50 protein-coding genes and 2 tRNA genes (1 of these 52 running past the window's edge) are annotated in these 57671 nt (G+C 71.8%); 33 read left to right on the top strand and 19 right to left on the bottom strand.

The features are described 5' to 3' along the window. The 6 genes from glp to D8M35_RS01645 all read left to right on the top strand — a co-directional run. On the top strand, positions 1–137 hold the 3' end of the coding sequence (glp, locus tag D8M35_RS01670; RefSeq protein WP_126890244.1) for a gephyrin-like molybdotransferase Glp. The gene continues 1111 nt to the left of window position 1, outside the view; 137 of the gene's 1248 nt are visible here — the last part of the coding sequence; the start codon falls outside the window, past its left edge; it ends in the stop codon at positions 135–137. Continuing rightward, positions 134–637, top strand: a complete 504-nt coding sequence (moaC, locus tag D8M35_RS01665; RefSeq protein ID WP_126890243.1) for a cyclic pyranopterin monophosphate synthase MoaC — start codon at positions 134–136, stop codon at positions 635–637. The genes glp and moaC overlap by 4 nt, the downstream gene beginning before the upstream one ends. Continuing rightward, the gene (locus tag D8M35_RS16815) at positions 634–1146 is read left to right on the top strand and encodes a molybdenum cofactor biosynthesis protein B (RefSeq protein ID WP_126890242.1); all 513 of its coding nucleotides are present in this window, start codon (positions 634–636) and stop codon (positions 1144–1146) included. The genes moaC and D8M35_RS16815 overlap by 4 nt, the downstream gene beginning before the upstream one ends. Beyond that, positions 1143–1616: a molybdenum cofactor biosynthesis protein MoaE gene (locus D8M35_RS16810; protein ID WP_126890241.1), complete on the top strand. Its 474-nt coding sequence runs from the start codon at positions 1143–1145 to the stop codon at positions 1614–1616. Before D8M35_RS16815 ends, D8M35_RS16810 begins: the two co-directional genes overlap by 4 nt. A gap of 81 nt (positions 1617–1697) precedes the next feature. Then, positions 1698–2891 (top strand): ATP-binding protein, encoded by a 1194-nt coding sequence (locus D8M35_RS01650; RefSeq protein WP_126890240.1) that lies wholly within the window; start codon positions 1698–1700, stop codon positions 2889–2891. Positions 2892–3132: 241 nt separating this feature from the next. Next, on the top strand, positions 3133–4980 hold the full coding sequence (locus tag D8M35_RS01645) for an ABC-F family ATP-binding cassette domain-containing protein (protein ID WP_126890239.1): 1848 nt from the start codon (positions 3133–3135) through the stop codon (positions 4978–4980). Between the two features lie 26 nt (positions 4981–5006). Here D8M35_RS01645 and D8M35_RS01640 read toward each other — a convergent pair whose 3' ends face one another. Further along, positions 5007–5474: a VOC family protein gene (locus D8M35_RS01640; RefSeq protein WP_126890238.1), complete on the bottom strand. Its 468-nt coding sequence runs from the start codon at positions 5472–5474 to the stop codon at positions 5007–5009. Positions 5475–5537: 63 nt separating this feature from the next. Then, the gene (locus D8M35_RS01635) at positions 5538–6032 is read right to left on the bottom strand and encodes a MarR family winged helix-turn-helix transcriptional regulator (RefSeq protein ID WP_126890237.1); all 495 of its coding nucleotides are present in this window, start codon (positions 6030–6032) and stop codon (positions 5538–5540) included. Between the two features lie 94 nt (positions 6033–6126). On the opposite strand from D8M35_RS01635, the gene D8M35_RS01630 reads away from it, so the two are divergent. The 3 genes from D8M35_RS01630 to D8M35_RS01620 all read left to right on the top strand — a co-directional run bounded on the left by D8M35_RS01630 (position 6127) and on the right by D8M35_RS01620 (position 8431). After that, positions 6127–6198: transfer RNA gene (locus D8M35_RS01630), tRNA-Gln, on the top strand. A 41-nt stretch (positions 6199–6239) separates the two neighbouring features. After that, positions 6240–6311, top strand: a tRNA-Gln gene (locus D8M35_RS01625). Positions 6312–6343: 32 nt separating this feature from the next. Next, positions 6344–8431, top strand: a complete 2088-nt coding sequence (locus tag D8M35_RS01620; protein ID WP_126890236.1) for a hypothetical protein — start codon at positions 6344–6346, stop codon at positions 8429–8431. Positions 8432–8509: 78 nt separating this feature from the next. Here the strand turns inward: D8M35_RS01620 and D8M35_RS01615 are convergent, their stop codons facing one another. After that, positions 8510–9268 (bottom strand): SDR family oxidoreductase, encoded by a 759-nt coding sequence (locus D8M35_RS01615; RefSeq protein ID WP_126890235.1) that lies wholly within the window; start codon positions 9266–9268, stop codon positions 8510–8512. 133 nt (positions 9269–9401) lie between these two features. Between D8M35_RS01615 and D8M35_RS01610 the strand changes: the two genes are divergently transcribed. Further along, positions 9402–10265: a helix-turn-helix transcriptional regulator gene (locus D8M35_RS01610; protein WP_238638051.1), complete on the top strand. Its 864-nt coding sequence runs from the start codon at positions 9402–9404 to the stop codon at positions 10263–10265. Positions 10266–10338: 73 nt separating this feature from the next. Here the strand turns inward: D8M35_RS01610 and D8M35_RS01605 are convergent, their stop codons facing one another. Then, positions 10339–11367, bottom strand: coding sequence for a zinc-binding alcohol dehydrogenase family protein (locus D8M35_RS01605; protein WP_126890233.1), 1029 nt, complete (start codon positions 11365–11367; stop codon positions 10339–10341). Between the two features lie 141 nt (positions 11368–11508). Here D8M35_RS01605 and D8M35_RS01600 point away from each other — a divergent pair, with 141 nt between their 5' ends. Continuing rightward, on the top strand, positions 11509–11886 hold the full coding sequence (locus D8M35_RS01600; RefSeq protein ID WP_238638050.1) for a helix-turn-helix domain-containing protein: 378 nt from the start codon (positions 11509–11511) through the stop codon (positions 11884–11886). A 41-nt stretch (positions 11887–11927) separates the two neighbouring features. Here the strand turns inward: D8M35_RS01600 and D8M35_RS01595 are convergent, their stop codons facing one another. From D8M35_RS01595 to D8M35_RS01585, 3 genes are read right to left on the bottom strand one after another with little or no spacing between them, the layout of a single operon-like run. Then, positions 11928–13391: a glyceraldehyde-3-phosphate dehydrogenase gene (locus D8M35_RS01595; protein ID WP_126890232.1), complete on the bottom strand. Its 1464-nt coding sequence runs from the start codon at positions 13389–13391 to the stop codon at positions 11928–11930. After that, the gene (locus tag D8M35_RS01590; RefSeq protein ID WP_126890231.1) at positions 13391–15250 is read right to left on the bottom strand and encodes a phosphoenolpyruvate carboxykinase (GTP); all 1860 of its coding nucleotides are present in this window, start codon (positions 15248–15250) and stop codon (positions 13391–13393) included. Before D8M35_RS01590 ends, D8M35_RS01595 begins: the two co-directional genes overlap by 1 nt. A 35-nt stretch (positions 15251–15285) precedes the next feature. Then, positions 15286–16698, bottom strand: a complete 1413-nt coding sequence (locus D8M35_RS01585) for a cation:dicarboxylate symporter family transporter (protein WP_126890230.1) — start codon at positions 16696–16698, stop codon at positions 15286–15288. Positions 16699–16886: 188 nt separating this feature from the next. On the opposite strand from D8M35_RS01585, the gene D8M35_RS01580 reads away from it, so the two are divergent. Together D8M35_RS01580 and D8M35_RS01575 are read left to right on the top strand one after the other, a co-directional pair. After that, positions 16887–18581, top strand: a complete 1695-nt coding sequence (locus tag D8M35_RS01580; protein WP_126890229.1) for an ATP-binding protein — start codon at positions 16887–16889, stop codon at positions 18579–18581. Beyond that, entirely contained in the window at positions 18578–19258 is a 681-nt protein-coding gene (locus D8M35_RS01575) for a response regulator (RefSeq protein WP_174234670.1), read from the top strand. Before D8M35_RS01580 ends, D8M35_RS01575 begins: the two co-directional genes overlap by 4 nt. A gap of 146 nt (positions 19259–19404) precedes the next feature. Here the strand turns inward: D8M35_RS01575 and D8M35_RS01570 are convergent, their stop codons facing one another. After that, entirely contained in the window at positions 19405–19914 is a 510-nt protein-coding gene (locus D8M35_RS01570) for a BLUF domain-containing protein (RefSeq protein WP_161972558.1), read from the bottom strand. A 103-nt stretch (positions 19915–20017) separates the two neighbouring features. Between D8M35_RS01570 and D8M35_RS01565 the strand changes: the two genes are divergently transcribed. From D8M35_RS01565 to D8M35_RS01540, 6 genes are all read left to right on the top strand, one after another. Beyond that, a complete protein-coding gene (locus D8M35_RS01565) occupies positions 20018–20320 on the top strand; it encodes a hypothetical protein (protein ID WP_126890227.1) in 303 nt (100 codons plus the stop codon). Positions 20321–20457: 137 nt separating this feature from the next. Continuing rightward, complete coding sequence (locus tag D8M35_RS01560; protein ID WP_161972557.1) at positions 20458–21531, top strand: LacI family DNA-binding transcriptional regulator; 1074 nt, start codon at positions 20458–20460, stop codon at positions 21529–21531. Positions 21532–21620: 89 nt separating this feature from the next. Further along, positions 21621–22940: an ABC transporter substrate-binding protein gene (locus D8M35_RS01555; protein WP_126890225.1), complete on the top strand. Its 1320-nt coding sequence runs from the start codon at positions 21621–21623 to the stop codon at positions 22938–22940. Between the two features lie 106 nt (positions 22941–23046). Continuing rightward, positions 23047–24039 carry a carbohydrate ABC transporter permease gene (locus tag D8M35_RS01550; protein WP_058748928.1) on the top strand — a complete coding sequence of 331 codons (993 nt, stop codon included), beginning with the start codon at positions 23047–23049 and terminating at the stop codon, positions 24037–24039. Beyond that, positions 24036–24980: a carbohydrate ABC transporter permease gene (locus tag D8M35_RS01545; RefSeq protein ID WP_126890224.1), complete on the top strand. Its 945-nt coding sequence runs from the start codon at positions 24036–24038 to the stop codon at positions 24978–24980. The genes D8M35_RS01550 and D8M35_RS01545 overlap by 4 nt, the downstream gene beginning before the upstream one ends. Then, positions 24977–26533 carry a glycoside hydrolase family 32 protein gene (locus D8M35_RS01540; protein WP_126890223.1) on the top strand — a complete coding sequence of 519 codons (1557 nt, stop codon included), beginning with the start codon at positions 24977–24979 and terminating at the stop codon, positions 26531–26533. The genes D8M35_RS01545 and D8M35_RS01540 overlap by 4 nt, the downstream gene beginning before the upstream one ends. Positions 26534–26603: 70 nt before the next feature. Here the strand turns inward: D8M35_RS01540 and D8M35_RS01535 are convergent, their stop codons facing one another. Beyond that, positions 26604–27461, bottom strand: a complete 858-nt coding sequence (locus tag D8M35_RS01535; protein WP_126890222.1) for a formate/nitrite transporter family protein — start codon at positions 27459–27461, stop codon at positions 26604–26606. A 208-nt stretch (positions 27462–27669) separates the two neighbouring features. Between D8M35_RS01535 and D8M35_RS01530 the strand changes: the two genes are divergently transcribed. Next, a complete protein-coding gene (locus tag D8M35_RS01530) occupies positions 27670–33111 on the top strand; it encodes a discoidin domain-containing protein (RefSeq protein WP_126890221.1) in 5442 nt (1813 codons plus the stop codon). A gap of 40 nt (positions 33112–33151) precedes the next feature. Here the strand turns inward: D8M35_RS01530 and D8M35_RS01525 are convergent, their stop codons facing one another. The 3 genes from D8M35_RS01525 to D8M35_RS01515 are packed head-to-tail and all read right to left on the bottom strand — an operon-like array spanning position 33152 to position 35987. Next, positions 33152–34123, bottom strand: a complete 972-nt coding sequence (locus tag D8M35_RS01525; RefSeq protein ID WP_126890220.1) for an ATP-grasp domain-containing protein — start codon at positions 34121–34123, stop codon at positions 33152–33154. Then, positions 34120–35310, bottom strand: a complete 1191-nt coding sequence (gene alr, locus D8M35_RS01520) for an alanine racemase (RefSeq protein ID WP_238638049.1) — start codon at positions 35308–35310, stop codon at positions 34120–34122. The genes D8M35_RS01525 and alr overlap by 4 nt, the downstream gene beginning before the upstream one ends. Then, on the bottom strand, positions 35307–35987 hold the full coding sequence (locus D8M35_RS01515; RefSeq protein WP_126890219.1) for a M15 family metallopeptidase: 681 nt from the start codon (positions 35985–35987) through the stop codon (positions 35307–35309). Before D8M35_RS01515 ends, alr begins: the two co-directional genes overlap by 4 nt. An 88-nt stretch (positions 35988–36075) precedes the next feature. On the opposite strand from D8M35_RS01515, the gene D8M35_RS01510 reads away from it, so the two are divergent. The 5 genes from D8M35_RS01510 to D8M35_RS01490 all read left to right on the top strand — a co-directional run bounded on the left by D8M35_RS01510 (position 36076) and on the right by D8M35_RS01490 (position 41312). After that, on the top strand, positions 36076–36774 hold the full coding sequence (locus D8M35_RS01510) for a response regulator transcription factor (protein WP_126890218.1): 699 nt from the start codon (positions 36076–36078) through the stop codon (positions 36772–36774). 23 nt (positions 36775–36797) lie between these two features. Further along, positions 36798–37886 (top strand): HAMP domain-containing sensor histidine kinase, encoded by a 1089-nt coding sequence (locus D8M35_RS01505; protein ID WP_274542756.1) that lies wholly within the window; start codon positions 36798–36800, stop codon positions 37884–37886. A gap of 47 nt (positions 37887–37933) precedes the next feature. Further along, positions 37934–38644, top strand: coding sequence for a 5'-methylthioadenosine/S-adenosylhomocysteine nucleosidase (gene mtnN, locus D8M35_RS01500; protein WP_161972556.1), 711 nt, complete (start codon positions 37934–37936; stop codon positions 38642–38644). A 417-nt stretch (positions 38645–39061) separates the two neighbouring features. Beyond that, on the top strand, positions 39062–41011 hold the full coding sequence (locus tag D8M35_RS01495) for a potassium transporter Kup (RefSeq protein ID WP_126890215.1): 1950 nt from the start codon (positions 39062–39064) through the stop codon (positions 41009–41011). An 82-nt stretch (positions 41012–41093) separates the two neighbouring features. Next, positions 41094–41312 (top strand): hypothetical protein, encoded by a 219-nt coding sequence (locus D8M35_RS01490; RefSeq protein WP_126890214.1) that lies wholly within the window; start codon positions 41094–41096, stop codon positions 41310–41312. Positions 41313–41354: 42 nt separating this feature from the next. On the opposite strand, the gene D8M35_RS01485 is transcribed toward D8M35_RS01490, so the two are convergent. The 3 genes from D8M35_RS01485 to D8M35_RS01475 form a co-directional block, all read right to left on the bottom strand. Further along, positions 41355–42233 carry a DUF808 domain-containing protein gene (locus D8M35_RS01485; protein ID WP_126890213.1) on the bottom strand — a complete coding sequence of 293 codons (879 nt, stop codon included), beginning with the start codon at positions 42231–42233 and terminating at the stop codon, positions 41355–41357. A gap of 48 nt (positions 42234–42281) precedes the next feature. After that, on the bottom strand, positions 42282–42590 hold the full coding sequence (locus D8M35_RS01480) for a hypothetical protein (RefSeq protein ID WP_126890212.1): 309 nt from the start codon (positions 42588–42590) through the stop codon (positions 42282–42284). A gap of 90 nt (positions 42591–42680) precedes the next feature. Then, positions 42681–43448 (bottom strand): Ltp family lipoprotein, encoded by a 768-nt coding sequence (locus D8M35_RS01475; protein ID WP_126890211.1) that lies wholly within the window; start codon positions 43446–43448, stop codon positions 42681–42683. A gap of 142 nt (positions 43449–43590) precedes the next feature. Here D8M35_RS01475 and D8M35_RS01470 point away from each other — a divergent pair, with 142 nt between their 5' ends. Further along, positions 43591–43875 carry a hypothetical protein gene (locus D8M35_RS01470; RefSeq protein WP_126890210.1) on the top strand — a complete coding sequence of 95 codons (285 nt, stop codon included), beginning with the start codon at positions 43591–43593 and terminating at the stop codon, positions 43873–43875. A gap of 6 nt (positions 43876–43881) precedes the next feature. On the opposite strand, the gene D8M35_RS01465 is transcribed toward D8M35_RS01470, so the two are convergent. Then, entirely contained in the window at positions 43882–44304 is a 423-nt protein-coding gene (locus D8M35_RS01465; protein WP_126890209.1) for a VOC family protein, read from the bottom strand. Positions 44305–44423: 119 nt separating this feature from the next. Here D8M35_RS01465 and D8M35_RS01460 point away from each other — a divergent pair, with 119 nt between their 5' ends. Both D8M35_RS01460 and D8M35_RS01455 read left to right on the top strand, forming a co-directional pair. After that, positions 44424–45029, top strand: a complete 606-nt coding sequence (locus D8M35_RS01460; protein WP_126890208.1) for a nucleotidyltransferase domain-containing protein — start codon at positions 44424–44426, stop codon at positions 45027–45029. Beyond that, the gene (locus D8M35_RS01455) at positions 45026–45448 is read left to right on the top strand and encodes a hypothetical protein (RefSeq protein ID WP_126890207.1); all 423 of its coding nucleotides are present in this window, start codon (positions 45026–45028) and stop codon (positions 45446–45448) included. Before D8M35_RS01460 ends, D8M35_RS01455 begins: the two co-directional genes overlap by 4 nt. 40 nt (positions 45449–45488) lie before the next feature. Here D8M35_RS01455 and D8M35_RS01450 read toward each other — a convergent pair whose 3' ends face one another. Further along, entirely contained in the window at positions 45489–46079 is a 591-nt protein-coding gene (locus D8M35_RS01450; RefSeq protein WP_126890206.1) for a TetR/AcrR family transcriptional regulator, read from the bottom strand. A gap of 119 nt (positions 46080–46198) precedes the next feature. Next, on the bottom strand, positions 46199–48391 hold the full coding sequence (locus tag D8M35_RS01445) for an MDR family MFS transporter (RefSeq protein WP_126890205.1): 2193 nt from the start codon (positions 48389–48391) through the stop codon (positions 46199–46201). Between the two features lie 182 nt (positions 48392–48573). Between D8M35_RS01445 and D8M35_RS01440 the strand changes: the two genes are divergently transcribed. Then, positions 48574–50415 carry a DEAD/DEAH box helicase gene (locus D8M35_RS01440; RefSeq protein WP_126890204.1) on the top strand — a complete coding sequence of 614 codons (1842 nt, stop codon included), beginning with the start codon at positions 48574–48576 and terminating at the stop codon, positions 50413–50415. Between the two features lie 135 nt (positions 50416–50550). Here the strand turns inward: D8M35_RS01440 and D8M35_RS01435 are convergent, their stop codons facing one another. Beyond that, positions 50551–51480, bottom strand: a complete 930-nt coding sequence (locus D8M35_RS01435) for an NAD-dependent epimerase/dehydratase family protein (protein WP_126890203.1) — start codon at positions 51478–51480, stop codon at positions 50551–50553. A 119-nt stretch (positions 51481–51599) separates the two neighbouring features. Between D8M35_RS01435 and D8M35_RS01430 the strand changes: the two genes are divergently transcribed. The 4 genes from D8M35_RS01430 to opgC all read left to right on the top strand — a co-directional run bounded on the left by D8M35_RS01430 (position 51600) and on the right by opgC (position 57514). Beyond that, positions 51600–52349, top strand: a complete 750-nt coding sequence (locus D8M35_RS01430; protein WP_126890202.1) for a TetR/AcrR family transcriptional regulator — start codon at positions 51600–51602, stop codon at positions 52347–52349. A 115-nt stretch (positions 52350–52464) separates the two neighbouring features. Then, complete coding sequence (locus tag D8M35_RS01425; RefSeq protein WP_238638048.1) at positions 52465–54492, top strand: glycosyltransferase; 2028 nt, start codon at positions 52465–52467, stop codon at positions 54490–54492. Next, positions 54489–54902 (top strand): ATP-binding protein, encoded by a 414-nt coding sequence (locus D8M35_RS01420; RefSeq protein WP_161972555.1) that lies wholly within the window; start codon positions 54489–54491, stop codon positions 54900–54902. Before D8M35_RS01425 ends, D8M35_RS01420 begins: the two co-directional genes overlap by 4 nt. Next, positions 54890–57514, top strand: coding sequence for an OpgC domain-containing protein (gene opgC / locus D8M35_RS01415; RefSeq protein ID WP_126890200.1), 2625 nt, complete (start codon positions 54890–54892; stop codon positions 57512–57514). The genes D8M35_RS01420 and opgC overlap by 13 nt, the downstream gene beginning before the upstream one ends. Positions 57515–57671: the final 157 nt, after the last annotated feature.

Below are 57671 nucleotides of genomic sequence, written 5' to 3'. Positions count from 1 at the left end.
GGCGGGTGCACTTCGTGGGCGGGCCGAGCTCGCACCTGCTCGGGCACCTCGCCGCAGCCACCCACCTCGTCCACGTCCCCCTCGGCACCGACTCCGTCGAACCGGGAAACCCGCTGACCGTCTGGAGCCTCCGATGACCGACGACCCCTCGACCGCCGGCGCGCGTGACGCCGAGCTCTCGCACGTGCGCGCCGACGGCACCGCGCACATGGTCGACGTCTCCGACAAGGACGTCACCGCCCGGTCCGCCACGGCCACCGCGACGCTCGTCACCCGCACCGACGTGGTCGAGCGCATCCTCGACGGCTCGCTGCCCAAGGGCGAGGTGATCGGCACCGCACGCATCGCGGCGATCATGGCCGTCAAGAAGACGTCGGACCTGGTGCCGCTCTGCCACCCGCTGCCGATCGCGGGCGTCGAGGTCGACATCGAGGGCGACGGCGACCGCGTGCGCATCGAGGTCTCGGTCCGCACCACCTCGCGCACGGGCGTCGAGATGGAGGCCCTGACCGGGGCGAGCGTGGCGGCACTGACCGTGTACGACATGGTGAAGGCCGTCGACCGCAAGGCCGTGATCACCGACGTCCGGGTGCTCGAGAAGCACGGCGGGCGTTCGGGGGACTGGAGCAACCGATGACGTCCGAACTCACCAGGGGCCGAGCCGGTGTGGTGGTCGTCTCCACGCAGGCATCGACCGACCCGACGCTCGACCGCACCGGGCCCGTGATCGCCGCGTGGCTGCGCGAGCGGGGCTTCACCGTCGCCGAGCCGACGATCGTGCCCGACGGCGGCCCGATCGCCGAGACCGTCTCCGTCGAGCTGCTCGCCGACGCGAAGGTCGTCGTCACCACGGGCGGCACCGGCGTCACGCCGACCGACCGCACCCCCGAGGCCGTCGCTCCGCTGATCGACCTGGAGCTGCCCGGCATCACCGAGGAGATCCGTCGTCGCGGCCTCGCCGGTGCGGGGCCGACCGCGCTGCTGACCCGCGGGGTCGCGGGCATCGCCGGTGGCCGGACGGTCGTCGTGACCCTGCCGGGGTCCCGTGGTGGTGTCGCCGACGGCCTCGCGGTGCTGGACGGCGTGCTCGACCACGTGCTCGCCCAGCTGCACGGCGAGGGCCACGCGCCCCGGAGCGCCTCGTGAGCGGCGACCGCGGGACCGGCGTCCACGGGCCCGACGATCACGGGACAGCCGAGCGGGTCGTCGTCGCCGACGTCGTCGACCGCGTGGTCACCGTCGACGAGGTCTCCGCAGCCGTGACCACCGACCGCGACGGCGCCGTCGTCACGTTCGCCGGGGTCGTCCGCGACCACGACGAGGGCAAGGGCGTCACCGCACTCGACTACGAACGGCACCCGAGCGCGGGTGACGTCATCGCCGAGGTCGCCCGCTCGATCGCGGACGCGCACCCCGAGGTCCGGGTCGCCGTGCTGCACCGTGTCGGAGCGCTGCGCATCGGGGACGTGGCGCTCGCCGCGGCCGTGTCCTCGCCGCACCGGGCCGAGGCCTTCGCCGCCTGCGCCGCGCTGATCGACCTCGTGAAGGAGCGGACGCCGATCTGGAAGCGCCAGGAGTTCACCGACGGCACCGACGAGTGGGTCGCCGCGTTGTGACTCCGTGAGCGTGCGCGCCCACTCTGCGACGCCGGCACTCCCGCAGTAAAATAAATAAAGTAAACAACGATCGGGAGTGTGATGAGTCAGAGCCCCGTCGAGCGGTCGCGCAGCCCGTTCAATCCAGGATACGGCCGCCAGCCGCTGGTCTTCGGTGGCCATGAGCAGGAGATCGACGAGCTCACACGCGTCTTCAGCACGCTCGACTTCGGCGAGAACCACTCGATCCTCATCGCTGGTCTCCGCGGCGCCGGCAAGACGTCGATGCTGACGCTGCTCCAGAACGCGGCGACGGATGCGGGATGGCTCGTCATCAGCGACGATGCGAGTTCCGGGTTGATGGACCGCGTCATGGAGACCACGATCCCGGCGCTGTTGAACGGACTCGATCCGGCGACGAAGGCGCGTCTGACGAGCGTTGGTCTCTGGAAGTTCAGTGCATCCTGGGAGTACCAGGACCGGCACCGAGAAGTGAAGCCGCTCCTCCGGAACGATCTCGTCGCCCTGTCCAGAGCGATCGACAATCGCGGCATCCTCATCACCATCGACGAAGTGTCCTCCGGCCGAGTCCGTCTGCGTGAGCTGGCAAAGTTCGCGCTCCAGGTGTCCCACGCACTGACCGACGGTGCGAACATCATGATCGCGTTCGCCGGGATCAGGATCGACCTCGACGAACTCCTCAAGCAAGAGCATGCGACGTTCCTGCGTCGCTCTCGTGACCTCACCTTCGAACGGCTCGACCCGCACGCCACCATGGCGGTGCTCCGTGACACTGCGGCGGTCGGTGGGCGGCAGATCAGCCCCGAAGCCCTGCGTCGCCTCGCCGAGATCGCGCAAGGTTACCCCTACCTCATCCAGTTGGTCGGTGACTACGCCTGGCGCGCCAGGAGTGACGCGCCCACCATCGAGATCGAGGACGCAGAGGTCGCGTTCGAGAAGGCCATCAAGGCAGTCATGAGTCGAGTGATCAGCAAGGTGTACCTCGACCTGTCGGACAAGGACCGCGAGTTCGTGAAGGCCATGACGCTGGCGTTGGTCGACGGCCGGGCGAAGATGTCGCGCATCGTGGCGCTGATGGGCGAGTCCGACCAGTACGTCCAGGTGTACAAGCGACGGCTGATCGACACGGGCTACGTCCAGCGGGCGGGGCACGGCTTCGTCTCCTTCACGCTCCCGTACCTCGACCAGTACATCCGGAGCCTCGTGTACGACGACCCGCGGGACGATCGCCGGCCCGCCGACAGCTGGGCGGACTTCCCGGCGCCGCAACTCTGACACCCATCGGTCCCCACGGTCAGCGCTGCGGTGATCGAACCGGCGAAGCGACCTCGGTCACGCATCGGTGAGCCCGCCGCGCCGCTGCCCGCTGCACAACCGGCAGCACGTCGCGCCGCGGAATCCCGTTGCGCGACGTGCTGCCAGTTGTGCCGCAGCGCCCAACGCCACCGAACCACCGGGGCCACCCCGGTCGCACCGCGCGGCGCCCGCACCCCGCGGCGCCGCCTACCCTTGACGAGTGGCTCATCTCCTCGGCGCCGAGAACCTGCATCTCGAGTTCCCCACCAAGGTCGTCTTCGACAGCGTCACCCTCGGCCTCGACGAGGGTGACCGCATCGGCGTCGTCGGCCGCAACGGCGACGGCAAGTCGACCCTGCTCGCCCTGCTCGCGCAGCGCCTCGAGCCGGACGCGGGGCGGGTCACCCACCGACGCGGCCTGACCGTCGGGTACCTCGACCAGCGTGACGTCCTGCCCGCGGGTGCGACCGTCGGCAGCATCGTCGTCGGCGAGCTCGCCGAGCACGAGTGGGCCGGCGACCCGAAGATCCGCGACATCATCGGCGGGCTCGTGTCGGACATCCCGTGGGACGCCACGGTCGACGACCTCTCCGGCGGTCAGCGACGGCGCATCGCACTCGCGAAGCTGCTCGTCGGCGACTGGGACGTCCTGTTCCTCGACGAGCCGACCAACCACCTCGACGTCGAGGGCATCCAGTGGCTCGCCGACCACATCAACCGCCGCTGGTCGTCGAACCAGGGCGGCATGGTCGTCGTGACGCACGACCGGTGGTTCCTCGACGCCGTGTCGACCGCCACGTGGGAGGTCCACGACGGTGTCGTCGACCCCTTCGAGGGCGGCTACGCGGCGTACATCCTGCAGCGCGTCGAGCGTGACCGGCAGGCGGCCGCGAGCGAGCAGCGCCGCCAGAACCTGGCCCGCAAGGAGCTCGCCTGGCTCCGCCGTGGTGCCCCCGCGCGCACGAGCAAGCCGAAGTTCCGCATCGACGCGGCGAACGCCCTGATCGACGACGTGCCGCCGATCCGCGACACCGTCGCCCTGTCGCAGATGGCGACCGCCCGGCTCGGCAAGGACGTCGTCGACCTGCTCGACGTCGGTGTCTCGTTCGGCGACGACGTGATCCTGCGCGACGTCGAGTGGCGCATCGCACCGGGGGAGCGGACCGGCATCCTCGGGCCGAACGGTGCCGGCAAGTCGACCCTCCTCAACCTGGTGTCCGGCAAGCTGCAGCCCACCGAGGGCCGCGTGAAGACCGGCAAGACGGTGCAGGTCGCGGTGCTCGACCAGCAGCTCGCCGACCTGCAGCAGTTCGCCGACGACCGCGTCCGCGAGGTCGTCGCCCGCAAGAAGACGAGCTACGTCGCCGACGGCAAGGAGATGACGCCCTCGCAGCTGCTCGAACGGCTCGGCTTCACCTCGGAGCAGCTCTCGACGCCGGTCAAGGACCTGTCCGGTGGGCAGAAGCGCCGGCTGCAACTCATGCTGATCCTGCTCGACGAGCCCAACGTGCTGATCCTCGACGAGCCGACGAACGACCTCGACACCGACATGCTCGCCGCGATGGAGGACCTGCTCGACACCTGGCCGGGCACCCTGCTCGTCGTCTCCCACGACCGGTACCTGCTCGAGCGCGTCACCGACCAGCAGTACGCGGTCCTCGGTGGGCACCTGCGGCACCTGCCCGGCGGCGTCGACGAGTACATGCGACTGCGGGCGTCCGGGACCGTCCCACAGACGGCGGCTGCGGCTGCCGCCGCCTCGGCCGGGAGGCCCGACACGGCTCCGGCAGGCGCCTCCGGTGGCACTGCGGTCGGGTCCAGCGCCCCTGCCGCTCCCGGTCTGTCGGGTGCGGACCGTCGCGCCGCGGAGAAGGAGATGTCGGCCCTCGACCGGAAGATCGCGAAGGCGGGGCAGGACCGGCAGGAGCTGCTCGACGCGTTCGCCGCGCACGACCAGTCGGACTACGCGGGGCTCGGGGTGCTGCAGACGAAGCTCGGGGCGCTCGACGCCGAGGTCGAGCAGCTCGAGGAGCGGTGGCTCGAGGTTGCGGAGACGCTCGGGGTGTAGCTGGCGGCCCGCGGTTCCGGTACCCGCTACTCGATCGACTCCGGGTCGACGGTGTCCTGGTCGGGGTGCGCTTCCGCCGGGTCACCGCCACCGGGGTTCGCCACGACCTCCCAGAGGTGGCCGTCCGGGTCCTGGAAGAAGCCGGACCACATGCCCCACGGCCTCGTGTACGGCGCCGCGAGCATCGCCGCTCCGGCCGCTGCGGCACGGTCGAGGAACGCCTGCGCGGCCTCCTGTGACGGCTCGAAGTGCCCGATGGTCGTGCTCGGCGCGTCGGCGAGTGCGACACCGGAGTCCTTCCGCATGTCCTCGCGCCCGTACACGCTGACGATCAGGCCGTCGTCGAGCGTGAACATCGCGGTGGTGCCGCCGGCCTCGGTCTCGCTCGACGGGTACTCGGTGCCGATGACGCCGCTGCCGTCGATGCCGAGGAGCGCGCGGTAGAACGATGCCGAGCGTTCGACGTCGGCCACGGCGAGGTTGATGGCGTGCATGCCCGGCAGGCTACGCCGCGGTCGGTTCCGCCGACCCGGTCGACCCGGTCGGTCGCTCGGTCCTCAGTCGCCGAGCCCGAGGATGAGCCGTCGGAGCAGCCCGGACAGCTGCGCCTGCTCGTCGTCGGACAGCTCGGACAGGATCGCCCGCTCGGCCCCCAGCAGGTCCGCGATCGCGGCGTCCACGGCCGCCCGGCCGCTCGCGGTGAGGGACACGAGGATGCCCCGGCCGTCGCGCGGGTCGGTGCGGCGGCTGACGAGCCCCCGTGCTGCGAGGCGGTCGACCCGGTTCGTCATCGTGCCGCTCGACACCAGGGTCTGCTGCAGCAGCGACTTCGGGCTGAGCTCGTACGGTTCGCCAGCCCGCCGCAGCGCCGACAGCACGTCGAACTCCCACGGCTCGACGTCGCTCGCGTCGAACGCGGCCCGTCGCGCACGGTCGAGGTGCCGGGCGAGCCGGTCGACCCGGGACAGGACCTCGAGCGGTCCGAAGTCCAGGTCTCCCCGCTCCCGACCCCACGCCGCGACGATCCGGTCGACCTCGTCCTGCTGCGGCATCCCTCCATCTTGGCCGAAGCCGTCGCGCGCGGCCAGCGTCCGGGCCGTGGGAGGATGGACGGGCACCGGACGGGCTCCACCCCGTCCGGTGTGTTCCGCCTTGGTGTAACGGCAGCACGACGGCCTTTGGTGCCGTTAGGTCCGGGTTCGAATCCTGGAGGCGGAGCGCGCGACGGCGCGGACGCGCTCTGGCACGATGAACCCCATCGGCGTGTAGCTCAGCAGCAGAGCACCGGACTCTGGATCCGGAGGGCGCAGGGGCAGCACCTGCCACGTCGGCTGACAGCACCACCAGGAGGGGGATCATCGTCATGTCCGCACCGGCCTACCTGTGGGGTCAGCTGAGTCGAGCCCTCGACGCGCACCGCGACCGTCGGACGGCGAAGATCCTCGAGGCCATCACCGGCATCGAGGCCGGCCGCATCACGGTCGGCATCCCGGTCCCCACGAAGGGGATGCCCGCGTGGGTCACTCCGGAGGTCATCCGCGGAGGGTTCGCAACGGGTCACGCCGCCGCGTCCGGCCCGCTCACCGACAGTGAGCAGGCGCTTGCCGCGGAGCACGGCATCCCCGCCACCCGCGCCGCGTTGTTCCAGTGGGCGCTCACCGACACCGGTCTCAGCTGGTTGGCCACCCTCCTCGACCAGCAGCGCTACGAGGTCCGTCTCCCCGAGCAGGCGGCGCTGCTCACCGTCGTGCACCTGCTCCGCACCGGCCACCCCGACGAAGCGGCTGCTGTGCTCGACGGCGTCCGCCGGTACGCCGACCAGCTGCAGTTCCTCCCGACTCCGTTGCGCGCACCCGTCCCCGACGGCGTGCACATCGCGACCATCAGCGACGCCGTCACCGCGCTCGAGCAGAAGAAGCCGCACCGACAGGTCGAAGCGCAACGCGTGACGAACGCCATCTGGAACCCGTTCACCGACGAGCTCGTCGGTCTCTGGTGGAGCACCCGCGACGAGGGCGGCACCATCGGTCGGGCCTTCCCCGACGGGTGGGAGTCGCGGGCGCAGGACCTCCTCGACGTCCACGACGCCCTCACCGAGGAGCACGACCTCCCGGCGCGGCACCGGAAGCCCGGGTCCACCGTGCAGATCCTCCTCACCGCGACCCGCGCCGTGCTCGCCGGCGACCGGACGCAGGTCCAGCGGGCTCGGACCGTCGTCGCCGACGTCGTCGCGAAGCGAGGCGCTCCCGGATCGCAGACGCTGCGGACACTGCGGCGCGCTCAGCAGGAGGACGCCGCGAAGCCGTCCCACGCAGTCCTCGCGAAGGGCACCGCCGACGTGCTCCGCCCGCACGCGGACGTGCTCACCGCCACACCGCTCGACCTCATCGTCGGCACGCCCGGCGAGCACCTGCCGTTCGTGCGTCGGACCGTCGACCGGGCACGTCACGCGCCCGTCGGGCAGCTCGTCCACGTCGGCATCATCAGGTCTGCCGAAGGGCTCGCCGAGGTCGCACCGCAACTCGCCGGCCCCGCCGTCGCCGCCCGGTACACCGAACCGGTCGCCGGCCAGCTCGCCGCCGCGACCTTCACCGCGTTCCAGAACCGGCGGACCGTGCTGCTGCTGGACCTCCGCAAGCAGGTCCAGGTGACCGCGCTGCCCTGGTACCAGGCGCTCGCCGAGACGTCCGAGACGACCGGGTCCGATCGGGTCGGCCTCGTCCGTCAGGCGAACACGCTCAGCAAGCACGCCGTCGAGTCGTTCCCCGGGACCGTCCTCCCGAACGCGTTCCTCCGCGTCCTCGCGGAACTGTACCGGCAGGCAGACCTTGCCCTGCCCGTCACGTACGAGCTCGCCGCGGACATCTTCACGGGAGGGTTCTCGAGGACGTTCGTCGATGCAGGACGCATCGCCCACGGCCTCGTCGCCGACGGCCGCTCCGACCTCTACGCGCGGTACTACGGCCTCGGGGTGCACGCTCCCGCCACGGAGAAGGCCTTCGCAGCGGAGGCACGTCGTCGAGCCGGCGTCACGACGGACCGCAGGTGGAGATCCACCGCCGTCGCCGGCAGCATCATCGAGCAGGCGCAGGTCCTCACCACCCACAACCTCGCCCTCGTCGTCCACGCCGGGGCAACCATCGACTGGGAGGCAGCCGCCTTCGCCGCGTTCGTCCGCACCGTGCAGCCGGAGCTGTACGCCGCGCAGCAGGAGCGCGGCCTCCGCCAGCGGAAGAAGGCCGCCTCCGCATGGCGGCAGGTCGTCTTCGCCCTGACGATGGCCGGCGAGGACGCGACCGACCGGTTCCTCGAACGAGCCCGGAAGGCCGCGACCGGCCACCGTGCCGGCGGCCGGTCACTGGCGCTCCTCGCCGACCTCGACCGAGCACGCCGCGGTCAGACCGTCGAGGAGCCGTTCACCGGCTGGGTCGTCCGTCACGACGACCGGTAGCCGACGCCGCTGGCCCCTGGCACGCCCGGGCGTTCATCCACGGTGAACTGCGCGGCAGCGGCTCAGCGGCTCAGCGGCTCAGCGGCCCGGCAGCGATGCCAGTGCCCGCGACCGCTGCGCGAGCATCTCGTCGTACGTGCCGTCCCGCTCGGACCATCGGAGGGGCTGGGCTCGCTCGACGATGACCTCGTGCGGCGTCGGGTCCTGCGACAGCAGACCCATCACCTCGTCGAGGAACGCGTCGAGGGGCAGCGCGTTCGGGTTGAGCTGCTCCTGACCCGCGGTCGCCACGGCCGGCGGGACGAGTTCGCTGACACCGACACCGGTGCCCGCGAGGTGCGCGCGGAGCGACTCGGTGTACGAGTGCACCGCCGCCTTCGTCGCGCCGTACGTCGGCATGAGCGGGAACGGGGTGAACCCGATCCCGGACGTCACGGTCAGGACGTCGCCCTGCCCCCGTGCGAGCAGGTGCGGCGTGAAGGCGTCGACCACGCGGATGGTGCCGAGCAGGTTCACGGCGACGGACTGCTCGGCCTCCGCGATGTGCGCAGGGTTCCGCAGGTCCTCGGTGAGCATGACGCCGGACATCGTGACGACGAGGTCGAGGTCGGGGTGTGCGGCCAGGACCGCGTCGCGTGCCGCGAGCACGGACGCAGGGTCCGTCACGTCGACGGTGACCGCTCCGATCTCGTCGGCGTCGGCGTCGGCATCGGCGTCGGTGACACGACGCCCGCCGACGACGACGGTCGAACCGGCGGCGCGGAAGCGGCTGGCCAGACCGGCGCCGATCCCCGAGGTGCCTCCGGCGATGAAGACGGTGCGGTTGCTGACGTCCATGTGGATCGTCCTCCCTGTTCGGTGGTGGTGCACCGATGGTCGCTCCGTGTCCGGCACGTCCGACAGGCCGCGGTCTTCCGGGGGAGTGACAGGGCCCCCGCTCCGCGGGCTGTGCCCGGATACCGTGTGCTCCGTGGAGGACAGCGCAGACGAGAACCGGCTCGGTCGGTACCTGGCGGCCAGACGCGCGGTCGTGACACCGGAAGAGGTCGGGCTGCCGTCCGGTCCACGCCGCAGGGTCACCGGGCTCCGGCGCGAGGAGGTCGCACTGCTGGCCGGCATCAGCGCCGACTACTACCTCCGTCTCGAGCGCGGCCGGGACCGCAACCCGTCGGACCAGGTCATCGACGCACTCGCCCGGGTGTTCGACCTCGACGACGTGGAGCGGGAGTACCTCGCCGACCTTGCGGCACCCCGACCGCGGCGGCGGCGGACCCGTCGGACCGATCGTGTCCCGGACCGGCTGCACCACCTGCTCGCGGCGGTCGACGTGCCCGCCTTCGTCGAGAGCCGCACCCTCGACATCCTCGCGGCCAACGCCCTGGCGACGGCGCTGTCGCCACGGATGGCCCCGGGCCACAACCGCCTGCGGTCGCTCCTGCTCGACCCCGAGGAGCGTGCGTTCCAGCAGGACTGGGAACGTGCCGTCGTCGACATGGTCGCGGCGTTCCGGCACACCCTGGGCACCGACGTCGACGACGTCCGGGCGATCGAGCTCGTCGGCGAACTGTCGCTGGCGAGTGCCCGGTTCCGCGAGGTCTGGGCGCGACAGGACGTCCGACCGCTCGCGGGCAACACGACCGTCGTCCGGCACCCCGAGGTCGGGACCCTGCGCCTCCACCGCGACAAGTTCCCCACGGACGACGTCGTCGTGGTGCTCTACTACGCGGACGAGGGGTCGGCCGACGCCGAGAAGCTCCGCCTGCTCGGCGCCCTCGCGCAGCCGACCCGCGACCAGACGGACCGCGGCGCCGGGCACTCCGCTCAGGTCGGCTGACCGACCGGAACCGAGACGACGGCGGGGAGGCGCGGATCACCGCCGCCGGTCGGCGCTCGGCGACGTGTGCGGCTCAGTCCTCGGACTCGTCCGTGACGACGACCTTGCCGATGACCTGTCCGCTCTCGACCAGACGGTGGGCCTCGCGCAGGGTCTCGGCCGTGATGGGCCGCAGGACGGTCGTGGCGGTCCCGCGCACACGTCCGCTGTCGACGAGGTCCGCGACCGCCTGGAGGATCCGGTGCTGTTCCTCCAGGTCCGCGGCGCCGTGCAGGGACCGGGCGAACATGAACTCCCAGTGCCAGGTGAGCGCCTTCGACTTCAGCGCGACGACGTCGACCTGCTCGGGGTCGTCGATCGCCACGACCTGTCCGAAGGTGCGGAGGAGACGCTCGTACACCGGGAGCCGACCGGAGGAGTTCGTCGTCAGGATCCACTCGATGCCGTCCGGGGCGAGCGCGAGGACCTGCGCGGCGAGGTCGCCGTGGTGGTCGACGACGTCGTGGGCGCCGAGGTCGCGCGCCCACTTCTCGCTCTCCGGCCGGGACGCGGTGGCGATCACCCGGACACCGGGCAGCAGGGCCCGGACGAGCTGGATCGCGATCGATCCGACACCCCCGGCACCGCCGACGACGAGCAGCGTCCCGGCTGCGTCCGGCGTGATCCGGAGCTTGTCGAACAGGCTCTCCCACGCCGTGATCGCGGTGAGCGGGAGCGCGGCGGCCTCGGTGTGTGTCATCGTCGACGGCTTCCGGCCGACGATGCGCTGGTCGACGAGCTGGAGCTCGGCATTGCTGCCGGGCCGGTCGATGGCGCCGGCGTAGTAGACCGCGTCGCCCGGGGCGAAGAGCGTGACGGCCGGACCGACGGCGCGGACGGTGCCGGAGGCGTCGAAGCCGAGCACCCGCAGGCCGCCGTCCGGCTCGGCGCCGCCACGGAGCTTCACGTCGACCGGGTTGACCGAGACCGCGCGGACCTCGACGAGCAGGTCGTGCGGGCCGGGGACCGGCTCGGGGATCGTGGTGGACACCAGGCTGTGTGCGTCGGTGACGGGGCGGGCAGCGGTCTGGACGACCGCTCGGATCTCGTTCGTGGTGGTCACCCGACCACTGTGCACCCCCGCACGTGGTCACCCGCAAGGGCCCTAGGTCACTCTGGGGTTACCGAGGAACCCCTGGTCGGAGACCGTACCCGTCGGGAACCATCGGGTCGGCTCGACGCAGCGTCCGGGTACAGTGCGGGGGTGACCACGTCGACGAGCGCTCCCGCCGAGACCGCGCACGCGCTCGACACCTGCGACCGGAACGACGTCTACGCTGCGGCCTGCCCCTGCCGCGCGATGCTCGACCTGCTCGCGAACAAGTGGACGGCGCTCGCGATCGGCGTGCTCGAGGACGGCCCGCTGCGGTTCGGGGAGCTCCGCCGTCACCTGCAGGGCGTGAGCCCGAAGGTGCTCTCCGCGTCGCTGAAGCGGCTGGAGGGCGCCGGGTTGGTGAGCCGCACCGTGTTCGCCGAGGTGCCCCCGCGGGTCGAGTACGCGCTGACGCCGCTCGGTCACGGCGCCGCGGTCCCGCTGGCGCACCTGCGGAGCTGGGCGAACGAGAACGTCCCGCGGCACTGAGGCGTCGACGAGGCGCTGCCACCGCCTCGTCCCGAGGCCGGTCAGCGGCCTCCGGCCATCTCCTGCAGGACCCGGTGCACCTGGCGGCTGTAGCCGGACTCGTTGTCGTACCAGACGTACAGCACCACGTGCTCGGACCCGTCCGCGATGGTCGCGAGCCCGTCCACGATGCCCGCCCGCCGGCTGCCGAGCAGGTCCGTCGAGACGATCTCCGGCGACTCGACGTAGTCGATCTGCCGACGGAGCGGCGACGTGAGCGAGGCGTCCCGGAGCACCCCGTTCAGCTCGTCGCGACCGACGGGTCGACCGAGCGCCAGGTGCAGGACCGCGAGCGAGACGTTCGGCGTCGGGACGCGGACGGCGTTCCCGGTGAGCCGGCCCCGGAGTTCGGGCAGGGCCTTCTCGGCGGCCTTCGCAGCACCGGTCGCGGTGATCACCATGTTCAGGCCTGCCGCACGGCCGCGCCGGTCGGCGGGGTGGTAGTTGTCGACCAGGTTCTGGTCGTTCGTGGCGGAGTGCACGGTCTCGACGTGTCCGTGCACGATGCCGTACGCGTCGGACACGACCTTGAGCACCGGGACGATCGCGTTGGTGGTGCACGACGCCGCGCTCACGACCGGGTCGTCGCTGATCGTGTCGTGGTTGATGCCGTGCACGACGTTGGGGACGTCGCCCCCGCCCGGTGCGGTGAGCAGGACGCGTGCAGCACCCGGTGCCCGCAGGTGCTGCTCGAGCCCCTCGGCGTCGCGCCAGCGGCCGGTGGTGTCGACGACGATCGCGTCCTCGATGCCGTGCGCGCGGTAGTCGACGGCGTCCGGGGAGTCGGCCGAGACGAACTGCACGAGGGTGCCGTTCGCGGTGATCGTGTCCCGCTCGGTGTCGACGGTGACGGTGCCGGCGAAGGGACCGTGGATCGAGTCCCGCCGGAGCAGGCTCGCGCGCTTGACCAGGTCGTCGGCACCGCGACGTCGGACGACGACCGCGCGCAGGGCGAGCGGGGCGTGCTCCCCGGCGCGTTCGAGCAGGATCCGGGCGAGCATCCGCCCGATGCGACCGAAGCCGTACAGGACGACGTCGCGCGGGGCGGCGTGGGTCGAGCTGTCCGCCGCGCCGCGCCGCAGGAAGAACTCGTCGGCGAGGAACTCGCGCAGGGTGCTGCCCAGCCGGTCGCGTCGGTGTCGGGACGCGAGGTCGCCGAGGTCGACGGACACCGACGACAGCGCCATCGTCTCGAGTTCGGTCAGGATCGCCAGGCTCGTCGCGACCGGCAGCTCGGTCGCGTCGACGCGACGGCTCGACCGGTGGGCCTTGACGATCGCGATCGGGGACTGGCCCACCAGGGGCCGGCCGTGGACCGAGGGCACGACGTCGTCCCGCCGGTACAGGCGACCGATGAGCGGCACCATCGCTTCGGCAGCGGCGAGCTTCTCGTCCCACTCGTGCTGCAACCGGGCACGCTCGGCGGCGGTGGACACCCCGGCTGCGGTCGGAGCGGCGGCCGCCATCAGGCGACCTGCCGGACGGGGACGACGGCGTGCAGGGCGGCGCGGCGTTCGTCGAGGATCGTCGTGAAGACCGGGGGCGTGCGGTCAGCGAACCCGGCGAGGAACTCCTCGGTCAGGTCGCACTCCTCGAGCCACGGCTCCGGGTCGACGGCGAAGAGCGCGTCGAGCTGCGCCTCGGGCAGGTCCAGGCCGCGCACGTCCAGGTCGTCCAGGTCGGGGAGCAGGCCGACCGGGCTCTCGACCGCCGGCACGCTGCCCTCGACCCGGCGCGCGATCCACTCGAGCACGCGGGCGTTCTCGCGGAAGCCCGGCCACAGGAAGCCGCCGTCCGCGTCCTTGCGGAACCAGTTCACCTGGAACACCGCCGGAGCGCCGGCGCCCAGCTGTCCGCCCAGGGTCAACCAGTGCGACCAGTGGTCGGCCACGTCGTAGCCGCAGAACGGCAGCATCGCGAAGGGGTCGCGGCGGAGCTCGCCGACGGTGCCCTCGGCCGCGGCGGTCCGCTCGGACGACACGGTGGCGCCCATGAACACGCCCTCGGCCCACGTCGGTGCCTGTGCCACGAGCGGCACGTTCGTCGAACGGCGGCCACCGAACACGACGGCGTCGACGGGGACGCTGTGCTCCCACCCGTCGGCGAGCGTCGGGACCCGGTCGAGCGCCACGGTGAAGCGGGCGTTCGGGTGCGCTGCTGGCGTCGGGCTGTCGGGGGTCCAGTCGGCGCCGGTCCAGTCGACCAGGTGTGCGGGCGGTTCGGGGGTGAGCCCCTCCCACCAGACGTCGCCGTCGTCGGTCAGCGCGACGTTCGTGAAGATCGTGTCCGCGGCGATCGTCTCGACCGCGACGGGGTTCGTGTCGGGGCCGGTGCCGGGTGCGACGCCGAACAGCCCGGCCTCGGGGTTGATCGCGTGCAGTCGTCCGTCGGCACCCGGGCGGAGCCAGGCGATGTCGTCGCCGATGGTCTCGACGGACCACCCGGGCAGGGTCGGCTGCAGCATCGCGAGGTTGGTCTTGCCGCAGGCGGACGGGAACGCGGCGGCGACGTGGAAGGCGCGGCCCTCGGGCGAGGTGAGCCGGACGAGCAGCATGTGCTCGGCGAGCCACCCCTCGTCGCGACCCATGACCGAGGCGATCCGGAGCGCGAAGCACTTCTTCGCGAGCAGGGCGTTGCCGCCGTACCCGGAGCCGTACGACCAGACCTCGCGGGTCTCCGGGAACTGCACGATGTACTTCGTGTCGTTGCAGGGCCAGGCGACGTCCGGCTCCGGGACGCCCCGGTCGTCCCGGAGCGGGTGCCCGACGCTGTGCACCGTCGCGACCCACGGCACGCCGGTGTCGATCGCGCGGAGCACCTCGGGGCCCAGTCGCGTCGTCATGCCCATGCTGAGGACGACGTACGCCGAGTCGGTGACCTCGACGCCGAGTTGCGAGATCGGCCCGCCCACCGGTCCCATCGAGAACGGGACGACGTACATCGTCCGGCCGCGCATGCTCCCGGCGAAGCGCTCGTCGAGCTCGGTGCGCATCGCGGTCGGTTCCCGCCAGTGGTTCGTCGGACCGGCGTCCTCGGGCGTGCGGGAGCAGGTGAAGGTGCGGCCCTCGACCCGGGCGACGTCGTCGGGTGCCGACCGGGCGAGGTAGCTGTTCGGCCGGAGCTCCGGGTCGAGGGCGATCAGCTTGCCCTCGTCGACGAGCTGCTGGGTCAGGCGGGCGGTCTCGTCGGCGGACCCGTCGCACCAGACGACCGCATCGGGGCAGGTGAGGGACGCGATCCGGGCGACCCACGCCTCCAGGGCGACACGGGGTGAGCCGGGGACGGTGTGCGGGGCGGGACTCGTGTGGTTGGGGTTGGTGATCATCGTCGATCTCCTCGGGGCAGGGCGGGGAAGGGGGACTACCGGCGGCCGGTGGTCGAGCGCTCCGGCTCGACGATGGTGCGGACGGCCTCGGTGGAGATCCGCTCGGGCTGCTGGGCCGCGGGACCGCCGTGGTCGTCGGCGGACATCGTCCGCTCGTCGAACGGCGCCGCACCGGACAGCACCCGCTCGACCTGCTGCTTGTCGATCTGCTTCGTCCAGGTCCCCACCAGCACGGTGGCGACCGCGTTGCCGGTGAAGTTCGTCAGGGCGCGGGCCTCGGACATGAACCGGTCGATGCCGACGATCAGCCCGACGCCGTTCACGAGGTCCGGGCGGTGCGCCTGCAGACCGCCGGCCAGGGTGGCGAGTCCGGCACCGGTGACCCCGGCGGCACCCTTCGAGGCGATGATCATGAAGACCAGGAGCGAGATCTGCTCGGGGATGTTCAGCGGCGTGCCGAGGGCGTTCGCGATGAAGAGCGAGGACATCGTCAGGTAGATCGCGGTGCCGTCGAGGTTGAACGAGTAGCCGGTCGGCACCGTGACGCCGACGACGGGCTTCGAGACGCCGAGGTGCTCCATCTTCGCGATGAGGCGGGGCAGGCTGACCTCGCTGGAGGACGTCGACACGATGAGCAGGTACTCGCGGCCGAGGTACTTCATGAGCCGGAAGATGTTGACGCCGGTCACGATGCGGAGCAGCAGACCGAGGACACCGACGACGAACACGATGCAGGTGATGTAGAAGGCGATCATGAGCGTCCCGAGGGCGACGAGCGCCGCGACGCCGGTGGCACCGACGACCGCGGCGATGGCGCCGAACGCGCCGATCGGGGCGGCCCACATGACCATCGCGAGGATGCGGAACACCAGGGCCTGCAGGTGCCGGATGCCGGTGAGGATCGGCGCGCCCTTCTCGCCCATCGCCTGCAGCGCGAAGCCGACGAGCAGCGCCACGAACAGGGTCTGCAGGATGCTGCCGCTGGTCAGGGACGACACGAGCGTCGCGGGGATGATCCCGAGCAGGAACCCGGACGTCGACGACGCGTTCTCCTCGGTGCCGGCCGGCAGTTCGTACGTGGCCTTCGACATGTCGAGGTGGTCGCCCGGGTGGATGAGGTTGCCGACCACGAGCCCGATCGCCAGGGCGAACGTGGACATCGCGATGAAGTAGCCGAGCGCCAGGCCGCCGACCTTGCCGACCGTCGCCGCCTTCGCGATGGAGCCGACACCGAGCACGATCGTGCAGAAGATGACCGGCGCGATCATCATCTTGATCAGCGCGATGAAGCCGTCGCCGATGGGCTTGAGCCCGACGGCGAAGTCGGGGGCCGTCAGGCCGACCACGATGCCGGCGATCACGGCCACGATGACCGCGATGTAGAGCCAGTGCGAGCGATCCAGACCGCGACGCCGGGGGCGGGCGGTGGTCGAGTGCGTCGATGCCATGAGACTTCCTTGTCGTCAGGACCGGGGCGGCGTCGCTCCGGTCGGCTCGTCCTCGGGGGAACGCCACACACCGTCGCGCGCACCGGCCCACCGGATCGACTTGTGTTCACAACGTTCACGGCGGGCTGCGCGGACGGGCGCTCGTGCGCGAGGATGGTCGTCCCGCAACGGAGCGAGGAGGCAGCCCAGTGGTACCCCGTCGGTGGAGCATCGCCGCGCGACTCTTCGCGCTCCAGCTGCTGTTCGTCGTCGTCGGGGTCGCCGTCGGTGGCGCCTGGAGCTGGGCGTCGGCGCGCGGTGACCTCGAGGCGGACGCGGCGGAGAAGTCGACCGCGGTCGCGGTGTCCATCGCCCGCAACCCGTTCGTGCTCGAGCAGGTCGACACCGCCGACCCGTCCCGGCGGCTCGAGCCGTACGCCCTCGACCTGATGCGGCGCACCCACACGGACTTCATCACGATCATGGCGCCGGACCGCACCCGGTGGACCCACCCCGACCGGTCGGAGATCGGCAAGCCGTTCCGCGGCACGGTCCAGCCGGCGCTCGAGGGGCGGACCTTCACCGAGACGTTCGCGGGGACGCTCGGTCCCTCGGTGCGGGCCGTGACGCCGATCACCGACGCCGACGGGCGTGTGGTCGGACTCGTCGCCGCGGGGGTCACCGTGGCGAACATCTCGACCGCCCTCGTGCCCCGGCTCACGTCGGTCGTCCTGCTCGCGCTGGCGGTCGTCGCGGTGGCCGCGCTCTTCTCGTGGCTGCTGAGCCGCTACCTCGGCAGGGTCACCGCCGGGCGGGGGCCGGAGGAGCTCGCTCGCGTCTTCGCGTCCTACGAGGGCGTGCTCCACTCGGTGCACGAGGGACTCGTGGTGGTGGACCGGTCCGGCGCGGTGGTGCTCCACAACGACCGCGCCGCGGAGCTGCTGCACCTGCCCGCGCCGGGGGAGCGCCAGGAGTCGATCCCGCTCGCCGCGCTCGACGTGCCCGACGAGTTGCGTACCCTGCTCGCGTCGGGCGACCGGGCCGTGGACGAGACGTACGCGACGCGCGACCGGGTGCTCGTGGTGAACCAGGAGATGGCGTTCCCGCGCGGGTCGACCCGGCCGCTCGGCACCGTCGCGACGATCCGCGACCAGACCGACCTGCTGCACCTGTCCGGCGAACTCGCCGCCACCAGGACCCTCACCGACGCACTGCGGTCGCAGACGCACGAGTTCGCCAACCGGCTGCACGCGGTGGTCGCCCTGATGGAGCTCGGCCGGGTCGACGAGGCGATCCGGTTCGCATCCGACGAGATCGAGCGGCACAGCGAGATCGAACGGCACAGCGAGGTCGAGCGGCACAGCGAGGTCGAGCGGCACAGCGAGGTCGAGCGGCTCGGAGCGGTCGCCGGCCCCGGCGACCCCGCCCGGACCGCACCCGAGGTGCTCGACGCCCTCCTCGCCGCCAAGCGGGCACAGGCAGCCGAACGCGGTGTCGACCTCGTCGCCGACACGAGCGGCCTGCTCGACCCCGTCCCGGCCGCCCCCGGCGACGTCATCACGGTGCTCGGCAACCTCGTGGACAACGCCGTCGACGCGGTCGCCGGCCGCCGGCCCGGAGCAGACCGGGGCCGTGTCGAGGTCACCGTCTCCGGGGTTGCAGGACCCGGGGTCGACGGTCACGTCCGGCTCGTCGTCCGCGACGACGGACCCGGCATCGCCGACGTCGACGCCGTGTACGAGCGCGGGTGGTCGACGAAGCAGGCGGGTCCGGAGGGACGGGGTATCGGCCTCGACCTCGTCCGCTCGACCCTCGCCCGCATCGGCGGGGCGGTCGACGTCACGACCGGGCCGGACGGCAGCACGTTCACGGTCGACCTCGCCGCCGGGCGCGTGCCCTCGTGACCGCGCCGATCCGGGTCCTCGTCGTCGAGGACGAGCCCCTGACCGCCGAGGCGCACGCCGCCTACGTCGCCCGGCTCGACGGCTTCGCGGTGGTCGGCACCGTCGGGACCGGCCGGGAGATGCTCGCCGCGGTCGCCGCGGAGCGGCCGGACCTCGTGCTGCTCGACCTCAACCTGCCGGACGCCCACGGCCTGCAGCTGGTCCGCGCCCTGCGCAGTGCCGGGTCCGCCGTCGACGTCATCGCCGTCACCGCCGCGCACGACGTCCGTGCGGTGCGGAACGCGATCGCCCTCGGGGTCGTGCAGTACCTGGTCAAGCCGTTCAGCTTCCGGTCGTTCGCCGACCGGATGACGTCGTACCGCGAGTTCCGGCGCGGGTTCGAGGACCGTCGCGCGCTCACGCAGGCCGACATCGACCAGCGGCTCGGGACCCTGCGCCCGGCGGCACCGGTCGAGCACGAGAAGGGCATCGCGCCCGAGACGCTCGGGGTGGTCCGCGACGCACTGCTCGAGCGGCCGGACGGCGGGTCGGCCTCGGAGGTCGCCGAGACGACCGGGCTGTCGCGCGTGACCGCCCGTCGGTACCTCGAGCACCTGGCCGCCGCCGGGCAGGTCGGCAAGGACGTCCGCCACCGCGGGCAGGGCCGGCCGGAGTACGAGTACCGCTGGTTGCGCTGAGCGCTCTGCCGCGGACGTCCGCCGCGGCCGACGGGAGGCACGTGCGGGCTGCCGGGGCGCGCTGCGGACCGGCGTGGTGCCGGACGGGAGGCGCGGTGCGGGCCGGCGACGTGCCTCCCGTCCGGACGGGGTCGCTCAGGACCGCGTCAGCGCGCGCGTGCCGTGCCGGCGTCAGGACCGCCGTCGGTGCGGTCCTGCCGGAACCACTGCAGGAGCTCCCGCACCGCGGCCAGGTCCGGCGCCCCGCCGTGGTCGTCCGGCAGGAAGTCGAGGTCGTCGAAGGTGGTGCGGTGACCGGGTACCGCAGCGCGCTGCAGCGTGGCCTCGGCCGCGTACCCCATCGACCAGTCGGGGAACTGGCGGGACCGTACCTGCTCCTCGAGCAGCACGGTGACCTGGTCGTGACGCGGGTCCTCGGCGATGTACGCCATCTTCTCGCGGACCGCGGTGGCGGGACCCTCGAGCAGCTGCAGGAACCGGTGGTCACGGAACAGCAGCAGGCCGGTCACCCCGACGCTCGCGTTCGCGCTGCGGGCATGGGTCAGCAGGTCGTCGAGGTCGTCGAGTCCGAAGCCGACGACGGCGCGGCTGGCGTAGACGAGGGACAGCAGGGTGCCGTCCGCCGGGGTCTGCGTCGGTTCCGATGATGGCTGCACCGGTCCACTCAACCCGGGCGAGCCGGGAGCCCACCCGGCGACCGGGCAGCGACGTCCCCCGGTTCCCTGGGACCGGCGCCGCGTCGCTCTCTACGGTGGACGGATGCGAGACGAGCTCGACGCCGCCCTGCGCGCGCACCACACGGCCACGCTGCCCGACGGCGTCGACCGTGCGAGCGTCTGCGACCCGGACCTGCCGACCGCGGAGATCGTCGGGTGGGCGACCCTGGTCGTCGCCGGGGTGCCGCTCTCCCCGGCGGAGCAGGGCCGCATCGCGTCGGCCGCGGCCGACGCGTTCGCCCTCATCGCCCTGCTGCCGGTCGAGTCGCGACCGTACTTCGCCCGCCTCGGTCTGATCGCGACCCTGGCGTCGGCGCTCGCCGTCGGCGCGCCCGCTCCGCGGTAGTTCCTCGCCGCGCCCGCTCCGCGGTAGTCCTCCACGGCGCCCGCGTCCGCCGAGTGCGTGACTAGGCTCAGCACGTGCGGTCCTCGGGTGGTTCCCGCCAGGGGCCGTCGAGCCGGACGGCAGAGGCAGGAGACCACGTGGCGCGATCGACGAGCATCCGCGACGTGGCGGCCGAGGCCGGGGTGTCGATCACGACGGTCTCGCACGCCCTGAGCGGCAAGGGCACCGTGAGTGCCCGGACACGCCTGCGGGTCGAGGAGGCGGTGGAACGCCTCGGGTACGCCCCGAACCCGATCGCCCGCGCCATGCGGACGGACCGACGAGCGGTGCTGGGCTTCGTGTCCGAGGAGATCGCGTCGACCCCCTACGCGGGGAAGATCATCGTCGGGGCGCAGGCCGAGGCCGCCGCACACGACCACGTCCTGATGATCGTCGACATCGCGGCCGGGGAGTTCGACGACCCACGCATCGACGCCCTCATCCAGCGCCAGGTCGACGCGGTGGTGTTCGCGTCGGCGTCGAACCGGGTCATCCGGTTGCCCAGGTCGCTCGACCCGGCGCGGACGGTGCTGCTCGACGCCTTCGATCCGGCGGCCCCGGTGCCGTCCGTGGTGCCCGACGAGCAGGACATCGCCGCGACGGCGGTCCGTGCCCTGCTCGAGGCCGGCCACCGGCGCATCGCGCACCTGACGGTCGAGGGTGCCGGTCCCGCCGTGACGGGCCGGGTCGAGGGGTACGAGCGGACCCTGGTCCAGGCCGGCCGTACTCCCGTGGTGGTGCGTGCGGCCGGCGAGGTCGCGGACGCTGCGGCCGGGCACCGGGCGGCGACGGAACTGTTCGGGCCCACACCGTCGCAGGCGGCCGACGCGCACGCCGGTGAGCGCCCGACCGCGGTCTTCGCCTTCAACGACCAGATGGCGATGGGCGTGTACCAGGTCGCGGAGGAGCGCGGCATGCGGATCGGACGTGACCTGTCCGTCGTCGGCATCGACGACCTGCAGATCGTCGCGGCAGCCCTGCGACCGGGCCTGACCACCGTGGCGCTCCCGCACGAGCAGATGGGGCGCGCCGCCGTCCGCCGCGCGCTCGAGCAGACGGGCGCGCTGACCGCGCCACAGGCGCCGCAGACGCCGCGTGCCGGGGTCGAGCGACTCCGCGGCGAGCTGGTCGTCCGGGGCTCGATCGGACCGGTAACCGTTACTCGTTCGTGACCTTCGCCCGTGGCGAGCGGTTGCGCCCTGTGTGATGCTCGTCCTCGACACAAAACGATTTGGGTTTGTGCGAGTGAAAGGTCGAAGTAATGAGGCTTCGTAAGGGCATCGCCGTCGCCGCCGCGCTCGCGGTCGGGACCGGCTTGACGCTGACCGGCTGCAGCGCCGGCGGATCCGGGTCGTCGGACGGCACGGTCACGATCTCCGGTGGGTTCACCGGTGCACAGGCCACGGCGTTCCAGAAGGACCTGGACACGTGGGCCAAGAGCCAGGGCATCACGGTCAAGTACTCGGGCAGTGACAGCTTCCAGACGTCGATCGTCACGCAGGTGAAGGGCGGCCAGGCCCCCGACGTCGCGATCTTCCCCCAGCCGGGCGTGCTCAAGTCGCTCATCAGCCAGGGCATCCAGCCGCTCGACGACCTCGTGGACGTGAAGAGCGTCACCGCGGACGAGGCGAACGGTCTCGCCGACATCGCGAAGGTCAACGGCAAGACGTACGGCCTGCCCTACAACATCAACGTGAAGTCGCTCGTCTGGTACGACCCGGCGGCCTTCGCGGCGAAGGGCTACGAGGTCCCGAAGACGGACGCCGAGCTCACCGCGCTGCAGGACAAGATCATCCAGGACGGCTCCGGCTACCCGTGGTGCGTCGGCATCGCGTCGCAGGGCTCGAACGGCTGGCCGATGACGGACTGGCTCGAGGAGTACGTGCTCCGCTACGGCGGCCTCGACAAGTACGACGACTGGATCACCCACAAGGTGAAGTTCGACTCGCCGCTGGTCAAGCAGGCCGCCGGCAAGGTCGAGTCGATGATCTTCGCCGACGGCGCGGTCAACGGCGGCGGCAAGGCCATGGCGTCCACCGACTTCGGCGCGGCGGGCAACAACCTGTTCGTCGACGGCGGCAAGCCGGCCGGCCAGTGCTACATGATGCGCCAGGGCACGTTCATCACCGGCAACTTCCCGTCCGCGATCCAGGAGCAGATCGCGAAGGGCGACACGACGAACGTGAACGCCTTCCCGCTCCCGACCCCCGAGGGTGCCGCGACGTCGGGCACGCTCGGCGGTGGTGACCTGGTCGCCGCCTTCAAGAAGGACGACAACACCAAGAAGGTCGTCGACTACCTGGTCGGCAAGGAGTTCGGCACGAACGGCTACGCCAAGAACTGGTCGGCAGCGCTCTCGCCGCACAACGACTTCCCGGCGTCGGAGTACACCAGCCCGTTCCAGAAGGTCGCGCAGCAGGCCGTGAAGGACTCGAAGGTCTTCGGCTTCGACGCCTCCGACCAGATGCCGGGCGCCGTCGGTGCCGGTACCGAGTGGACGAACCTGACGGCCTGGACCGCGGGCCAGCAGTCGCTCGACGAGACGCTCAAGGCGATCGACGCCTCCTGGCCGTCGCAGTAACACCCTCCACCTCCAGCCGTGGCGGTGTCCGACCGGGCACCGCCACGACCCTCGGCGCCTGCACGCCGCAACAGCACACCCCGACAACGAAGTGAGGTGACCCCTCGTGCAGCAAGTCCTCAGCGTCCTCGTCTCCGTCATCGGCGGACTGGCCGTCTCGTTCCTGATCTACCTCGGTCTCAACTTCCTGGTCTCGAAGACGCACGGCAAGTGGCACGGTCGCCTCCTGCCCTACGTCTTCATCGGCCCGGTCCTGCTCCTCCTGCTCGTCTTCCTGGTCGTCCCGACGGTGCAGACCGTCATCCAGAGCCTGCAGAAGACCGACCAGTACGGCCTGACGTCCTTCGGCGGGCTCGACAACTACGTGTCGCTCTTCTCGACGCCGTCGTTCCTGTCGACCCTGCTCAACAACCTGCTCTGGATCATCGTCGTCCCGGCCGTCGTGGTCGTGATCGGCCTGCTCGTGGCGACCCTGGCGGACCGCCTCGGCCCGAAGCGCGAGAAGACCTTCAAGTCCCTGATCTTCCTGCCGATGTCGGTGAGCTTCATCGCCGCCGCGTCGATGTGGTCGTTCGTCTACGCGTACAACGCCCCGGGACAGCCGCAGGTCGGCCTGCTCAACGGCATCTGGACCGCGATCACGCACCAGAACCCGATCCCGTGGCTGCAGAACGACTTCCTGCGCATGAACAGCTTCCTGCTCATGGCGGTCGTGATCTGGCTCAACGCCGGCTACGCGATGGTCCTGCTCTCCGCGGCGATCAAGGCCGTGCCCGAGGAGACGATCGAGGCGGCACGCATCGACGGCGCCAGCGAACGACAGGCGTTCTTCCGGGTGATCGCACCCCAGATCCGCACGACGATCATCGCCGTCGGCATCACCGTGCTCATCACGGTGATGAAGATCTTCGACATCGTCTTCGCGATGACCAACGGGCAGTTCGACACGAACGTGCTCGGCGTCGAGTTCTACTCGCAGTTCTTCGCGTTCAACAACCCCGGGAAGGCGTCCGCCGTGGTCGTCATCCTCATCCTCGCCGTGGTCCCGGTCATCGTGTACCAGGTGCGGACCTACCGTGAACAGGAGGCCCTCCGATGACCGAGATCGTCCCGGTGGCCGGTGCCCCGAAGATCGTCGCGACGAAGCGCGAACGCGTCACGAAGACCAGCGCCGAGCAGCGTCCCCGCGTGCTGCTCAGCATCGTGATGGGCCTCATCGCCGTGCTCTGGATGGTGCCCGCGATCGGCCTGCTCGTCACGAGCTTCCGCACCACGACCGCCGCGCAGGGCACCGGCTGGTGGACCGTCTTCGGGAACCTGTTCGGCACCGAGTGGACCCTCGACAACTACTCGAACGCCCTGACGGGGGCGACGTCCGGCACCGGCCAGAGCTTGGCCGCCGAGTTCCTGAACAGCGTCGCGGTCGCGGTCCCGGCGACGATCCTGCCGCTCATGATCTCCGCGTTCGCGGCCTACGCGTTCACGTTCCTGCAGTTCCGGTTCAAGGAGTTCTACTTCGCGGTCATCGTCGGCCTGCTCGTGGTGCCGGTGCAGATCTCGCTGATCCCGGTCCTGCAGCTGTACAAGACGATCACCGAGGCGACCGGGCTGCAGATCACCGGGACCTTCCCGGCCGCCTGGATCGTGCACTCGGCCTTCGCGCTGCCGCTGTGCATCTACATCCTGCGGAACTACATGTCGACGCTGCCGGTCGCGCTGATCGAGGCCGCGCGCGTCGACGGCGCATCGCACTTCCAGATCTTCTGGCGGCTCGCGGTCCCGATGTCCGTGCCGGCGCTGGCGTCGTTCGCGATCTTCCAGTTCCTGTGGGTGTGGAACGACTACCTCGTCGCGTACATCTTCATCGGCAACACCAACCCGGTGCTGCAGCAGGGCCTGCTCGGCCTGCTCGGCCAGTACGGGTCCGGCTGGAACCTGGTCGCCGCCGGGTCGTTCATCGTGCTGATCGTGCCCCTCGTGGTGTTCCTGTCGCTCCAGCGCTTCTTCGTCCGCGGCCTGACCGCCGGGTCCGTGAAGTGAGCACGGTGACGGAGACCGCGCACACGGAGTCGGCAGCGGACGGTGCCACGATCCGCCGCCCCAGGGTGCACTTCGCCCCCGCGCGGAACTGGATGAACGACCCGAACGGCCTGGTCCGCCACGACGGGCGGTGGCACCTCTACTTCCAGCACAACCCGAACGGCATCGACCACGGCACGGTCGGCTGGGGGCACGCGTCGAGCACCGACCTGCTGACCTGGACCGAGCACGAGGTGGCGCTCGAGGCCGACGAGGACGGCCAGGTCTTCTCCGGCTCGGTGGTCTTCGACGCCGAGAACACGAGCGGACTGGGGACTGCCGAGCAGCCGCCACTGGTCGCGATCTGGACGCAGGCGGCCGAGACCGAGCAGTCGCAGGCACTCGCGTCCAGCACGGACGGCGGGTACCGGTGGCGGAAGCACCCGGGCAACCCGGTGCTCCGTCGCGGGTCCGCCGACTTCCGCGACCCGAAGGTGTTCCGGTACGAGGGCGCGGACGGTCCCTGCTGGATCATGGTCGCCGTCGAGGCGCAGGACCGCCAGGTGCTCGTGCACCGTTCGACCGACCTGCTCTCGTGGACGCTCGTGTCGACCTACGGCCCCGCCGGCCCGGTCGGCGGGGTGTGGGAGTGCCCGGACCTGTTCCCGCTGACCGTCGACGGCGACCCCGACCGTGTGGTCTGGGTGCTGCTGATCAGCCTCAACCCCGGCGGGGTGGCCGGCGGGTCCGGCACCCACGTCGTGCTCGGGCAGTTCGACGGCGAGCGGTTCGTCCCCGACGAGCCGCTGCCCGCCGAGACCCGGCTGCCGGACGGGTCGTGGCGCGAGCAGTCGGCCGAGGAGCTCTCGACGTACCGCTGGCTCGACCACGGCCCGGACTCGTACGCCGGCGTCACCTTCTCGGGCACCGAGGGTCAGGACCGGACCCTCGTCGCCTGGATGGACAACTGGGACTACGCGAAGGACCTGCCGACCCGGCCGTGGCGCGGCGCGATGACCGCCGCCCGGGTGCTCGGCCTGACCGAGCGGGACGGACGCCTCGAGCTGGTGCAGCGGATCGTCGGGCCCGACGGCGCTGCGGGGACGGTCCTCCGGCAGGAGGACGACCCGGCCAGCGCACACGAGCTGCCCGGCCTGGTCCGCGTCGAGGTCGCGATCGCGCTGCGTGCGGCCGACGGCGTCGTGCGCCTGGACCTCGACGACGCTGACGGTCGCCGGCGGCTCGGGCTCCGCTACGACGCCGCCGACGCCTCGCTCCGGCTCGACCGTCCCGCCGCCGTCGGCCTCCCGGCGGCGTTCGAGCGGCACGTCGGGGCCACGGTCCGACCGGAGGGGGATCGCGTCGCGCTCACCCTCTGGTTCGACGAGTCGTCGGTCGAGGTCTCGTCCGGCGGTGGGACCGGTTCGATGACGGCGCTGGTCGCCGGCTCGGCGACCGACGGTCGCCGTCGCCTGCTGGTGGACCCGGGCCCGCACGCGGTCGCGGTCACGGCATCGGTCCCGGGCGACGACGTGACGCCAGCGGACCCGCCGACCGTGCCGCCGGTCTACTGACGCGACCCGACGACGGACGGGAGGCCCGTGGCGACGCCGCCACGGGCCTCCCGTCCGTCGTCCGCCCCGGTCAGTGCGCGGTGTCCCGCTCCTGCTCGCCCGTCCCGCGGTCCGGTGCGTCCGGCGCGTCGCGCCTTCGACCGCGCAGCAGGTCCGCCGACCGGATGATGCGCAGCGACGTCACGAGCACGACCCCGCCGAGCACGTTGAACAGGAGCACGTAGCCGAACCAGGCGGCCCACTGCCCGTAGGTGATGGACGCACCGGCCTGGATCGCCCCGAAGACCAGGAGCGAGTCCAGGATCGAGTGGAAGAGCTGCAACCCGGCGAGCAGGAAGCCGCCGGCGACCGCCGCGACGAGCTTCGCCGGGTCCGAGTCGGTGCCCTGCTGCATCCGCGTGACGAGGGTGATGGTGCTCCCGCCGAGCACCGCGAGCACGGCGGTCTGCAGTCCGAAGGGTGCGTCGACGTAGTGCCGGGCGGACTCCTCGAGCACCGTGTGCCACTGCGGGAACGCCTGCACGACGAGCCACATCACGACCCAGCCGCCGGCGAGGTTGCTGACCAGCGTGCCGAGCCAGAGCCGGACGAGCTGCGACACGGTGCCCTCGCGGGCCACGAGCGCCACGATCGGCATGAGGAAGTTCTCGGTGAAGAGCTCGCTGTGCGCCAGGTACAGCGCGACGAGCCCGATGCTGAAGGCGAGACCCGCGAGCAGGTGGCTGTCGGTCTCGTGCAGCACGGCGAGGTAGCCCATCACGCCGAGCCCGATCTCCAGGCCGCCGGCGAACCCGGTCGCGAGCACCACCCGCAGGGTCCGCTGCAGGCGCTCGGCACCCTCGTCGACCACCGCGTCGAAGGACTCCTCGATCTCATCCTCGACGGGGGCGTCGCTGTCGCCGACCTCGCGGCGTCGTTCGTCGGTCACCGGTCCGACCGTAGCCCCGGGCGCGCTGTGAGCCGGGGCGAAGGTGCGCGTCCGGGCTCGGCGGACGCGCACCGCCGGACGTGCCGGCGCCGGAGCGCGGCACGGATCCTCACTTCTCCTGACGTCGGGTGCGGCGCTGCCGACAGGGGTCCCTGCGACCCGACGCACGCTCCGCCGCCGAACCTCCGCTCCCGGAAGGGGACCCTCCGTGCACCTGGTCCGCACCGTCGTCGTCACGCTCCTGCTCGGCGCGCTGACCCTGTCCCCTCTGGCCGCCGCGGACCTCGCGTCCGCGAGCACCCTCCCGACGGACCTCCCGGACCGGTCCGCAGGCACCGGGTCCGCCGACCCGGCACACCCGCCGGTCGGCCGGGCAGCGGCACCCGCTCCCGGTGCTGCCGGCCCGCAGGTCGACGGCGTGCGTGTCGGGGACGGCTCGTACGCGCCGACGCCGCCGGCGGAGATCGCGTCCGTCGCCGACGTGCGGAAGACCGTCGACCAGCACCTGTACGTCGACCCGTCCCAGGCGGGGAAGCCGGTCCCCACGAACCAGTGGTGGACCGACCTGCTCGTCAGCCGGTACTCCGGCGACCTCTGGGCGTACCCCTTCGTGTCGTCGAACAGCGCACAGGGGACGAAGCTCACCCACCCGACGTCCTGGAACGCCGACGGCACCGCGATGCGGCTCGACGCCCCCGTCACCGTCGGCGGCACGGTCGACCCGACGCCGGACGCCTCGGACCGGGTGCTCGCCGACTTCGAGGACGGCCTGCCCGACGGGTGGACCACGACCGGGGATGCCTTCAGCGGGACCTCGTCCGGGACCGCGTCGGGACAGAGCGCGGTGTCCGGTTGGCTCGGTCACGGGTTCGTCGACTCCTTCACCGATCGCGACGGCGACGGCGCGACCGGCACGCTCACCTCGCCGGGGTTCACCGTCGACCGGTCGACGCTCGCCTTCCTCGTCGGCGGGGGCCGGCACCCCGGGGCCGAGGCCGTGCAACTGCTCGTCGACGGCGAGGTCGTCGAGGAGGCCACCGGCGCGGACAGCGAGGAGCTGCGGTGGACGTCGTGGGACGTCAGCGCGTACCGCGGGCAGACGGCACAGGTCCGGGTCGTCGACTCGCTCCGGGCCGGGTGGGCGCACGTCCTGGTCGACCAGGTCCTGCTCACCGACGCCCCGGACGGCATCGCGCAGCGGTTCACCACGGCGTTCTCGGCCGATCGGGCCGACGCCCTGCGCTGGGGCGACTGGAACGTCAGCTGGCGGATGCCGCAGGCCGGACCGGGCGGTCAGTACATGGACGTGACGAGCGTGCAGGGGTCGCCGTACGAGTGGTTCGAGTTCCACGGCATGACCCCGCGCATCACCCTGCAGGACGGGGCCGCGCTCACCGACGCCGACGGCCGTGGACTGACCGGGACGATCACGACCGACCGCTTCGAGATCCGGCAGGACGGACACGTGTTCGGGGTGCACGCGCCGACCGGCACCACCTTCACCCGCACGGGGAACGTGCTCGAGGCATCCGCGGGCACGCCCTTCCTCGTGCTCAGCGCGGTGCCTGAGCAGGGGCTGACGCTCGACGACCTGCACCGCACGGCCTTCGCCGTACCGCGTGACACCCGGATGGACTACTTGTACGACCCCGCAGCGGGAGCGGTCGAGCAGCGGTGGTCGCTGCAGACCGACGTGCTGCAGGGCACCGACCACGACACCGTCCAGGGCTGGTTGCAGCACCAGTACGCCGAGGCCGAGCACGACCTCCACTTCACCGGCGCCACCTACGCCACCCCGCGCGGCACGATGCGGACGACCGTCGGGCACGACGGCTGGACGCTGCGGTACGCCTTCAGCGGCCTGACCCCGATCGGTGCCGAGCCGACGAGCACGGGCGACGACCCGTACCGCGAGGACGTCATGCGGCAGTACCTGTCGGACTACGCCGAGAAGACGACCTACGGCGGCGACACCTACTGGGGTGGCAAGGACCTGCAGCAGCTCGGCGCGTACATGAGCGTCGCGGACCAGATCGGCGACACCGAGGACGCCGCCCGGATGCGGACCACCCTCGAAGGCGCGCTCACGGACTGGTACACGTACAGCGAGGGCGAGCGGGAGCACTTCTTCGCGATGTACCCGACGTGGAAGGCCCTGATCGGCTTCGGCGACTCGTACGGGTCCGCGCAGTTCAACGACAACCACTTCCACTACGGCTACTTCACGCTCGCGACGGCGCTGCTCGGGCGGGCCGATCCCGACTGGGCACAGCGGTACGGCGAGATGGCCACCCTCGTCGCGAAGCAGTACGCCAACTGGGACCGCGACGACGAGCGCTTCCCGCACTTCCGCACCTTCGGCGTGTGGACCGGCCACTCGAACGCCGGCGGCGTGTCCTCGCCCGGCGGCAACAACCAGGAGTCGTCGTCCGAGGCGATCCAGTCCGAGGCCGGGCTGTTCCTGCTCGGCACGGTGCTGGGTGACGAGGACATGCAGGCGGCGGGTGCGGTGCAGTACGTCACCGAGCGCTCTGCCGTCCGCGACTACTACCAGAACGCGCACGGCAACCCGGCGTCGGCCGTGTACGACGGCGACGGTGCGTTCCCCGAGGCGTACGACGCGGCGCAGGCGGGGATCCTGTTCGACTCCGGGCAGGCCGAGGCCACGTACTTCTCGGGGGACCCCGCCTGGATCTACGGGATCCAGTGGATGCCGACCGCCCCGTGGTTCACGTACTTCGGGTGGGACCCGGACTTCTCGAAGGCGATCATGCGGCAGATGATGGCCGCCCGGGGCGAGGTCGTCGGGCAGGACGGCGTGGTGAACGGCAACGCCGGGCACGTGCAGATGCTCACCAAGAAGTGGTGGGGCGTCGGCACCTACGGGGACGTCGCGATCACGCGGGACCGGTCGGCGGCGATCGGTGAACTGCAGGACGCCGTCCGCGCGGTGGAGCGGAACCACCCGGGCTACGTGACGGCGAAGACCGCGACGAACCCCCTGTACGACCGGTCGACGGACACGCTGTACGTCTCGGTCGACGACGACGGCTCCGTCGTGTTCCCGTCCCGGTGGTGGACGCCCGAGACCCTGCCGGCGGCGCTCGTGCCCGCGGAGATCGACGGCCCGACGGCGGACCGACAGCCGGGAGACTGGCCGGAGCCGTCGCCGCTCCTGCCGTTCCTCGTCACCGACTACCGAGCGGACGCCGACACGATCGACCGGCTGTACGGCGTCGACCTCACCGACCACCACCCGGGTGCCGACACGGCCCGCGCGGCCGCGGTCTTCAGCGAGATGGGCGACGCGCTCGGCAACGTGGTCCTCGGGTTCCTCGCCCAGTACGACCCGGACACGTACGCCGACGTGCACGCCGCGCTCTGGGCCGACCACGACCCGGCCGTCACCGGTCGGTCGATGGCCGGGATGGTCTACCACCAGGCGATGTCGAACCGCTCCGTCGGGCACGAGGTCACCGACCGTCACACGTCGAGCCCGCTGAGCCAGGTGTTCCGCGCTGCCGACGGCACGTACTCCTACGTGATCGACAACATCGACGACGTCCAGCACACCTACGACGTCTTCGAGGGCCAGCGGGTCATCGGGCAGATCGCGGTGCCCGCCCGGACGCAGGTCACGTCGCACCTCGACGCCCGGTTGGCGACGATCGTCGTCGGGACCGAGGGTGACCCGCGGACGCTCGCACCGGGGAGCACGACGGCGTTCACCGCGACCGGCTTCGACCAGTACGGCGCGACGATGCCGCTCGAGGACGTCCGGTGGTCGACCAGCGCGGGGACGATCGACCAGGACGGCACCCTGCACGCCGGGGCCGCGGCGGACACGGTGTCCGTCATCGCGACCGTCGGCGCGGTCTCCGACTCGTACGACCTCCGCGTCGCGCCGGCGCCGGTGCTCACGGGCATCACGGTGACGCCCGGAACGGCCCGTGCCGTGGTCGGGGAGCCGGTGACGTTCTCCGCCGAGGGGCACGACCAGTACGGCGACCCGGCTCCGCTGCCCGCCGACGTCGCCTGGAGCACCACCGCCCGCGGTACGGTCACCGGCGACGGGGCCCTCACCACCACAGCGCCCGGCGCGGGCTACGTCGTGGCGACGGTCGGCGGCGTCGAGGCCAGCGGGGTCGAAGGCAGCGCCGTCGTCTCGTCGATCGCGTCGGTGCCGGTCGTCGACGTGACCTCCGCCGTGGCGAGCTCGACCGACGGGGGCAACACCGCGGCGAAGGCGGTCGACGGGGACGCCGCCACCCGATGGGAGAGCGCGCACGGCGTCGACACGGTGGACCTGACGCTCGACCTCGGGTCCGTGCGGGACGTCGAGGACCTCCGGGTCACGTGGGAGAACGCCGCGGCGGCACGGTACGTCGTGCAGGTGTCCGACGCGGACGACGGCCCCTGGCGGGACGTCCGCACCGTCACGAACGCGGACGCGTCGGTCGACACCGTGCCGGTCGGCGCGACCGCCCGCTTCGTCCGGCTGCACATGACCGACCGCCTCACCCAGTACGGCTACTCGGTGTGGGACGTGCAGGTGACCGGGACACCGGCCGCCGCCGACGTGGACGTGCGCGACCTGCTGGTCGCCCCGCGCAGCGTCACGGTGCTGCCCGGCTCGTCCGTCCGGCTCGCCGCGTACGGGTTCGACGCCGACGGCTACGGCGGCCTGCTGACCGATGACGCCCAGCCCGTCTGGACCGCGGACGAGGGCGCGACGGTGAGCGCCTCGGGCACGGCGACCCTGCCGGACCGCGGCGGTGCCACCGCGACGGTCCGCGCGGTCCGTGGTGCGGCGACCGGGCAGGCCGTCCTCACGACCCTCGACCAGGGCGAGTCGCCTGCGGTCTCCCGCGACGTCGCCGTCGGCAAGCGGGTCACGACCTCGTCCGACGAGCGCGGGGACCTGTCGGGCGACGCAGCCGTGGACGACGACGACACCACCCGGTGGTCGAGCACGGCTCGCGACGGCGAGTGGCTCGCCGTCGACCTCGGCTCGGTGCTGCCGCTCGACCGCGTCGAGGTCCTCTGGGAGACGGCTGCAGCGGCGTCGGACCACGTCGAGGTCCGCGACCGGGCGTCCGACCCGTGGCGCACGGTCTCGACGACGACCGACGGCAGGGGCGGGACCGAGACGCACGCACTCGACGGCGTCCGAGCCCGGTTCGTGCGCCTGGTCGCCGACACACGCACGACGCGGTACGGCGTCTCGGTCTGGTCGTTCCGGGTGTTCTCGACCGAGGGCTCGCCGACGCCGGACCTCGCTCGACGTGCCGCGGTGTCGTCGTCCGGCGACGAGTCGGCCGGGACCCCGGCACGCCATGCGGTGGACGGCGACCCGGGCACGCGGTGGGCGAGCGAGCACCGGGACGACGCCCGTCTCGACGTCGACCTCGGCGCGCGGCACGAGGTGCACGAGGCGACGATCCGGTGGGAGGACGCGTACGGCCGCGCCTACCGCATCGAGGGACGGGACGGGACGACGGGTGCGTGGACGACCATCGCCGCCGTCACCGACGGTGACGGCGGCACCGACCGGGTCCCGCTGTCCGGTACGTGGCGGCAGGTCCGGTTGCAGGGTGTCGACCGGGCGACACCGTACGGCTACTCGGTGTACGGGTTCGAGGTCCGGTAGACCGGGCGGCGGGCGGCACACCCCGCCGCCCGCCGCCGGGTCATCCGAGCACCGCGGCGAGCAGCTCGTCGACGAGCTCGACGAAGCCGACGCCCACCGCCGCGTACATCCGCGGGACCTGCGACTGCTCGGTGAAGCCCGGCGCGGTGTTCACCTCGTTCAGCACGACCCCGTCGCCCGTCACGAAGAAGTCGAAGCGCGCCGCCCCGGCACACCCCAGGACGTCGTAGAGCACGGCGGCGGCGCCGGTGACCGCTCCGTGCTCGGCGACCGACAGGTCCGCCGGGACCCGGAAGGGGGCGGCGCCGCCGTACTTCTGCTCCCGGTCGAAGACCCCGCCGTCGCCGACGGCGACCTCCAGGGTCGCGCCGCTCCGCAGGACGCCGGACCGGTCGCGGAACACCGCGACGTCGACCTCCCGCCCCGCGACGAACGACTCGACGAGCACCGTGCTGCCGGCGGACCGCGCGTGGTCGATCGCCGCCGCCAGGTCGTCGCGCCGACGGACCAGGGTCACGCCGTTGCTCGACCCTGCTGACGTCGGCTTCACCACGAGCGGGGGCGCGAACGGGACGGCCGCCGCGGCCTCCTCCGCTGACACCGCGACGTCGACACGGACGGCAGGCGCGGAGGCGATGCCGACCGCACCGGCGATCGTCTTCGTCACCCACTTGTCCGCCGCCAGGGCGCCGGCACGGACCGGTGACCCGACGACCGGCACGCCGACGAGCTCGAGCAGACCGGCGACGGCTCCGTCCTCGCCGCGCTCGCCGTGGAGCAGCGGGAAGGCCGCGTCGCAGGACGTGAGCCGGGCGACGGCGTCGGCCGGGGACAGGAGCGACCCGTCCTCGTCGTGCCACGTGCCGTCGCGGCCGACGGTGAGCGGGACGGCGGTGTGGCCACCGGTGCGGAGCGCCGCGACGACGGCCGCCGCGGAGGCCAGTGACACGTCGTGCTCGTCGTTCGCGCCACCGCCGACGACGGCGATGCGGCGGTGTGGTCGGTCGGTCACGGGTGCTCCTCGGTGCGGGTGCGGGTGCGGGTGCGGGTGCTGGCGCTGCTGCTGGTGCTGCTGCTGCTGGTGCTGGTGCTGGTGCTGGTGCGGTGCACGCGGGCGACACGGCTGCCGATCCGCGTGACGAGCTCGTGCGGGATCGTCCCCGCCCAGGTCGCCCACTCGGTGACGGTCGGTTCGCCGCCGTCGCCGGGGCCGAACACGGTGACGGGTTCCCCCGGGGCCGTGCGTTCGGGTCCGGTGTCGACGACGACGCTGTCCATCGAGAACCGCCCGACGACGGGACACCGGCGGCCGCGGACCAGGACCTCGGCCCGGCCCGAGGCAGCGCGGGGCAGGCCGTCGCCGTAGCCGAGCGGCAGCAGCGCCAGGTTGGTCGGGGCCACGGTCGTGCTCGTCCCGCCGTAGCCGATGCGGGTGCCCGCCTGCACCGAGCGCGAGGAGACGACCGCGGTGGTCAGCGACAGCGCCGGTCGGAGGCGGTCGGTGGTCCCCGAGGGATCGATGCCGAAGAGTCCGGCACCGATCCGGTGCAGGTCGAACCCCTCACCGACGCCGGTCAGGGTGGCGGCGGTGGCCGCGAGGTGCACCGTGGCCGGGGTCAGTCCGCGGCGACGGGCGGTCCGGACCGCGTTCTCGAACAACAGGCGCTCGCGGCGGTTCTGGTCGTCCTCGGGTCGGTCCGCCGAGGACATGTGCCCCATCACGCCGACGACCCGGACCGCACCGGTGCCCTCGGCTTCGCGCGCCAGCGAGCACAGCGCCGCCCAGTCGGCGGGCGCACCCCCTTCGCGGGCCATGCCGACGTCGACGTGCAGGTGCACCATCGCTGCGCGGCCGACGGTGCGCGCCGCCGCCAGGACGGCGACCAGGACCGCGGGGTCGGCGACCGCGAGCGCGACGTCGGCGCCCACCGCCGCAGCGAAGTCCGCGTCCGGCGGGTTGAGCCAGCTCAGCACCGGTGCGCGCACGCCCTCGGCGCGGACCGCGAGCGCCTCGTCGACGCTCGTCACACCGACGGACCCCGCCCCGGCCTCCAGGACGGACCGTGCGACCGCCCCGTGCCCGAAGCCGTCGGCCTTGAGCACCGCCATCAGCCGTCCGCCCGTCAGGGTGGCGAAGAAGGCCGTGTTGGCGCGGATGGCGTCGTCGTGGACCAGCAGCCGCGACCCGGGCGCGGTCACCGCTGCATCCGCGGGTCGTCGGTCGGGTCCCAGTATTTGCGGGGGCACCCGTCGGCGGGGGCGTCCGGTCGGAGCTCGAAGTGCCACGCCTCGTTGTCGTACACCTGGCAGAGCCCGTACCGAGCACCGTTGTCCTGCAGCCAGGTGGCCGCGTCCCAGTCGCCGATGTCGATCGCCTCGCCGCGGACGTGCAGCGACGTCTCGGGTGTCGAGACCCAACGCGCCGCCTCCTGTCGCGAGCCGTACTCGGCGACCGCGTCGTCGAGGAGTCGTTCCTGGAGCGCAGGGGAGCGCCAGCCGCTGTTCACGACGAAGCGCACGCCGTCGTCGTCGGCGTCCCGGGCGGCGCGGCGGACCGCGTCGAGCAGGTCCGGCTGCAGCCGTGCGACCGCGGGCAGGTCGTCGTCGAACACCGACGCACCGGACGGCACCTCGCCTGCGGCGGCTCCGGTCGCGGGGTCGGCCGTGCCGTCGCCCGCGGTGCTCGCTGTGGCACCGGCGACCCGGTGCCACAGCGCGCGGCCGGACGTTCCCGGGCTGCCGGAGACGGCGGACAGCGCGACGAGGGCGACGGCGACCGCTGCGACGAGGGAGAGGACGACGACGACCAGGACGGCGCCGGTGCGTCGCGGACGCGCGGGGACGGGGACGGATGGAGGAGCGGAACGGTGCTGCATGTCGACCAGTGCAGCGCGCAGCGTGTCGTCGGAGCGTATGCGGATCCGCATACGCTCCCGACACGTGCCGCCGCCTAGCATCGGTGCCGTGCGTGTGCTGATCCTCGAGGACGAACCCCTGCTCGCCGAGGCCGTCCGCGACGGCTTCCGCCTCGAGGCCATCGCGGCCGACGTCGCGCCTGACGGGGACGCAGCGCTCGAACTCCTCGCGCTGAACCGCTACGACGTCGCGGTGCTCGACCGGGACGTCCCCGGGCCGACCGGTGACGAGGTCGCCGCGCACCTGGTCGCGACCGACGCCGGCGTCCCGGTGCTCATGCTGACCGCTGCCGACCGCCTCGACGACAAGGTCTCCGGCTTCGCCGTCGGCGCCGACGACTACCTGACGAAGCCGTTCGCACTGCGTGAGCTCGTGCTCCGCGTCCGCGCGCTGGCACGACGGAGCGGTGAGCACCGCCCACCGGTCCTCGAGGCGGCGGGGCTGCGTGTCGACCCGTTCCGGCGCGAGGTCTTCCGGGACGGGCACCACGTCGCCCTCACCCGCAAGCAGTTCGCCGTGCTCGAGGTCCTCGTCCGCGCCGGTGGCGGTGTGGTGAGCGCCGAACAGCTGCTCGAACGCGCCTGGGACGAGAACGCGGACCCCTTCACGAACGCCGTCCGGATCACGGTGTCGGCGCTCCGCAAGCGTCTGGGGGAGCCGTGGGTGATCGCCACCGTGCCGGGCGTGGGCTACCGCATCGACACCGACGGACCGCGTGCCGACCGCGTGACGGACGGCGGCTCGTGACCGACCGTCGCCGAGGCGCCAGCGTGCGGGTGCGACTCGCCCTCAGCTACGCGGGGGTGGTGGTGCTCACCGGAGCGCTGATCCTCGCCGTCGTCTGGGTGTTCCTCCTGCGGTACGTCCCGGTCGGGAACCTCGAGTCGACCGGCGGTCACGTCCCGGACCGTTCCGACCTGGTCCGTGCGTTCCTCCCCCCGGCCACGGCGGTGTCCGTCGGACTCGTGGTCGTGGGACTGGTCGGCGGGTGGTTCCTCGCGGGGAGGGTGCTCGCGCCGCTCGACCGGATCACCGCTGCGACGCGACACGTCGCCGCGGGGTCCCTCGCGCACCGCATCGCGCTCCCGGGGCGACGCGACGAGTTCCGCGACCTCGCCGACGCGTTCGACGGCATGGTCGGGCGGCTCGGAGCGTACGTGGCGGAGCAGCAGCGCTTCGCGGCGAACGCGTCGCACGAGCTGCGCACGCCGCTGGCCACGACGCGCGCGTTGCTCGAGGTCGCCGCCCGCGAGCCGGACCGTGACCCGGCGGGGGTCCTCGAACGGTTGCGGGTGGTGAACGAGCGGGCGGTCGACCTGACCGAGGCGCTGCTGGTGCTCGCACGGGCCGGTCGGGAGCTCCCGGACCGCGCGCGGGTGGACCTGTCGCTCCTCGCGGAGGAGGCCGTCGAGACCGTCCTGCCCCTCGCCGAGGCGCGGGGCATCGACGTCGAGCCCGCCACGGCGACGGCGTGGACCACCGGTTCGACGTCCCTGCTGCTCCAGCTCGTGACGAACCTCCTGCAGAACGCCGTCGTCCACAACGTCGGCCCGGGGTGCGACGGCTGGGTGCGCGTGACGACCGGCACCCGGCACGGCGCGTCCGTCGTCGTGGTCGAGAACCCCGGTGCCGTCGTCCCGGTCGAGGTCCTCCCGACCCTCACCGAGCCGTTCCAACGGGTGGCGTCGCGGCGGCGCGAGGACGACGCCGGCGCCGGCCTCGGTCTGGCGATCGTCGCGGCGATCGTGACCTCGCACGGCGGCACGCTCGACGTCTCCGCGCGGCCGGAGGGTGGCCTCGTCGTCGAGGTGTCCCTGCCCGCCTCCGGGTCAGCGGCCGGGCCGTCCTCCACCGCATGACCGCACTCGTGCACGGGAGCCGAGCCGCTCCGTGCGAGGATCGGTCGGTGCACTCCCGAGCAACGCCCGTCGCCGTCGTCATCGCCGCGATGACCGAGGAACTCTCCGCCGTCGCCACCCTGCTGGGCGGCGTCGTCATCGACGACGGACCGGTGGGTGGACACGACGAGCACCACCTGCTCGACGTCGACGGCGCGGTGGTCGCCCTCCGGCGCAGCGGCATCGGCTTCACGAACGCGACGGCCGCCACGGCGCACTGCTACCACGACTTCGGCGCCGTCCCGGTGCTCAGCGTCGGGACCGCCGGCGGGCTCATGCGCGGCATCGAGATCGGCGACGTCGTCGTCGGCGAGCACTACGTGAACATCAACGCGGACGCGACGGCGTTCGGCTACGCGCTCGGGCAGGTCCCGGGGATGCCGCCGCAGTACGCACCCGACCCGCGCATGCTCGCCCGCGCCGCCGCCGCGCGGACGCCGTACCGCATCCGGTCAGCCACGATCGGGTCGAGTGAGGTCTTCGTGACCGAGGGCCGCGCCCGCGCCCTGCGCGAGGTCTTCCCGGCGGTCGCGGCCGTGGACATGGAGTCCGCCGCGATCGCCCAGTTCGCCCACGTGCACGACATGCCGTTCCTGTCGATCCGGGGGATCAGCGACCTCTGCGCCCCCGACGGGGACGAGTTCCGCGAGCACCTCGACGACGCGTCGGCGCGCGCAGCGCGCGTGGCGCACGACGTGCTGCTCGACCTGGCGGCCTGAGACCGCACCCCGGTACCCACCGACGGACGGGAGGCGCGTCACCCGTCGGTCCCGCGCCTCCCGTCCGTCAGCCGCTCACGGCGGCAGGTCGGTGACGGCTCAGCGGCGTCGTCGGCTGGCCAGCAGGCCACCGAAGACGAGCACCACCGCGATCACGAAGACGATCAGCTGGGCCGGCTCGAACCCGTCGAGGTCCATGGTGCACTCCTTCCGCGCGCGGGACGTCCGCGCTCGCGTCGCCCCGAACGGTAGGACGCGGTTCCTGTACGCGTCGAGGGGCCGGGGTACGAGTCCTGCACGACAGCCGGTCTCCGCACACTCGAGCTCGGATGGGTGTCCGCCGAGAACACCGGGGCGCGAGCGGTGCAAGGATGATCCGCGGCCGTCGCCCGGACGACCCCGACGGAAGTGACGAGCGTGACCGACACCCGCTCCCCGGCGCCGACGAGCGACACCGTCGACGACCCCTCGCACGGCCCCGCGAAGAGCGTCGCCGCCCTCGCCCTGGCCGCGCTCGGCGTCGTCTTCGGTGACATCGGCACCAGCCCGCTGTACGCCCTCCGGACGGTGTTCACCATCGACGGCGGCATCGTCAAGGCGAACCAGGAGGACGTCTACGGCGTCATCTCGATCATGTTCTGGAGCGTCACGATCGTCGTGTCGATCAAGTACGTGCTCGTGCTCATGCGCGCCGACAACGACGGCGAGGGCGGCGTGATGGCGCTCGCCGCACTGGCTCGGCGCCTGTACGCGAAGCGTCGTGGGGGCGCGACGGTCTTCCTGGTCATCGGCATCATCGGCGTCTCGCTGTTCTACGGCGACTCGGTCATCACACCGGCCGTCTCGGTCCTCTCCGCGGTCGAGGGCCTGTCGACCGCGGCGCCGTCGCTCGAGCACCTCATCGTGCCGATCGCGGCCGTCATCCTGGTGCTGCTGTTCCTGGTCCAGCGGTTCGGTACCGGCAAGGTCGGCAACCTGTTCGGACCGGTGATGCTGCTCTGGTTCGTCGTCATCGCCGTCGCCGGGGTGCCGCACATCGTCGCGCACCCCGGTGTCCTGCAGGGTCTGTCGCCGACGTGGGCGATCACCTTCCTCGTCGCCCACCCGTACATCACCTTCGTGGCGATGGGTGCCGTCGTCCTCGTCATCACCGGAGCCGAGGCGCTCTACGCGGACATGGGCCACTTCGGCCGTCCGCCGATCCTGCGCGCCTGGTTCTTCGTGGTGTTCCCGGCGCTCGTGCTGAACTACCTGGGCCAGGCGTCGCTCGTGCTCGAGGACCCCTCAGCGGCGAAGGACCCGTTCTTCCTGCTGTTCCCGGACGCGCTCCAGATCCCGGTCGTCGTGCTGGCGACGATGGCGACGGTGATCGCGAGCCAGGCGGTCATCTCCGGTGCCTTCTCGCTCACGCGCCAGGCGATCCAGCTCGGGCTGCTGCCGCCGCTCACGATCCGGCAGACCTCGCGCGAAGAGGGCGGCCAGATCTACCTGCCGGCCGTCAACCTGCTGCTCTTCATCGGCGTGCTCGCGATCATGCTCGCCTTCCGGTCGTCGGCCAGCCTGGCGACCGCCTACGGGGTGTCCGTGACCGGCGCGCTCGTCGTGGACACGCTGCTGCTGCTCCTGGTGGTCAAGCCGCTCTGGCACTGGGCGACGTGGAAGCTCGTGCTGGCTGCCGTCGTCTTCGGTGGCCTCGAGCTGACCTTCCTGGCCGGCAACCTGTCGAAGATCGTGCACGGCGGCTGGGTCCCGCTGCTCATCGCCCTCGCGGTGATCACGCTGATGACCACCTGGCGCCGCGGTCGCCAGCTCGTGCAGGAGGAACGCAAGGAACGCGAGGGGTCGCTGGCCGACTTCATCGAGCGCATCAACACGAAGCACATCCCGCGGGTCGAGGGGGTCGCGATCTTCCCGCACCCGAACAAGGAGACGACCCCGCTGGCGCTCCGCGCGAACGTCGAGCACAACCACGTGGTGCACCGGACCGTGCTCATCGTCTCGGTGCTCACGGCGAACGTGCCGCACGTGCCGCACGCGAAGGCGTTCTTCCGCGACGACCTCGGCTACGAGGACGACGGCATCGACCACATCACGGTGAAGTTCGGGTTCTCGGACGACCAGGACCTGCCGCGGGCCCTGCACGCAGCCTGCCTGGCCGAGGTGCTCGACATCGACCCGGACGAGATCGCGAAGGCGTCGTACTTCATCTCCCGCGGTGCGCTCCGGCCGCAGCCGGGCAACCGTGGCATGGCGCGCTGGCGCAAGAAGCTCTTCGTCGGCCTGGCCCACAACGCCGCCGATCCTGCGGCACGGTTCGGCCTGCCGGCACAGCGCACGGTGACGATGGGCAGCGACGTCGAGCTCTGACGACCGTCCAGGCGGACGGCGTAGCGTCCGACGGGTCGTTCCGCCACCCGGGCTCCTGCGGCACCGAGCGGAAGCCGCACCCATGGCACACCGGAACGACCTCACCTGGCAGCAGGACGGCGACGACTCCTGGTCGGCCTGGGCCGACGGCCGCCCGGTCGCGCGGATCACCCACGGCCGACAGTACGAGCTCGTCTCGCAGGACGGCACGGTCCGCGGCTCCCACAGTGCGCTCGGCAGCGCGCAGGCGCAGCTCGAGGCCTGGCACCAGTGGGCGACCGCCACGGACGACGAGGACTGAGGCCGCCGCCGTCCCCACGACGCCCGCGGGCGGACCCGGCGGTCAGTGCGAGCGACCGCGCAGCCGGCCGACGCCGAGCACGACGCCGACGACGACCATGCCGAGCACGAGTCCGAACACGGCCGACACGGCGGTGTCGACGATCCACGTGACGACCGGACCGGTCGCCTCGACCGCGTGCTCGACCGCGTGCAGCAGCTCGTACGGTCCGGCCCAGAACGTCTCCGCCAGGTTCGCGATCACCAGGTGCCCACCGACCCAGAGCATCGCGACCGTCCCCACGATGCTGATGACGCGGAACACCGTCGGCATCGCGCGCACGATCCGCGCACCCGCACGGCGGGTCCGCCGCGAGTCGTTCTTCATCATCTGCAGCCCGATGTCGTCGACCTTCACCAGGAGTGCGACGGCGCCGTAGACCAGGGCCGTCATCCCGAGCCCGATCAGCGCGAGGGCACCGACCTTCGGCCAGAAGACGAGCCCGGTGTCGAGGCTCGACAGCGCGATGAGCATGATCTCGGTGCTCAGGATGAGGTCGGTGCGGACCGCGCCGAAGACGAGCTTGGGCTCCGTGGTGGGCTGCGCGTCGCCGGCGGTCTCGTGGTGCACGCCGAACCACTCGGTCACCTTCTCGGCGCCCTCGAAGCACAGGTACGTGCCGCCGATGACGAGCAGCCACGGCAGCACCCACGGGGCGAACGCCGACAGCAGCAGCGCGAGCGGGATGATGATGACGAACTTGTTGAACAGGCTGCCGAGCGCGATGCGTCCGACGACCGGGAGCTCACGGGCCGGTTGCAGTCCCTGCACGTACTGCGGTGTGACCGCGGCGTCGTCGATCACGACCCCCGCGGTCTTCGCGCTGGCCTTGAGGGCCGCGGAGAGGATGTCGTCCACCACGGCGAGCAACCCGACTGACATGTCGCTCACCCTACTGGAGCGGTCCCCGGCGCCCGACCGCCTCCTTGCTCAGTCCGCCGTGCGTCGGGCGGTCAGCCTGCCGGCGCCCATCGGCAGCGCCCCGCTGCGGTAGGCGAAGCCGTCGGCGTCGCCGACCGTGCTGCTGGCGGTGCCGAAGCGCCACAGGCGGTTGAAGCAGGAGACCCCGATCGTGGTGGAGCCGTCCTCGGCGACCGCCCACGTCCCCGTGCCCCACTGGGCGGGGTGCCCGACGCCGTCGATCGTCACCGTCGGCCGGGCACCCCAGGTCAGCCGGGGACGCCCGAGGTCGAGGGTGATCCGGCGCTTCGTCGTGCCGGACGGCAGCGGGGTGTCCATGCGGTCAGGGTACGGCGTGCCGGACGGCTCCCACGACACGACGTGAGGCCCTACCGGAATCGGCAGGGCCTCACGTCGTGTCGTGTCCGGTCAGTCGTTGAGGTGCGCGATCGCCCAGTCGGCCTCGGCGGGCAGGAACTGCTCGCCGTACTCGCTCGTGAGCTGGTCGTGGATGGCGGCGGGGGACATCGCCATGTTCGCCTGGTAGTCCTTCGCCTTGGCGAGGGCGTTCGCGTTCCAGTCGGCGTCGATCGTGTCGACCGCGTACTGGGCTGCCTCGGCAGTGAACTGCTCGCCGTACTCGCTCGTGAGCTGGTCGTAGATGCCGGCCTTGCTCATGTGCATCATCTCGGAGTAGCTCTCGGCCTTGACCAGCGCTGAGGCGTACTCGACGGGGACGGCGGGCTGTTCGGGGGCAGCCTCGGACGCTGCCTCGCTCGGAGCGCTGCTCTCGTCTCCGGCGGCCTCGCTCGCGTCGTCGGCCGCGTCCGCGATCGGAGCAGGGCTCGATGTCACGACGGCGGCCGACCGGACCTCGTCCGAGTTGACGAGCGCGCCGATACCCGCCGCGGTGCCGATCGAGGACAGCGTCGCGAGCGCGCCGAGCACCAAGCCGGTCACGGCGAGTCCCTTCGACTGCTGCTTCCGGAGCGCGAGGATCGCGAGCACGACCGCAGTGATGCCCACGAGGGCGCCGAAGACCGGTACGAGACCGGTGAGGAACGCGACGATGCCCACGACGAGTGCGGCGATCGCCAGGCCGGCTGCACGGCGAGGAGCGGGTCCGCTTCCGTAGGGCGGCGGGACGGGCGGACCATTCGGGTCCTGGGTGGGGAACGGGGGAGGCGTCTGTGACATGCCGGCTCCCTGCGGCTCGGGTGTTGTCATTCGCTCATTCTCGCAAGAACCTGAGCGTGGATTCATTTCGAGAGCCGCCTGAGGATTCCCCCAGTTCGGGGACCCTGAGTGCGCCCTGGTGCTGGTCCGTAGGATCCGCTGCATGGCTGACTTCACCGCTGCACAGGCCGCCGTCGTCCGGATCGAACGCGCGGAGGAGGGCCGTTGGGACCTGACCGTGATCAGCGACTCCGGGGTCCGGATGGGCCACGGCGTGTACCTGTTCGACGCGGCGTCCGACGATGCCGAGGACGAGCAGGCCGCGGCGCTCGACTTCGTGCGGGGCTACGGGTTCCGCTTCGAGTCCGACGCCGTCGTCGCCGACGGGCCGGACGCGTTCTGGGCGCCGCTGCTCCCGCTCGGGTCCGACCAGCACGCGGAGGGCTGACCCGGCTCAGTCCGTGGTGTCGAGGGCGGAGCCTTCGAAGCCGATCAGCCACGAGACGCCGAAGGTGTCACGCACCGTGCCGTCCCAGTCGCCCCACGGCCGTTCCTGCAGGTCGTCGACGACCGTACCGTCCGTCGCCAGGTCGGTGAACCACCGGCGGAGGACGCCGGGGTCGGCGGTGCCGAGCAGTGCGAGCAGCAGGCCGGAGGCCGCGAAGGGGGCGTCGTCCCGACCGGCGTCGGCGGCGAAGAGCCGGACGGAGCCGACGAGTTCGCCGTGCGCCACGGCCTGCGGTGGCCCGTCGTCGCGCCCGGCGTCCTGGTACGAGGTGGTCCGGACCTCGCCGCCGAAGACCTGCTGCCAGCGGGCGAGCGCGGTGCGGGCGGTGCCGGGGAGGAAGAGGTACGGGGTCGGTGCGGTGCCGTCCATGAGCCGACGCTACCGCCGCAGCGTCCGGGCGGCCAGGGGTGCGCTCCCGATCCTGGAGCGCTCGCACAGTGCGCTGGTAGGATTTCACCGACATCGGTAGTTTTCTACCTGGAGGATCGATGCAGCTGCAGGAGACGATGCGAACGGTCACGCCGACCGTGGACGGCGATCTCCTGTCCGCCGTCGTCCGCGCTGGTCGACCCGTCACCCTGCGGGAGATCGTCGACGCGATCGGTGGCCGCTCCTACGCGGGTGTCCGGAACGCCGCGGATCGTCTGGTCGAGCAGGGGGTACTGCTCGGGAGCCGTGTGGGTCGGACCAAGACATTCGTGCTCAACACCGACCACCTCGCGGCAGACGCGATCGTGGCCCTGGCCCGTCAACGCGAGGAGTTGCTGCGGCGGTTGCGGGACGGCTGTGCCGAGATCCCGCTGCGGTTCGCTGCGCTCTTCGGTTCGGGCGCCCGCGGCGACATGCGCTCGGACAGCGACCTGGATCTCTGCTTCATCGTGGTCGACGGTCGTCGCGAAGTGGCCGAACCGCTCGTCCACGACCTGTGCGATCGGGTGCGGCGCTGGACGGGGAACGCGACCCATGCCGTGCTGTTCGACGAAGGAGATCTCGACCCGCAGGACGAGCTGTTGGCGTCGGTGGCGGCGGAGGGCGTTGTCATCGCAGGTGATGGTCGATGGCTGGCCAGGAGCCTCCGTACCCTGGCTGGATGACTCCGCGCACGGGCACCACCGCCGTCGGGGACGATGCCTTCCGGCGTGGTCGCCTGCGGAAGGCATCGTCGTTCCTCGAGGCGGCGGAGGTCCTGCGGGAGATCGGGGGAGACGCGGGGGTCCTGACTGCTGCGTCCACCTACGCCGACGCATTCGTCGTGCAGTGCGTGCTGAGCGGCATCGCCTCGGCCGATGCGATCTGCGTCGCGCGGACCGGACGGTACTCGCGATCCGGGGCGCACGACGAGGCCGTCCCCGTACTGCGATCAGCGGCGGGGAGCGCCGTCGCGCGACATCTCGAGGTGCTGCTCGCGGTCAAGAACAAGGCCGAGTACAACGCGCGCTCGGTGAGCGACACCGACGTCGCTCGTGCTCATGCCGCCGCTGCCGCGCTCGAGGCGTTCGCGAGGTCACTCTGAGCCCGGGTCCGCCCTGAGCAGGCGGGCCGGTCGACCTCGGTCAGCCCGCGGCGATCGCGCCCATCTCGGCGACGACGGCCCGGAGCTTCGCCGCGAGTTCGTCGCTGTCCCCGACGGTGTCGCGGTGCGCGACCTCGGACAGGGCCGACAGCACGAGTCCGACAGCAGTGCGGGCGGTCTGCTCGTCGGTGCGCGACGACACCGTGGCGAGGAGTGACTGCCGCGACTCGGCCATCCACTGCATCACCATCGGTGCCATCTCCGGCCGGAGTACCAGGAGCTCCTTCATCCGGCGGCGGTCCTGGGAGAGCGGGACGGTCGCAGCGATCAGGACGCAGAGGTCGTCCACGAGCCGGCCGTCCGCCTCGGCGAACCGCGTCGCCGCCCACTCCGGCACCTCGACGGTGTCGAGACCGAGGGCAGCGTGCGCCTTCGAAGTGAAGTAGTTGAAGAACGTCCGCGGGGAGACGTCGGCGTCGCTGCAGATCTGCTCGACGGTGACGCCGTCGAGACCGTGCTCGGACACGAGCGTCAGGGCGGCGTCGTGGAGCGCCTGCCGGGTCTGCTGCTTCTTCCGCTCGCGCAACGTGCACGGCGCGGTGGTCGGCTCCGGTGCTGCTGTGGTGCTCACGTGCACTCCTGTGGTGCTGGGCGGCCACCGTGTCCAGCGGTGGCCCGGGTCGTGTGTGCCGGTCGTGCCCGGCACGGGGAGGCCGCCCGCGCCCCGGGTGGGGTGCGGGCGGCCGAGGGTCACCGGCGCTGGGTCGGCGTGGAGCCGGTCATCGGTCCGGTGAACGATCCGGCCTCGGCTGCTGCGAGCCCGGCGCGGGCCTCGAGCTCGGCCTCGGGGGATGCCTCGTCGGACGACGACCCGTTGGCGGCATCGTGCTGCTCCTGCAGGGCCGAGCGCTGGCGCAGCGGCGGCACCCGGAAGAACCAGGTGAGCACGAAGGCGAGCAGGATCACGCCGAGTCCGACCCAGTAGATCGTGACGGACGAGGCGTTGAAGCCCGCCATGAACGGCCGCGTGAGGCGGCTGTCGGCACCGGTGAGGAACGAGGTGTCGTTCGTGCTGGTCGCCGCGGAGTCCGAGCTGGCGCCGTCGTCGATCTTCTTCGCCAGGGCCGGCGTGAGCTCGTCCACCCAGTACGACCGCTGCGAGGCGTTCGACCAGTCGACCGACACGGTACCGTCCTGCACGCGGGCGTGGGCCTGGTCGGCCACGGCCTCGAGGGCTGCGGACTCGGCTGCCGGGGTGGCCGCCGCGACCTGCTGGTCGATGACGCCCTGCGCCGCGGCTGCGGGCACGGCGCCGGCTGCGACCCGCTGCTGCACGGCTGCGGTGACCTGCTGCGTGACGGCCTGGTCGGCCGCCTGCTTCGCCTGCGTCGACGCGTCGTCCAGCTGCGACTGCACGGTCTGCTGGAGCGGGGTGGTGATCGGGGCCCAGATCTTCTCGATCGCGCCCTGGTTCGCCGGCTTGCCGGCGACGGACGGGTCGAGTGCCGCTGACAGCGCCGGCTTCAGGTCGGCCTGGTTCGCGGTCGCCGTCAGGATGTTGTTCGGCATCACCGAGAACAGGATCGACAGGAGGACGGCGGTGCCGAGGGTGCCGCCGATCTGGCGGAAGAACGTGGCCGACGAGGTGGCGACGCCCATGTCCCGGGCCTCGACCGAGCCCTGGGACGCCAGGGTCAGCGACTGCATGACCGAACCGAGCCCGAGCCCGATCAGGAACATGCCGATCATGAGGAACCAGAGCGGCTTGTCGATCGTCATGAAGGTCAGGACGACGTAGCCGGCCGACACCAGGAAGGTGCCGATGACCGGGAAGATCCGGTAGCGGCCGATGCGAGCGACGATCTGACCGGAGGTGATCGAGGCGATCATCAGCCCACCGACGAGCGGCAGCGTGGCGAAGCCGGACTCGGTCGGGGTCAGGCCGACGACGATCTGCAGGTAGAGCGGGATGGTCAGCATGGCGCCGAACATCGCGAAGCCGACCAGGAAGCCGATGACGGTCGCCATCGAGAAGGTGCCCGAGCGGAAGAGCTTGAGCGGGATGATCGCCGCGTCGCCCATCTTCGACTCGACGAGCAGCAGCGCGACGAGCCCGAGGACGCCGATCACGTAGCTGGCGATCGCCGCGGGGGAGCCCCAGCCCCAGGTGCGGCCCTGCTCGGCGACGAGCAGCAGCGGGACGAGCGTGACGATGACCGCCGTGGCGCCCCACCAGTCGACCTTCGGCTTGTCGCCCGTGCCGTGCACCTTCGGCAGGTGCAGGAAGACGATCACCATGATGAGCGCGGCGACGCCGATCGGGACGTTGATGAGGAGCACCCAGCGCCACCCGGTGATCCAGAGGATCTCCGAGGAACCGGCGAGCAGACCACCGATGAGCGGGCCGATGACGGACGAGATGCCGAACACGGCGAGGAAGTACCCCTGGTACTTGGCGCGCTCGCGCGGGGCGAGGATGTCGCCCATGATCGCGAGCGGGAGCGACATGAGCGCGCCCGCACCGATGCCCTGCACGGCGCGGAAGGCCGCGAGCATGAGCATCGAGGTGGACATCGAGGACAGCACGGCGCCGAGGATGAACACGACGATGCCGAAGATGTAGAGCGGCCGGCGGCCGAAGATGTCGGAGAGCTTGCCGTAGATCGGCGTCGCGATCGTCGAGGTGATCAGGTAGGCCGTGGTCACCCACGCCTGCTGGTCGAGACCGTGCAGGTCGTCGCCGATGGTGCGAATCGCCGTGCCGAACACCGTCTGGCCGAGGGACGACAGGAACATGCCCGCCATCAGGCCGTAGATCACGAGGAGGATCTGGCGGTGCGTCATGAGCGGCTGCTGGCCGGGTGCGCCGGACACTCCGGGTGCCGCGTCGGGCCCGGCGCCGTGGCGGCCGGGCTGCACCGAGACGGGTGCGGTGGCGGTCATCGAACTCCTTTTTCGTACTGTGTAACTTTGCAGACCGCGCAACGATACATCCGATGGTTCCGCATTGCAACTAAATGCGGACGGACGGGAGGCCCGTGGCGGGCCCGCCACGGGCCTCCCGTCCGTCCACAGCGCACCTGGCGGCGTCAGCGGACGTCCGCCGTCCGAGGTACCGTTTCCCCATGAGCACGGACACCGACACCGCCACCGAGACCACCGACGAGGGGCCCGTGGTGACCTTCGCCGACCTCGGCCTGAGCGACGCGGTGCTCAAGGCCGTCAAGGACATCGGCTACGAGACCCCCTCCGCCATCCAGGAGGCGACCATCCCGACGCTGCTCGAGGGGCGCGACGTCGTCGGCCTCGCCCAGACCGGTACCGGCAAGACCGCGGCGTTCGCGCTGCCGATCCTGTCCCGCATGGAGGCGGGCAGCAAGGTGCCCCAGGCCCTCGTGCTGTCGCCGACCCGTGAGCTCGCGCTGCAGGTGTGCGAGGCGTTCGAGCAGTTCGCGTCGCACATGAAGCACGTGCACGTCCTGCCCGTCTACGGCGGCCAGGCGTACGGCGTGCAGCTGTCGGCACTGCGCCGTGGCGTCGACGTCGTGGTCGGCACGCCCGGCCGCATCATGGACCACATCGCGAAGGGCACGCTCGACCTGTCCGCGCTGAAGTACCTCGTGCTCGACGAGGCCGACGAGATGCTCAAGATGGGCTTCGCCGAGGACGTCGAGACGATCCTGGCCGAGACGCCGGACGACAAGCAGGTCGCACTGTTCTCGGCGACGATGCCCGCGCAGATCCGCCGCATCTCGCAGCAGTACCTGACCGACCCGTCCGAGATCACGGTCAAGACCAAGACGAAGACCGCCGCGAACATCACGCAGCGCTACCTCATGGTGTCGTACCCCCAGAAGGTCGACGCGCTCACCCGCATCCTCGAGGTCGAGGACTTCGAGGGCATGATCATCTTCGTCCGCACGAAGAGCGAGACCGAGACCCTGGCCGAGAAGCTCCGCGCCCGCGGGTACGCCGCAGCCGCCATCAGCGGTGACGTCGCCCAGGCGCAGCGCGAGCGCACGGTCAACCAGCTGAAGTCCGGCAAGCTCGACATCCTCGTCGCCACCGACGTCGCCGCCCGTGGCCTCGACGTCGACCGCATCACCCACGTCGTGAACTTCGACATCCCCGTCGACATCGAGTCCTACGTCCACCGCATCGGCCGCACCGGTCGCGCGGGCCGCAAGGGTGACTCGATCAGCTTCGTCACCCCGCGCGAGCGCCGTCTGCTCTCGGCCATCGAGCGCCACACGAAGCAGCCGCTCACGCAGATGCAGCTGCCCACGGTCGACGACGTCAACGAGACGCGCCTGAGCCGGTTCGACGACGCGATCACGGCGGCGCTCGAGCAGCAGGACCGCATCGAGAAGTTCCGCGACGTCATCGCGCACTACGTCCGCAACCACGACGTCCCGGCAGAGGACGTCTCGGCCGCGCTCGCGGTCGTGGCGCAGGGTGACTCACCGCTGCTGCTCGACCCGTCCGACGACCAGCTCCGCAACCAGGTCGACCGCGACGGCCGTCGTGGTGACCGCCGTGACCGGGACGACGACCGCGGCGGCCGTGAGGACCGCGGGCCGCGCCGGTCGCAGCCGATGACCGCCTACCGCATCGAGGTCGGGCGTCGCCACCGGGTCGAGCCGCGCCAGATCGTCGGCGCGCTCGCGAACGAGGGCGGCCTGCGCCGCGACGACTTCGGCGCGATCCAGATCCGGCCGGACTTCTCGATCGTGGAGCTGCCCGAGAGCATGGACCCCGGTGTGCTCGACCGCCTGTCGGACACCCGGATCAGCGGGAAGCTCATCGAGATCAAGCCGGACCGCCGCGGTGGTGCTCGTCGGTACGACCGTGACGACCGCGGTCCGCGCGCGCCCCGCCGCGACGACGACCGTCCGCGCCGCGACGACCGACGCGACGACCGTCCCCGCTACGACGACGACCGTCCGGCACGCAAGCCGCGCCACTGAGGTCAGCCAGCACCGGCGTCAGCCGGCACCGGCGTCAGCCAGCGCTGACGTCGGGCCGGGCCCGGCCGCGGGACCGGCCACGGGTCGGGAGTGCGCCGTCCCCGTGGGGTGGGTCGCGCCTCCAGGCCGGTCCGCTCAGGCGGTCAGTCCGTCCACCGTGCGGCGGCAGACCTCGTCCCACGGCGTCGGACCGAAGCCGAAGTGCGCTCGCGTCGCCGCGTCGTCGACGACGTAGGGCGCCGACCACTGGTACCCGAGCTGCGCGACCTCCCGCATGAACGGGACCACCGCGCCGATGCTGCGGACCAGACCGATCGGCAGCGATCGGACGCGGACGGCAGGGCGGCCGGCCGTCCGGAGCATCTCGGTGAGGACCTGTTCCTGGGTCCGCGGCGCGTTGGTCGGGACGATCCAGGTCCGGCCGTGTGACCGCTCGTCGTCCACGGCGGCGACGAGGAGCCGCGCGACGTCGCCGACGTCGGTGTAGGAGTGCGGCTGGTCGGACCGGCCGATCACGGTGACGGGCTTCCCGCGCAGCGCGGCCGGGAGCACGCGGGTGACGTGCCCGTTGGCCCCGGCGCCCGGGCCGACGTAGTCCGAGCCGCGGACCTCGACCGTGCGGATGCGTCCGGCTTCGTGCGCGGCCAGGGCGTCCGCCCACATCCGCGCGCGCAGGACGCCCTTGTGGTCGGTCGCGGCATCGGGAAGGTCGGCGTGCATCGGGCCGTCGACCGGGCCGTACGGGTACAGGTTGCCGGTGATCGCGTACACGGCACCGGTCCGCTCGGCGGTGGTGAGGAGCGAGGACGCCAGCGGCGGCCACACACGCTCCCACTGCGTGTAGTCGCCCGGGTTGGCGCAGTTGACCAGCGCCGCCGCGCCGTCGGCCACTGCTGTCAGCGCGTCCGCGTCGGCGGCGTCGAGCCCGACGTGCCGGACGCCGGGCAGTCCGGTGTCGCGTCCGGAGCGGGTGACGACGACGACCTCGTCGCCGCGCTCGGACAGCAGGGCTGCGGTGTGACGGCCGACGGGGCCGGCACCGACGACGACGTGGTGACCTGACATGGTTCCTCCTGGGTTCTGGAGAGCACTGCTCTCGGAAGTCATCATGCAGGCCCTCCGACCGAATTGCAAGAGCGGTGCTCTCGTTTGTGTGCGGTGCTCTCCCGTGGCACGCTGGAGGGATGGTGGAACAGGCGAGGACCGCGCGGTCCCGGGCCCGCGAGGCCGTGCACGCGAGCATCCTGGCGGCCGCACGCGCCCGCCTCACCGAGGAGGGGCCGGCGCAGTTGAGCCTGCGCGCCGTCGCGCGCGACGTCGGCCTGGTGTCCTCCGCCGTCTACCGGTACTTCCCGAGCCGTGACGACCTGCTCACCGCGCTGCTCGTGCTCGACTACGACGAGCTCGGCGCCGCAGTCGAGGCGGCGGAGGCGCCCGTCGACCGCGCCGACCACGTCGGCCGGTGGGTCGCCGCGTGCCGCGCCGTCCGACGGTGGGCGATCGGACACCCCGGCGACTTCGCGCTCCTGTACGGCTCGCCCGTCCCCGGGTACGTCGCGCCCCAGGACACGGTGGAGCCCGCCTCGCGGACGACCCACGTGCTCGTCCGCGTGGTCACCGACGCATGGGCGGACGTCGCCGGGTCGGAGCTGCCGCCGGACTGGAGGCTCGGTGCCGGTCCGTCGATCGGCTCACGACCCGGGGCGCCCGGTGCCGTCGCCGACGCGGTCGCCTACACACGGGCGCGCGGCTTCCACGACGACCCGTCGGCCGAGGTCGTCCTGCGGACCCTGATGGCCTGGACGACCGTGTTCGGCGTCCTGTCGTTCGAGCTCTTCGGGCACGCGGTCGGTTCGGTGACCGACCCGGCGGCCTACTTCGACGAGGTGATCGTCCGCCTGGCGCACGACCTGGGGCTCACCGAGTCCCGTTGAGGCGATCTCACCACCCGAACGGGGCGGCGGGCTGACAGGCGTGCCCTGCCTGCGGTAGACAAGGCGGTACGGCGCACTCACCCAGCGTCGGCCGGCTGCAGCAGGAAGGACGCCGATGACCGCGCTCGACGTCAGCCGTCAGGACCGTCGCCGACTCACCAACGGCACCGCGACCAGGCGGCTCGTGACCGTGCGCACCGTCGCACTGCTCGCATCGATCGCCGGCGTGAACTACATCGTCTGGCGGTGGGCCGCGTCGGTGAACTGGCACTCGTGGTGGATCGCGGTGCCGCTGATCCTCGCCGAGACCTACAGCGTGATCGACTCGCTGCTGTTCGCCTTCGGGGCGTGGCGGCTCCGCGAGCGCGGGGAGCCGCCGACGAAGCCCGCCGGTGACGTCACCGTCGACGTCTTCATCACGACGTACAACGAACCGGTCGACCTGGTGGTCCGCACCGCCCGTGCGGCGAAGGCGATCACGCACCCGCACCAGACGTGGATCCTCGACGACGGGAACCGTCCGGAGATGCGCGCCGCTGCCGAGTCGCTCGGCATCGGTGTCATCACGCGTGGTGCCGATTGGGTCGACCGTCCGCGCCACGCCAAGGCCGGCAACCTCAACAACGCGCTGCTCGCCACCCAGGGCGAGTTCCTGCTCATCCTCGACGCCGACCAGGTGCCCGAGCCGTCGATCCTCGACCGGACCCTCGGCTACTTCAAGGACGAGCGGATGGCGCTCGTGCAGACGCCGCAGTGGTTCGAGAACGTGCCGGAGGCCGACCTGCTCGGGAGCCAGGCCCCGCTGTTCTACGGGCCGATCCAGCAGTCGAAGGACGGTTGGAACGCCGCGTTCTTCTGCGGCTCGAACGCGATCCTCCGGCGCGAGGCGCTCATGCAGCTCGGCGTCACCCGGTACGTGCGCGAGGTCGAGGAGTCCGTCGAGCGCACCGTCAAGACCGCGCGGAAGCTGCTCGCCCGGGCGCGGGAGACCGAGACCGACCCGCGCGTGCTCGAGGCGCTCGACAACGCGGAGGAGGTCGTCGAGCGGGCGCGGGAGCAGATCGACCGCGGCGAGCCGCTCGGTGACGTCACCTACGACTTCCAGCGCGGCATCGACGCGATCGCCTACCGCTTCGCCGCCGCCGACCTCGAGTCCGTCCGCCGTGACCTGCAGGAGCTCGCGGCGATGTCGACCGAGGCGGACACCTTCGCCGGTCTCGACGACGCAGCGCTCGACGTGCTCGGTCGTCGTGACGCCTCGCCCGTCGCCGCCATCGAGTCGATCGCGGTGCTCGCCCGCGCACTCGACGTCAACCGGGACGACGAGGCCCAGCCGATCATGCCGCTGGCCACGATCTCCGTGACCGAGGACATGGCGACCGCGATGCGCCTGCACGGCCTCGGCTGGAAGTCCGCGTACCACGACGAGATCCTCGCGAAGGGGCTCGCGCCGGAGGACCTGCCGACCATGCTCGTGCAGCGGCTGCGCTGGGCGCAGGGCACCATGCAGGTGTTCTTCCGCGAGAACCCCCTCGTGCAGAAGGGTCTGTCGTGGGGGCAGCGGCTCATGTACTTCTCGACGATGTGGAGCTACCTGTCGGGCTTCGCGGCGGTCGTGTACATCGCGGCCCCGGTGCTCTGCCTGTCGTTCGGCGTCGTGCCCGTGCAGGCCTACAGCGTCGACTTCTTCGTGCGGCTCATCCCGTTCCTCGTGCTCAACCAGCTGCTGTTCTGGGTGGTGGCCGCCGGGAGACCCACGTGGCGTGGGCAGCAGTACTCGCTCGCGCTGTTCCCCGTCTGGATCGAGTCGGTGACGAGCGCGTTCGAGAACGTGTTCCGCGGCAAGCCACTGGGCTTCCGCGTGACGCCGAAGGTCAAGGACGAGTCCGACCAGCGACCGCGGTGGGACCTCGTGAAGCCCCAGCTGTACGCGATGGGTGCGCTCGTCGCCGCGCTCGTGGTGATCGCGATCCGGTACGCGACCGGCCAGGCGGACGGCATCGCGCCGCTCGTGAACACCGCGTGGGTGGTCTTCGACCTGTTCATCTTCAGCATCGTCGTCCGCGCCGTGCTCTACCGCGGACCGGACGCGGGGACGCCGCAGTCCGAACACGTGTCCTCGACGGCAGGAGGCCCCCTGTGACCGACCACCAGTTGACCTTCGACGTCCCGGCGGTCACCGAGTCGCTCGACGTCGTGCAGGACCGGTTCGGTGCCTGGTGGGACACCCTGGGCATCGACGACGCGCGGCTCCGCTTCTCGCTCGAGACCGCCCTGGCCGAGATCGCCGCGAACATCGTCGAGCACACCCGTCGCACGGACGTCGAGGCCGGCCGCGGGTACACCGTGGAGCTCTCCGCCACGGACGCCGAGCTCGTCGCGGTGCTCACCGACAACGGGCGCCCCGCGGACGTCGACCTGTCCGCCGTGACCATGGCCGACCCCGACGAGGAGAGCGGTCGAGGCCTGGCCCTCGCGCTCGCCGCCCTCGATCGCCTGGAGCACGAGCACACCGGCGGCCGCAACATCTGGACGCTGGCGTGCAACCGGTGAGGGGCGCCCTGGCGAAGGCCGTCGCGTTCCTCGTCGTCGTGGGGATGCTGCTGCTCGGGGGAGCCCTCCCCGCGTCGGCGGCGACGTCGACCGGCGCGGCCACGTCGTCACCGGACCCGACGGCGTCACCGGACCCGACGTCCTCACCGGCGCCCACGTCCCCGGCGACCGCACCCGGTACGGCGACCAGCGCCTCCCGGACGGGTGCCGGCCTGCTGCCGGCCGACGGCCTGGCCTGGTACGGACCCGACCTCGACTGGGGGCCGGACGCCCCGGACGGCTACGCCGGACGGCTCGGCGCCGACCCGTCGATGTACGGCGTCGAGCTCGACTACCCCTTCGACCGTACGGCCCGCGAACAGTACGACCGCGCGACCCGCGCCGCCGCCGCACGGGGTGCCGTGCTGGTCGTGACGCTCACCCCGACGCAGCCGCTCGGGTCCCTGAGCCGTGACGACGCGCGCGCCGCGAACCGTCTGTTCGAGGAGGCGCACGCCCAGTACGACACCCAGGTGCTCGTCCGGTTCGCACCGCAGATGAACGGAACGTGGGTCCGCTGGGGGCAGCAGCCGACCGCCTACGTCAGCGCCTTCCGCGCCTTCGCCGGAGTCGTGCACCGTGGCGACTCCGATGCAGCGATGGTGTGGTCGCCGTCGTACGGCGCCGGCTACCCCTTCGGGGAGTCCGCGGGACGACTCGAGGACCTCTCCGCCGTCGACGTCGCCAAGGCCGACACGAACGGCGACGGGCGACTCGACGCAGCAGACGACCCGTACGGGCCGTACTGGCCCGGTGCGTCGAGCGTCGACTGGGTCGGCCTGTCGATGTTCTTCTTCGGCAAGGGGAAGTCGACCGAGGCCGCCGGCCGCGACGTCCCGCTGACGACGAACGAGGCTCCGAGCGCCGGTGAGGTCGAGGCGCGCTTCGACGAGACCTGGGGGTACCAGGAGCGGCAGTCCGAGGGGACGTTCACCGAGCGGTTCGCCCAGGGCGAGGACCGCCCGATGCTGCTCGACACCGGCGCGCTGTACGACCACTCGCTCGACGGCGACAGCCAACTCGAGGTCAAGCGCTCCTGGTGGCGGCAGGTGTTCGCCGCCGTGCAGGACCGACCCGAGGTGCGCGGCGTCACCTTCCTCGAGACGAACCGTCGTGAACCCGAGGCCGACAACCGCGTCGCCGACTGGCGCAACACCGCCGTCCCAGGCATCGCCGGGTCGTTCCGCGCCGACCTGCAGGCGACGGACCGCTTCGAGGGTGGTCCGGTCACCGACCGGGTCACCCCGCAGGACGGCGCCGCCGCGATCAGCCAGCAGTACGACACCGGCGGTGACCAGATGGCGTGGATCGTCTGGTGCGCCTTCGGCCTCGCAGCGGCCTTCCTGCTGAGCGGGCTCGTCGGACGGCTGCTGCCGAGCTGGCGGTACCCCGACGACGGCAAGCCCGGCCGCGACCTGCGCCTCGACCTGTTCCGCGGGTTCATCATCCTGGCGGTGGTGATCACGCACATCGAGATCGGCGGGCCCTACTCGTACATCACACTGCACGCCACGGGTGCCATCACCGGCGCCGAGATGTTCGTGTTCCTGTCCGGCATGGTGCTCGGCATGACCTACCCGTTCGCGATCAAGAAGTTCGGCGAGTGGGTCGCGGCCGTGGGGGCGTGGAAGCGGGCGCGGAAGCAGTACCTCGTCACCCTGGCGGTGATCCTGGTGGTCTTCGCGCTGAGCTTCGTGCCGTTCCTGAACACGGACGCGATCACGACCTTCACCGACCGGGGGACCGGCACCGGGGGCGTCGGCGCCGAGGGTCGCGTCTACGACCTGTACCCGAACGCGATGCAGCTGCTGTCCTACCCGCCGCCGTGGTACGCGATCCGGCAGTTCCTGCTGCTCGAGATGGGGCCGTGGCCGTTCAACATCATGGGCCTCTTCGTGGTGCTCAGCCTGTTCATCCCGCTGTGCATGTGGGTGATCAAGCGGGGCTTCTGGTGGACGCTGCTCGTGGTGAGCTGGGGTCTGTACGTGCTCCAGGCCCTGGTACCCGAGCTCCGGCCGCTGAACTCGCAGTTCGAGTCGGTGTTCCCGTTGCTCACCTGGCAGGTCGTGTTCACCCACGGGCTCGTGCTCGGCTACTACCGCCGGCAGGTCATCGGCGCGCTCACCGGTCGGCTCGGCAAGGTGCTGATCGGCATCGGCGTCACCGGGTACGCGCTGTTCCTGGTCTACGTCTGGGCGGGGGACCACTTCGGGTTCACCCCGACGCCCTTCCCGGCGTCGATGTACGACGACCTGTACAACACGGCCTACCAGCGCGTCGACCTGCAGTGGGGGCGTCTGGTGGACATCGCGTTCTTCGCGATCGTGTCCTACGCGATCCTCACCGTGTTCTGGAAGCCGATCAACGCCGTCATCGGGTGGCTGTGGATCCCCATCGGCCAGGCCAGCCTGTACGTGTTCGTCTGGCAGGTCTTCTTCGCGCTGGCCATCGCCTCGATCCCGGGCGTCGACTGGTTCAACGGCTGGGTGGGCTTCGCTGCCCACACAGCCCTGATCCTGCTCGTCTGGTACATGATCCGGAAGCGGTTCATGTTCTCGGTCATCCCGCGCTGACCCGTCCGCGGCTCCGCTGCAGCGGCCCCCGAGTCTCGTCCTCACCGACGGTTCTCGCGGTCGGCGGCGCGAGGACCGTCGCTGAGCCCGAGTCTCGTGGCGGTCGGCGCGCACGGGACGGGGACGGACGGGAGGCGCGGTGCGGGTCGGACCCGCA

It is taken from the genome of Curtobacterium sp. HSID17257 (assembly GCF_003989515.1).
Lineage (GTDB): Bacteria > Actinomycetota > Actinomycetes > Actinomycetales > Microbacteriaceae > Curtobacterium.
This window is presented reverse-complemented; position numbering and strand designations above follow the sequence as displayed.

Bases quoted from the DNA above. Each gene is read 5' to 3' on its own strand.
- D8M35_RS01635 (WP_126890237.1), bottom strand. From the start codon at position 6,032: ATGCCGCAGCAGGACGAGGTCGACCGGATCGTCGCGGCGTGGGGTCGG.
- D8M35_RS01545 (WP_126890224.1), top strand. From the start codon at position 24,036: ATGACCGAGATCGTCCCGGTGGCCGGTGCCCCGAAGATCGTCGCGACG.
- D8M35_RS01485 (WP_126890213.1), bottom strand. From the start codon at position 42,233: ATGTCAGTCGGGTTGCTCGCCGTGGTGGACGACATCCTCTCCGCGGCC.
- D8M35_RS01445 (WP_126890205.1), bottom strand. From the start codon at position 48,391: ATGACCGCCACCGCACCCGTCTCGGTGCAGCCCGGCCGCCACGGCGCC.
- D8M35_RS01640 (WP_126890238.1), bottom strand. From the start codon at position 5,474: ATGCACGCCATCAACCTCGCCGTGGCCGACGTCGAACGCTCGGCATCG.
- D8M35_RS01435 (WP_126890203.1), bottom strand. From the start codon at position 51,480: ATGTCAGGTCACCACGTCGTCGTCGGTGCCGGCCCCGTCGGCCGTCAC.
- D8M35_RS01455 (WP_126890207.1), top strand. From the start codon at position 45,026: ATGACTCCGCGCACGGGCACCACCGCCGTCGGGGACGATGCCTTCCGG.
- D8M35_RS01425 (WP_238638048.1), top strand. From the start codon at position 52,465: ATGACCGCGCTCGACGTCAGCCGTCAGGACCGTCGCCGACTCACCAAC.
- D8M35_RS01465 (WP_126890209.1), bottom strand. From the start codon at position 44,304: ATGGACGGCACCGCACCGACCCCGTACCTCTTCCTCCCCGGCACCGCC.
- D8M35_RS01475 (WP_126890211.1), bottom strand. From the start codon at position 43,448: ATGTCACAGACGCCTCCCCCGTTCCCCACCCAGGACCCGAATGGTCCG.
- D8M35_RS01620 (WP_126890236.1), top strand. From the start codon at position 6,344: ATGTCCGCACCGGCCTACCTGTGGGGTCAGCTGAGTCGAGCCCTCGAC.
- D8M35_RS01440 (WP_126890204.1), top strand. From the start codon at position 48,574: ATGAGCACGGACACCGACACCGCCACCGAGACCACCGACGAGGGGCCC.
- D8M35_RS01515 (WP_126890219.1), bottom strand. From the start codon at position 35,987: ATGCAGCACCGTTCCGCTCCTCCATCCGTCCCCGTCCCCGCGCGTCCG.
- D8M35_RS01490 (WP_126890214.1), top strand. From the start codon at position 41,094: ATGGCACACCGGAACGACCTCACCTGGCAGCAGGACGGCGACGACTCC.
- D8M35_RS16815 (WP_126890242.1), top strand. From the start codon at position 634: ATGACGTCCGAACTCACCAGGGGCCGAGCCGGTGTGGTGGTCGTCTCC.
- D8M35_RS01470 (WP_126890210.1), top strand. From the start codon at position 43,591: ATGGCTGACTTCACCGCTGCACAGGCCGCCGTCGTCCGGATCGAACGC.
- D8M35_RS01565 (WP_126890227.1), top strand. From the start codon at position 20,018: ATGCGAGACGAGCTCGACGCCGCCCTGCGCGCGCACCACACGGCCACG.
- D8M35_RS01595 (WP_126890232.1), bottom strand. From the start codon at position 13,391: ATGGCGGCCGCCGCTCCGACCGCAGCCGGGGTGTCCACCGCCGCCGAG.
- moaC (WP_126890243.1), top strand. From the start codon at position 134: ATGACCGACGACCCCTCGACCGCCGGCGCGCGTGACGCCGAGCTCTCG.
- D8M35_RS01480 (WP_126890212.1), bottom strand. From the start codon at position 42,590: ATGGACACCCCGCTGCCGTCCGGCACGACGAAGCGCCGGATCACCCTC.
- D8M35_RS01650 (WP_126890240.1), top strand. From the start codon at position 1,698: ATGAGTCAGAGCCCCGTCGAGCGGTCGCGCAGCCCGTTCAATCCAGGA.
- D8M35_RS01555 (WP_126890225.1), top strand. From the start codon at position 21,621: ATGAGGCTTCGTAAGGGCATCGCCGTCGCCGCCGCGCTCGCGGTCGGG.
- D8M35_RS01615 (WP_126890235.1), bottom strand. From the start codon at position 9,268: ATGGACGTCAGCAACCGCACCGTCTTCATCGCCGGAGGCACCTCGGGG.
- D8M35_RS01590 (WP_126890231.1), bottom strand. From the start codon at position 15,250: ATGATCACCAACCCCAACCACACGAGTCCCGCCCCGCACACCGTCCCC.
- D8M35_RS01585 (WP_126890230.1), bottom strand. From the start codon at position 16,698: ATGGCATCGACGCACTCGACCACCGCCCGCCCCCGGCGTCGCGGTCTG.
- D8M35_RS01460 (WP_126890208.1), top strand. From the start codon at position 44,424: ATGCAGCTGCAGGAGACGATGCGAACGGTCACGCCGACCGTGGACGGC.
- D8M35_RS01430 (WP_126890202.1), top strand. From the start codon at position 51,600: ATGGTGGAACAGGCGAGGACCGCGCGGTCCCGGGCCCGCGAGGCCGTG.